The organism is Microcoleus sp. CAWBG27 (assembly GCF_020883145.1).
Classification (GTDB): Bacteria; Cyanobacteriota; Cyanobacteriia; order Cyanobacteriales; family Microcoleaceae; genus Microcoleus.
Map to the genome: position 1 here is coordinate 74,251 of NZ_JAHREU010000010.1, position 57,671 is coordinate 131,921.

50 protein-coding genes and 1 tRNA gene (1 of these 51 running past the window's edge) are annotated in these 57,671 nt (G+C 46.5%); 29 read left to right on the forward strand and 22 right to left on the reverse strand.

Annotated features, from left to right (window positions below; translation table 11 throughout):
- Positions 1 to 159 precede the first annotated feature (159 nt).
- The 3 genes from thiS to QZ938_RS08460 form a co-directional block, all read right to left on the reverse strand.
- A complete protein-coding gene (gene thiS / locus QZ938_RS08450) occupies positions 160 to 372 on the reverse strand; it encodes a sulfur carrier protein ThiS (protein ID WP_293189766.1) in 213 nt (70 codons plus the stop codon).
- A gap of 165 nt (positions 373 to 537) precedes the next feature.
- Positions 538 to 1,620: a thiamine phosphate synthase gene (locus tag QZ938_RS08455; protein WP_293350747.1), complete on the reverse strand. Its 1,083-nt coding sequence runs from the start codon at positions 1,618 to 1,620 to the stop codon at positions 538 to 540.
- Positions 1,621 to 2,024: 404 nt separating this feature from the next.
- Positions 2,025 to 3,269 (reverse strand): transposase, encoded by a 1,245-nt coding sequence (locus tag QZ938_RS08460; protein ID WP_293144511.1) that lies wholly within the window; start codon positions 3,267 to 3,269, stop codon positions 2,025 to 2,027.
- Positions 3,270 to 3,332: 63 nt separating this feature from the next.
- Between QZ938_RS08460 and QZ938_RS08465 the strand changes: the two genes are divergently transcribed.
- Complete coding sequence (locus tag QZ938_RS08465; protein ID WP_293350750.1) at positions 3,333 to 5,153, forward strand: DUF1565 domain-containing protein; 1,821 nt, start codon at positions 3,333 to 3,335, stop codon at positions 5,151 to 5,153.
- Positions 5,154 to 5,946: 793 nt separating this feature from the next.
- On the opposite strand, the gene QZ938_RS08470 is transcribed toward QZ938_RS08465, so the two are convergent.
- On the reverse strand, positions 5,947 to 6,714 hold the full coding sequence (locus tag QZ938_RS08470; protein WP_293144505.1) for a peptidoglycan-binding protein: 768 nt from the start codon (positions 6,712 to 6,714) through the stop codon (positions 5,947 to 5,949).
- 135 nt (positions 6,715 to 6,849) lie between these two features.
- Here QZ938_RS08470 and QZ938_RS08475 point away from each other — a divergent pair, with 135 nt between their 5' ends.
- Positions 6,850 to 8,748, forward strand: a complete 1,899-nt coding sequence (locus QZ938_RS08475; RefSeq protein ID WP_293350753.1) for a collagen binding domain-containing protein — start codon at positions 6,850 to 6,852, stop codon at positions 8,746 to 8,748.
- Positions 8,749 to 9,458: 710 nt separating this feature from the next.
- Positions 9,459 to 11,978, forward strand: coding sequence for an SdrD B-like domain-containing protein (locus tag QZ938_RS08480; protein WP_293350756.1), 2,520 nt, complete (start codon positions 9,459 to 9,461; stop codon positions 11,976 to 11,978).
- A 582-nt stretch (positions 11,979 to 12,560) separates the two neighbouring features.
- On the opposite strand, the gene QZ938_RS08485 is transcribed toward QZ938_RS08480, so the two are convergent.
- A complete protein-coding gene (locus tag QZ938_RS08485) occupies positions 12,561 to 13,589 on the reverse strand; it encodes a hemerythrin domain-containing protein (RefSeq protein ID WP_293350759.1) in 1,029 nt (342 codons plus the stop codon).
- A gap of 320 nt (positions 13,590 to 13,909) precedes the next feature.
- Between QZ938_RS08485 and QZ938_RS08490 the strand changes: the two genes are divergently transcribed.
- Positions 13,910 to 15,175: a pitrilysin family protein gene (locus tag QZ938_RS08490; protein ID WP_293350762.1), complete on the forward strand. Its 1,266-nt coding sequence runs from the start codon at positions 13,910 to 13,912 to the stop codon at positions 15,173 to 15,175.
- A 373-nt stretch (positions 15,176 to 15,548) separates the two neighbouring features.
- Positions 15,549 to 16,817 (forward strand): pitrilysin family protein, encoded by a 1,269-nt coding sequence (locus QZ938_RS08495; RefSeq protein WP_293350866.1) that lies wholly within the window; start codon positions 15,549 to 15,551, stop codon positions 16,815 to 16,817.
- A gap of 370 nt (positions 16,818 to 17,187) precedes the next feature.
- Here the strand turns inward: QZ938_RS08495 and QZ938_RS08500 are convergent, their stop codons facing one another.
- Positions 17,188 to 17,925 (reverse strand): hypothetical protein, encoded by a 738-nt coding sequence (locus QZ938_RS08500; protein WP_293350765.1) that lies wholly within the window; start codon positions 17,923 to 17,925, stop codon positions 17,188 to 17,190.
- A gap of 22 nt (positions 17,926 to 17,947) precedes the next feature.
- Entirely contained in the window at positions 17,948 to 18,235 is a 288-nt protein-coding gene (locus QZ938_RS08505) for a hypothetical protein (RefSeq protein ID WP_293144487.1), read from the reverse strand.
- 325 nt (positions 18,236 to 18,560) lie between these two features.
- Between QZ938_RS08505 and QZ938_RS08510 the strand changes: the two genes are divergently transcribed.
- The 6 genes from QZ938_RS08510 (at position 18,561) to QZ938_RS08535 (ending at position 24,913) form a co-directional block, all read left to right on the forward strand.
- Complete coding sequence (locus QZ938_RS08510; RefSeq protein WP_293350768.1) at positions 18,561 to 20,381, forward strand: efflux RND transporter periplasmic adaptor subunit; 1,821 nt, start codon at positions 18,561 to 18,563, stop codon at positions 20,379 to 20,381.
- A 187-nt stretch (positions 20,382 to 20,568) separates the two neighbouring features.
- Positions 20,569 to 21,834, forward strand: coding sequence for an ABC transporter permease (locus tag QZ938_RS08515; RefSeq protein WP_293350771.1), 1,266 nt, complete (start codon positions 20,569 to 20,571; stop codon positions 21,832 to 21,834).
- Between the two features lie 122 nt (positions 21,835 to 21,956).
- Positions 21,957 to 22,793 (forward strand): methyltransferase domain-containing protein, encoded by an 837-nt coding sequence (locus QZ938_RS08520; protein ID WP_293350775.1) that lies wholly within the window; start codon positions 21,957 to 21,959, stop codon positions 22,791 to 22,793.
- A 333-nt stretch (positions 22,794 to 23,126) separates the two neighbouring features.
- Positions 23,127 to 23,498 carry a hypothetical protein gene (locus QZ938_RS08525; RefSeq protein WP_293350786.1) on the forward strand — a complete coding sequence of 124 codons (372 nt, stop codon included), beginning with the start codon at positions 23,127 to 23,129 and terminating at the stop codon, positions 23,496 to 23,498.
- A gap of 5 nt (positions 23,499 to 23,503) precedes the next feature.
- Positions 23,504 to 23,758, forward strand: coding sequence for an HNH endonuclease signature motif containing protein (locus QZ938_RS08530; protein ID WP_293350789.1), 255 nt, complete (start codon positions 23,504 to 23,506; stop codon positions 23,756 to 23,758).
- A gap of 129 nt (positions 23,759 to 23,887) precedes the next feature.
- Positions 23,888 to 24,913, forward strand: a complete 1,026-nt coding sequence (locus tag QZ938_RS08535) for a caspase family protein (protein WP_293350792.1) — start codon at positions 23,888 to 23,890, stop codon at positions 24,911 to 24,913.
- 335 nt (positions 24,914 to 25,248) lie between these two features.
- Here QZ938_RS08535 and QZ938_RS08540 read toward each other — a convergent pair whose 3' ends face one another.
- Positions 25,249 to 25,440 carry a hypothetical protein gene (locus QZ938_RS08540; protein ID WP_293350795.1) on the reverse strand — a complete coding sequence of 64 codons (192 nt, stop codon included), beginning with the start codon at positions 25,438 to 25,440 and terminating at the stop codon, positions 25,249 to 25,251.
- Between the two features lie 302 nt (positions 25,441 to 25,742).
- On the opposite strand from QZ938_RS08540, the gene QZ938_RS08545 reads away from it, so the two are divergent.
- On the forward strand, positions 25,743 to 28,589 hold the full coding sequence (locus tag QZ938_RS08545) for a tetratricopeptide repeat protein (RefSeq protein WP_293350798.1): 2,847 nt from the start codon (positions 25,743 to 25,745) through the stop codon (positions 28,587 to 28,589).
- Positions 28,590 to 28,602: 13 nt separating this feature from the next.
- Here QZ938_RS08545 and QZ938_RS08550 read toward each other — a convergent pair whose 3' ends face one another.
- From QZ938_RS08550 to ndhC, 6 genes are all read right to left on the reverse strand, one after another.
- On the reverse strand, positions 28,603 to 28,728 hold the full coding sequence (locus QZ938_RS08550; RefSeq protein ID WP_293350801.1) for a hypothetical protein: 126 nt from the start codon (positions 28,726 to 28,728) through the stop codon (positions 28,603 to 28,605).
- A 140-nt stretch (positions 28,729 to 28,868) separates the two neighbouring features.
- Positions 28,869 to 29,096, reverse strand: coding sequence for a type II toxin-antitoxin system HicB family antitoxin (locus QZ938_RS08555; protein WP_293350869.1), 228 nt, complete (start codon positions 29,094 to 29,096; stop codon positions 28,869 to 28,871).
- Positions 29,096 to 29,317, reverse strand: a complete 222-nt coding sequence (locus QZ938_RS08560; protein ID WP_293350804.1) for a type II toxin-antitoxin system HicA family toxin — start codon at positions 29,315 to 29,317, stop codon at positions 29,096 to 29,098. The genes QZ938_RS08555 and QZ938_RS08560 overlap by 1 nt, the downstream gene beginning before the upstream one ends.
- Before the next feature lie 158 nt (positions 29,318 to 29,475).
- Positions 29,476 to 29,979: an NAD(P)H-quinone oxidoreductase subunit J gene (locus QZ938_RS08565; protein ID WP_293350807.1), complete on the reverse strand. Its 504-nt coding sequence runs from the start codon at positions 29,977 to 29,979 to the stop codon at positions 29,476 to 29,478.
- Positions 29,972 to 30,697 carry a photosynthetic/respiratory NAD(P)H-quinone oxidoreductase subunit K gene (gene ndhK, locus QZ938_RS08570; protein ID WP_293350810.1) on the reverse strand — a complete coding sequence of 242 codons (726 nt, stop codon included), beginning with the start codon at positions 30,695 to 30,697 and terminating at the stop codon, positions 29,972 to 29,974. The genes QZ938_RS08565 and ndhK overlap by 8 nt, the downstream gene beginning before the upstream one ends.
- Positions 30,688 to 31,050, reverse strand: coding sequence for a photosynthetic/respiratory NAD(P)H-quinone oxidoreductase subunit C (gene ndhC, locus QZ938_RS08575; protein WP_006635500.1), 363 nt, complete (start codon positions 31,048 to 31,050; stop codon positions 30,688 to 30,690). Before ndhC ends, ndhK begins: the two co-directional genes overlap by 10 nt.
- 393 nt (positions 31,051 to 31,443) lie before the next feature.
- Between ndhC and QZ938_RS08580 the strand changes: the two genes are divergently transcribed.
- The 7 genes from QZ938_RS08580 to QZ938_RS08610 all read left to right on the forward strand — a co-directional run bounded on the left by QZ938_RS08580 (position 31,444) and on the right by QZ938_RS08610 (position 36,453).
- Positions 31,444 to 31,779, forward strand: a complete 336-nt coding sequence (locus QZ938_RS08580; RefSeq protein ID WP_293144452.1) for a rubredoxin — start codon at positions 31,444 to 31,446, stop codon at positions 31,777 to 31,779.
- The gene (locus QZ938_RS08585) at positions 31,766 to 32,779 is read left to right on the forward strand and encodes a photosynthesis system II assembly factor Ycf48 (RefSeq protein ID WP_293350813.1); all 1,014 of its coding nucleotides are present in this window, start codon (positions 31,766 to 31,768) and stop codon (positions 32,777 to 32,779) included. Before QZ938_RS08580 ends, QZ938_RS08585 begins: the two co-directional genes overlap by 14 nt.
- A 56-nt stretch (positions 32,780 to 32,835) precedes the next feature.
- Positions 32,836 to 33,084, forward strand: coding sequence for a cytochrome b559 subunit alpha (psbE, locus tag QZ938_RS08590; RefSeq protein WP_293144446.1), 249 nt, complete (start codon positions 32,836 to 32,838; stop codon positions 33,082 to 33,084).
- 20 nt (positions 33,085 to 33,104) lie between these two features.
- On the forward strand, positions 33,105 to 33,242 hold the full coding sequence (gene psbF / locus QZ938_RS08595; RefSeq protein ID WP_006635504.1) for a cytochrome b559 subunit beta: 138 nt from the start codon (positions 33,105 to 33,107) through the stop codon (positions 33,240 to 33,242).
- A 9-nt stretch (positions 33,243 to 33,251) separates the two neighbouring features.
- A complete protein-coding gene (locus QZ938_RS08600; RefSeq protein WP_293175782.1) occupies positions 33,252 to 33,374 on the forward strand; it encodes a photosystem II reaction center protein L in 123 nt (40 codons plus the stop codon).
- Positions 33,375 to 33,443: 69 nt separating this feature from the next.
- On the forward strand, positions 33,444 to 33,566 hold the full coding sequence (locus tag QZ938_RS08605) for a photosystem II reaction center protein J (protein ID WP_293175784.1): 123 nt from the start codon (positions 33,444 to 33,446) through the stop codon (positions 33,564 to 33,566).
- Positions 33,567 to 34,200: 634 nt separating this feature from the next.
- Complete coding sequence (locus QZ938_RS08610) at positions 34,201 to 36,453, forward strand: transglycosylase domain-containing protein (protein WP_293350816.1); 2,253 nt, start codon at positions 34,201 to 34,203, stop codon at positions 36,451 to 36,453.
- 150 nt (positions 36,454 to 36,603) lie between these two features.
- Here the strand turns inward: QZ938_RS08610 and cobA are convergent, their stop codons facing one another.
- From cobA to QZ938_RS08630, 4 genes are all read right to left on the reverse strand, one after another.
- The gene (gene cobA, locus QZ938_RS08615) at positions 36,604 to 37,449 is read right to left on the reverse strand and encodes a uroporphyrinogen-III C-methyltransferase (protein ID WP_293144434.1); all 846 of its coding nucleotides are present in this window, start codon (positions 37,447 to 37,449) and stop codon (positions 36,604 to 36,606) included.
- Positions 37,446 to 38,180, reverse strand: coding sequence for a sirohydrochlorin chelatase (locus QZ938_RS08620; RefSeq protein ID WP_293350872.1), 735 nt, complete (start codon positions 38,178 to 38,180; stop codon positions 37,446 to 37,448). The genes cobA and QZ938_RS08620 overlap by 4 nt, the downstream gene beginning before the upstream one ends.
- A gap of 299 nt (positions 38,181 to 38,479) precedes the next feature.
- A complete protein-coding gene (locus QZ938_RS08625) occupies positions 38,480 to 39,385 on the reverse strand; it encodes a manganese catalase family protein (protein WP_363318803.1) in 906 nt (301 codons plus the stop codon).
- A gap of 145 nt (positions 39,386 to 39,530) precedes the next feature.
- Positions 39,531 to 41,042, reverse strand: coding sequence for a serine/threonine-protein kinase (locus QZ938_RS08630; protein WP_293350819.1), 1,512 nt, complete (start codon positions 41,040 to 41,042; stop codon positions 39,531 to 39,533).
- Between the two features lie 401 nt (positions 41,043 to 41,443).
- Between QZ938_RS08630 and QZ938_RS08635 the strand changes: the two genes are divergently transcribed.
- The 4 genes from QZ938_RS08635 to QZ938_RS08650 all read left to right on the forward strand — a co-directional run bounded on the left by QZ938_RS08635 (position 41,444) and on the right by QZ938_RS08650 (position 47,207).
- Positions 41,444 to 41,593: a hypothetical protein gene (locus QZ938_RS08635; protein WP_293350822.1), complete on the forward strand. Its 150-nt coding sequence runs from the start codon at positions 41,444 to 41,446 to the stop codon at positions 41,591 to 41,593.
- A gap of 83 nt (positions 41,594 to 41,676) precedes the next feature.
- A tRNA-His gene (locus tag QZ938_RS08640) sits at positions 41,677 to 41,749 on the forward strand.
- A 228-nt stretch (positions 41,750 to 41,977) separates the two neighbouring features.
- The gene (locus QZ938_RS08645; protein WP_293350825.1) at positions 41,978 to 46,306 is read left to right on the forward strand and encodes an AAA domain-containing protein; all 4,329 of its coding nucleotides are present in this window, start codon (positions 41,978 to 41,980) and stop codon (positions 46,304 to 46,306) included.
- A complete protein-coding gene (locus QZ938_RS08650) occupies positions 46,284 to 47,207 on the forward strand; it encodes a hypothetical protein (protein ID WP_293144419.1) in 924 nt (307 codons plus the stop codon). Before QZ938_RS08645 ends, QZ938_RS08650 begins: the two co-directional genes overlap by 23 nt.
- Before the next feature lie 442 nt (positions 47,208 to 47,649).
- On the opposite strand, the gene QZ938_RS08655 is transcribed toward QZ938_RS08650, so the two are convergent.
- Entirely contained in the window at positions 47,650 to 48,882 is a 1,233-nt protein-coding gene (locus QZ938_RS08655; RefSeq protein ID WP_293144416.1) for a DUF3747 domain-containing protein, read from the reverse strand.
- A 243-nt stretch (positions 48,883 to 49,125) separates the two neighbouring features.
- Between QZ938_RS08655 and QZ938_RS08660 the strand changes: the two genes are divergently transcribed.
- The gene (locus tag QZ938_RS08660) at positions 49,126 to 49,281 is read left to right on the forward strand and encodes a hypothetical protein (RefSeq protein ID WP_293144413.1); all 156 of its coding nucleotides are present in this window, start codon (positions 49,126 to 49,128) and stop codon (positions 49,279 to 49,281) included.
- Positions 49,282 to 49,320: 39 nt separating this feature from the next.
- On the opposite strand, the gene QZ938_RS08665 is transcribed toward QZ938_RS08660, so the two are convergent.
- Positions 49,321 to 50,313, reverse strand: a complete 993-nt coding sequence (locus QZ938_RS08665) for a ribose-phosphate pyrophosphokinase (protein WP_293144410.1) — start codon at positions 50,311 to 50,313, stop codon at positions 49,321 to 49,323.
- A gap of 161 nt (positions 50,314 to 50,474) precedes the next feature.
- Here QZ938_RS08665 and QZ938_RS08670 point away from each other — a divergent pair, with 161 nt between their 5' ends.
- From QZ938_RS08670 to QZ938_RS08690, 5 genes are all read left to right on the forward strand, one after another.
- Positions 50,475 to 50,735: a hypothetical protein gene (locus tag QZ938_RS08670; RefSeq protein ID WP_293144407.1), complete on the forward strand. Its 261-nt coding sequence runs from the start codon at positions 50,475 to 50,477 to the stop codon at positions 50,733 to 50,735.
- An 80-nt stretch (positions 50,736 to 50,815) separates the two neighbouring features.
- Positions 50,816 to 51,274 (forward strand): GatB/YqeY domain-containing protein, encoded by a 459-nt coding sequence (locus QZ938_RS08675; RefSeq protein ID WP_293144404.1) that lies wholly within the window; start codon positions 50,816 to 50,818, stop codon positions 51,272 to 51,274.
- 450 nt (positions 51,275 to 51,724) lie between these two features.
- The gene (locus QZ938_RS08680; RefSeq protein WP_293350839.1) at positions 51,725 to 53,422 is read left to right on the forward strand and encodes a serine/threonine-protein kinase; all 1,698 of its coding nucleotides are present in this window, start codon (positions 51,725 to 51,727) and stop codon (positions 53,420 to 53,422) included.
- A 58-nt stretch (positions 53,423 to 53,480) separates the two neighbouring features.
- The gene (gene bioD, locus QZ938_RS08685; RefSeq protein ID WP_293350842.1) at positions 53,481 to 54,188 is read left to right on the forward strand and encodes a dethiobiotin synthase; all 708 of its coding nucleotides are present in this window, start codon (positions 53,481 to 53,483) and stop codon (positions 54,186 to 54,188) included.
- 464 nt (positions 54,189 to 54,652) lie between these two features.
- On the forward strand, positions 54,653 to 55,864 hold the full coding sequence (locus tag QZ938_RS08690) for a M20 family metallopeptidase (RefSeq protein ID WP_293144392.1): 1,212 nt from the start codon (positions 54,653 to 54,655) through the stop codon (positions 55,862 to 55,864).
- Between the two features lie 236 nt (positions 55,865 to 56,100).
- On the opposite strand, the gene QZ938_RS08695 is transcribed toward QZ938_RS08690, so the two are convergent.
- Entirely contained in the window at positions 56,101 to 57,081 is a 981-nt protein-coding gene (locus QZ938_RS08695) for an aldo/keto reductase (RefSeq protein ID WP_293350845.1), read from the reverse strand.
- Between the two features lie 324 nt (positions 57,082 to 57,405).
- Positions 57,406 to 57,671 carry the final stretch of a glycoside hydrolase family 10 protein gene (locus QZ938_RS08700; RefSeq protein WP_293144386.1) on the reverse strand. 1,051 nt of this gene lie beyond the right edge of the window, so only the last 266 of its 1,317 coding nucleotides appear in the window; its start codon lies beyond the right edge, outside the window; its stop codon occupies positions 57,406 to 57,408.

Below are 57,671 nucleotides of genomic sequence, written 5' to 3' on the forward strand. Positions count from 1 at the left end.
ACGTACCTCGAAGAGGGCTGAAGCCCAACTACGTACCTCGAAGAGGGCTGAAGCCCAACTACGTACCTCGAAGAGGGCTGAAGCCCAACTACGTACCTCGAAGAGGGCTGAAGCCCAACTACGTACCTCGAAGAGGGCTGAAGCCCAACTACGTACCGGTTAGCCTCCTCCGACAATTGTCACAACTTCTAGGATGTCGCCTTCTTGTATCTTTGTGGTTTCCCAAAATTGTTTGTGCAGGATTTCGCCGTTGTACTCCACAGCTACTAAGCGCGGGTTTAATCCTAATTGTTCTAGTAATTTTGGTAATGGTGTGTCGATCGCACAATTGCGATTTTCTCCGTTAACTTGCAGCGCAATTTGATTTGTCATCACTCAAATATTATCAGTTTCAGGGCGGGTTTTGTACAAAAATTATATTTCAATACGCTTGAGATAAGAAGAATCGGCGGTTGAAACCGCTTCTACACAGACAAAACCCGCCTCCGCGGGTTGAATATCGGTATACTCAACCCGCCCGCCAAATCGCCAATCAACCTAGGTTTTCGCCTGCAAAGCTTTCTGAGCTTTCAAATTCTGCATCCGAATCAACTGTGAGATGAAAAATTGCGTGACTAAAGTAGGCTGTTCTGCATCCATAATCGATCGCACTGTGGCAACTCTTTGAGCTCCGGCATTCAACACTTCATCGAGGTTGTTGATGTCAATTCCGCCGATCGCAAACCAAGGAACAGGCGACTTACTAGCAGCATACCGCACGTAGTCCAAACCCGTCGCCGGCTTGTTTGCCTTCGTCGGAGTTTCGTAAACTGGCCCGACTCCAATATAATCTGCTCCCGCATCAATAGCTCGCTGCATTTCTTCGCCATTCGTCGTGGAACTACCGATGATGCGTCCCGGGCCGAGCAACTTGCGCGCTTCGGCTACAGGCAAATCTTGCTGTCCTAAGTGTACGCCGTCGGCATCCGCGGCGATCGCCAAATCCACGCGATCGTTCACAATTAGCAAAGCATCGTAGCGGTGACAAAGTTCGCAAAGCTGTCGCACATTCGCCAGCTTTACTCCGTCGTCTGAGGCTTTGTCGCGGTACTGCACCAACGTCACTCCGCCTTGCAAAGCAGCTTCCACGATTGTTAAAAAGTTGTATTTGGGGGAGGTTACAAGATATAACTGCGATCGAAGTAACTGTTGGTAGCGCCGGTAAGCCAGCAAATCGCTTTCAAGAGTATAAACCCGATAGCGCATCTGCTTAAAAGCCTTGCCCATATTCCGATCGTAAACTTTGCCGTACTCTTCCAGTACCCGCAAAGCTTCCTCCACCCGACAAAAATTCGCCGCCAGCAGTTGCTGAATGTTCGCACGGTTTTCTTCCTGCGGGTGAGTCAACTCCGTACCCGGATCCGCCGGCGTATCCCTAGCGCTGCGTAATTCTGGGGTGTGCCAAAAAGCCAATTCCTGGCGCAGTTGCTTGCACTCGCCAGCTAAATCGGCGCTGTTGAGACCAAACCTGCACCATTCTTCAATAATTCTCAACCCTTCGCGCGATCGATCTAGATTTGCATCTAAAATCCGGCAGAGGGCTGGCTGTGCCGGTAAAGTTCTGTTTTGTTTCTCGGTCATTCAGAACCACCTTGATTAAACTAAGTGCTAGCAGTCAAACTGCTACATTCTCCCATGCCCTCAAGATTGTGGTGAAGGCGATCGACCTAATTCTGGCATCAACCGCTCTAAATTTGACAAATTTTTAAGTTTTATAGAATTTCAAGAAAACAAAGCATAATAGATCAAACTCGATCGAAGTGGAATCGTTAAGCTGCCTACCACACTTGGGAGGAGAGCCGTGAGGTTAGCAGGACAAAACAAAACTTTAACAGCAGAAAACCCCAGCAGGTGGGTGAAATTAAATTGCGATCGCCCAAACCCGACACTAAACACGGGATGGGAAATTTGGCTCCAAGATAAATTGTGTTTTTTTTTGACACTTCTCTGCCTGAAGGCAAGAGGATTCTCAAGACGGCAAAGCCTCAGTAGACCTTGATTCTTAAGGGCTGTGCCAAACAGCCTCTACACAGTCCGGTAAAACCATTCTGCTTACTTTTACGTCCAATATTTGCAGCACCATTAGTATCTGAATTAATCAAATGTCCTTCCTTGCTTCTATACAATCCACGCTTCACCCGCTTACCAGAGAACTGGTAGGTAGCTGGTTTGTCGGCATTGTAAATAGGCATATAATCACCATCCAAAGCACTCGCCTTACTGGTGTAGGATTCCTCTTGCTCTTGGTAGATCAACCCGTATCGCTCACAGAGAAATTTAAGTTTATTTCTCAAAGAATACAAAGGGATTTGGACAAAGTTTTGATTATTCCGACTACCAATATTGATGCCATCTTTCATTCCAATATTAAAGCCTACTATCATGCGTTCAATTTTGGTATTGATGCAATGGTCAACAATAAGTCTTGCCGCCTTATTCAAATAGTCTCTAACTTGACTACTGCGGTTGATGTACAATCTCGATTGACGTTCAGTAAGTTTCTTAATTCCCTGCAAGTCTTTAATAGATTGCAGTCTGGCATTCTCTTTGTTGAACCACTGGTTAATAGATTTAAGTTTGCGACCATCCACGATAAAGGATGCCCCATTGGTGTCAACACAAGTAGCCAAATTACTAAGCCCGAAATCAATCGCCAAAGCACTACCCTTGACTGTTTCTACAGCTTCGATTTCACCTATCGAGCAGATATACTCGACCTCAAAGAATCGAGCATCATATTTTGGGTGAATTCTCACTTCCTTAATTTTGGCTGGGTCAAGACGTTCGGGAAAGTTAATTACAATCTCACCAAATTCCTTCTTAAAGGCTGGAGACATCGGCACTTTGAACGAACCATCTTTAACTTTGATTCGCGGGATTATCAACACAAAATAGCCTTCTTTGGGCAAGTAGTGAGGAAGTCTCACCTTTTGTTGAAATGTTCCATATCGAACCGCCTTAATCAATCCATAGAAGCTGCGAAACGTCCTGTCTACTACCTTCAATGTTTGCTGTGCAATGTCAGTATTGAGAATTTGATAGTTCTCATTGTCTTTGCACAGATGGTAGGCAGACTCATAGCGCAAGTGCTTATGTTCTTGAAAGTAGTATTGTCGAACAGTGTAAAGACCAACATTGTAGAGGTTCTTACTCAATCTACACAACTCTCTGATCGCCAAGAATTCGGTCTTGCTAAGATCGCGGATTTGGTTTTTCTGAGTTAAGTACATAGTCTTTGGTTTCGCTATTCTTTCATTATATAGCGAAACCACTAAAAGAGCAACGAGGATGTTGTGAGACTATTAGAACTATCCACAGCGGATACTGGCGGGCTTGCGCCCGCTCCTGTAAAGCCGTCGTCAACGACGGGGTTTCTACCCAATTTGCTGATGATCCTAAATTCCCAACAGAGCAAGTGCCAAAAAAGTCGAGGAGCAAGCAAGAGTTTAAGTTCTTGCCTGCTGCTCGTCTTTGCCAGCACAGCTTTTTGCCACCCTCAATCCTCGGCGATCGCCACCGAGACCGGCTCCGTGCAGCTACTTTCCCAAGCGCCAGAGAGCGACATTAACATACTCTACGTCAGTTCCAGCGGTGGCAGCGACACGGCAGGTAATGGCAGCGATGGAGCGCCGTTCAAAACCCTCACCTACGCCCTCAGCGTCGCCCCGCCGAAAACCGCGATTTTACTAGCGCCCGGTACTTACAGCGCTCAAAGCGGCGAAAAATTTCCATTAATGCTCAAGCCCAGCGTGACTGTTCAAGGAAATCCCAACACTCGCGGCCAAAATATTGTCATCAAAGGCGGAGGAGAGTTTATCAGTCCGACTTCGGCCGGTCAAAATATCGCGATTTTAGGCGCAGACGGGGCAGGACTCAGCGGGGTGACGGTAACAAATACCAACTATCGCGGTTACGCTTTGTGGATCGAATCGAGTTCTCCGACGGTTGTTAACAATACTTTTTCAGGTAGCACTCACGACGGCATTTCGGTAGTTGGTACTGGAAGGCCGACGATTGGCGGGAATTTTTTCTCGAAAAATGGAGCTAACGGGATTACGATTTTTGGGGAGTCTCGCCCGGAAGTTCGAGATAATGTGTTTGAAGACACCGGATTTGGGGTGAATGTCGCCCAGAACGCTTCGCCTTTGTTAATCGGCAACAAAATTACTCGCAATAAAGACGGTGTGGTGGTGCAAGCTGATGCCAGACCGATACTTCGCAACAATTATATCGAAAGCAACCGCCGAGATGGAATTGTGGCGATATCCAGAGCTCTGCCCGATTTGGGAACTTCGGCGGAACCGGGGGGGAATGTGATTCGCAATAACGGTCAGTATGACATCAACAATGCGGCAAAAGGTCAAGTCATCCCAGCTTATGGGAATCAATTGTTGAGCAATCGGACGACGGGATCGGTTGATGTGGCGGGAACTTTTAGCCCGCCTCCACCCATTGCGGGAACTGCTTTGCAGCTAAGGGTCGATCGACCTTCGAGTATCGGCGGCCCAGAAACTTCTCTCCCTGCTTACACTCCCGGGCGATTAACTCCCAGGGTTGAAAGAGCGCCAATTGCCCCACCCGCGCCAGTTTCGAGGCGACCGGCACCCGCCAGCACCCAGTTGCGGCCTCTGCTTCCTCCGAGAAACGCCGATTCTGCTGAAGGAACAGGCGCGATCGCAATTCCTGTACCCGATCCAGATGCTAGATCCGTTCGAGAAAGTTCGGTACAGCAACCAATGATTCCGCCCAATTTTGATAGTTCGAGTGCGGTTACTTCCGAGGGTAAATTGCCGGTTCCGGGCCGCAACATTCCTCTAGGAAGGGGTGGCTTTGTACCTGCTGGTTTAGGGGGGAATTCTGTGCCCGATTCCGAAAATTCGCCGAGGCTCGATCGAGCTTCTGCTTTGGGTTTCCGGTATCGAGTTGTGGTGGATGCCGAGAGTTCGGGCGATCGACAAAAAATGCTATCCTTGGTACCCGATGCTTTTCGGACTTTTACTAACGGGCGATCGGTGATTCAAGCCGGTGTTTTTCAAGAACGCGAAAAAGCTGAAGAATTGCTACAAATTCTCACAGATAATGGTTTGAATGCTCGGATTGAAGATATTAAATGAATCAAGATCGGACGGCGGTTGAAACCGCGTCTACACAAACGAATTCCGCCTCCGCGGAATCAAGATCGGACGGCGGTTGAAACCGCGTCTACACAAACGAATTCCGCCTCCGCGGAATCAAGAAAGTAACGCGGTTTCAACTGCCCGATCTTCAACCCGCGCACCATCCGGGTTTTGTCTGTGTAGGCGCGGTTTCAACCGCCGTCTGCTCTGTTGAATATTAACCTTCAAAAACCACGACATCAAAAATTTTAGGGCCTAGCATATCGGATGCCAGACCCTAAAACATTTGTAATTTCAATTGATTCAAGTGGGTTTTTAGCTCTGCTGAAATTCAGCAAACAACTACTACTAAGGTGAACTTTTTGGCAACTGCTCTGCGAGCGAGCTAGCTATTAGCGGAGCCTATTCAGACTTCTGTGTTTGATTGTGCGATCGCAATTCTAACTTGATAACTTTCGATTTCTCAAATCGCCTCAAGCTATTTCACAAATTCCGAGCGCAATATCAACCTTACTTTTATCTGCTAATAAACTACACGATTCAGGCGTTGCCTGCGAACCAGAGCCGAGCGGGACAAACACTCTAATTCAAATTTTTTATCCAAGTTTTTTGTGCTGCTTGGTTTCTGCCCCTCATGTATTTAAACTAACATCAACTCCCCGCCTAAGAATACTTTGTTTACCAAAGTTAACAGTTTTTGATGCGCCGAAATAATTCCCAAGGCAATTATTAACAATTTGTACGATCGCCCGATAGCGCAATGTGCATATCCGGCAAGACTTATTTGCTCTCAACGCAGCAGGGCTTCCCAAGTAGCGCGGCCGACAATGCCGTCTGCTGGTAGTTGATATTTTCGTTGAGCAGCCTTGACAGCAACTTCAGTTTCGCGCCCGAACACGCCGTCAGCACTGACACGCAAAAATCCCTTAGCCCTCAGTCGCTCTTGCAACTCTCTGACTGCCGGCCCCCGCATTCGTCTTCTCAAAACAGGAAAATTTGTCGGCTGCGGTTGGGGGTTAATCTCTGTGTTTTCGGGGGTTGCAGGAGCGTTGGCGATCGGGTTTTCAACACTAGCGTTCGGAGTCGCTGGAAACAGCCGGTTCCAAGTATTTTGACCGACTATGCCGTCTGGGGCGATGCCTGCTGCTTCCTGAAACTGAGACACAGCTTTAGCGGTGCTTTGCGAGAAAATCCCGTCTACCTCGCCGTTATAAAATCCCAATAATTTAAGAGCAGCTTGGAGTTCGGTAACATCTGAGCCTCGACTGCCGATTTTGATCGCGGGGCGGACGATCGCACCTGTTTGGGCGATCGGGCTGTTATTATTACCTGGTTCGGAGGCGGGTAGCTGTGCATTAGCAGGAGTAGAGGCGATCGCACCCAGTGCCGAAAAACCGCACAAACTCAAGCCGAGGAGTAAACTCGGAACTTCGCGGGCTTTATTCCAGTTTCCTATCAGGTTTCGGGACATGGAAAATTTGACCTCTGCAAAACTTGGTAGCGATCGTACATCAAATCTGGAAAAAATTGGGCATCGGGCAAAGAGGGCATCGGGCATCGGGCATTTTTGATTCCCAGTCCTTCCCTTTGATAAAAAAAATTAATCCCCTAAAATAGCTGCAATTGGCAAAAAAAACTGCTAGATTGCCGTAGAGCAAAGATTAAACCGCGTTCATTGGGCCACACCAACACCATGACCGAATCCAGTAACCCTACCAGAACCGCTAGCCAAATAGACATCGGCAATGTCAACATCGGCAACTTCCAAGTCGGCAGCATCAGCGGCAACAAATACAACGACTTCAACGCCAACGGACGGCCCGACGGCGGTGATGTGCCAATTCCCAACTGGCAAATCTACCTCGATCTCAACAACAACAACCGGATCGATGGCGGTGAACCTTCTACCCTCACCAACGCCCAAGGCAACTACATTTTTGCCAACCTGCCACCGGGGACTTATCAAGTTAGAGAAGTCCAGCAGCCGAACTTTCGCCAAACTACCCCGAATCCCGCACCCATAACAATAACCAGCGGGACAAATGCTAGCAATATTAATTTTGGCAATAATTTCAACGCTGGGACGATCGCAGGTACAAAATTCAACGACATCAACAGCAACGGCCGCCTCGATCCGGGGGAACCGCCCCTAGCTAACTGGCAGATTTACCTCGACCTCAACCGCAACAATCGGCTAGACGGTGGCGAACCTTCTACTATTACAAACCTTCAAGGGAATTACGCTTTTGTCAATATTCCGGCAAATACATATTTGGTCAGAGAAGTCCAGCAACCGGGTTTTCGCCAAACCACGCCTGACCCGGGCCCGATTAACGTTACTTCCAACGCCGCGATCGGCAATGTCAATTTTGGTAATGTCTTTTTTGTCGGCAGCATCAGCGGTCTCAAATACAATGACCTCAATGCCAACAGTGTCCGAGATGCGACAGATCCGCCTCTGGCTAACTGGCAAATTTACCTCGATCTCAACGCCAACAACAGGTTTGATCCGGGAGAGCCCAATACCATCACCAACCCGGAAGGAAATTACACTTTTGGCAATGTTTCGCCGGGCCGCTATTTGGTGAGGGAAGTTCAGCAACCGGGATGGATTCAGACTACGCCAAATCCAGGGTCGATCGACATTACGGGCAATACTAACGCTGTCGGGGTCAATTTTGGCAACAATTTCCCCACCGGCAGCATCAGCGGCTTTAAGTTCAACGACCTCAACGCTAACGGTGTCAACGAACCAACGGAACCGAGAGTTGCAAACTGGCCGATTTACCTCGACACCAACAACAACAACGCCCGAGATCCCAACGAACCTTCGACTTTAACAAATCCCCAAGGTAATTTCTCTTTTATCAACTTGCCCCAAGGCATTTATTCGGTGAGAGAAGTCCCGCAGCCCGGTTTCCGACAAACTACGCCAAATCCGACTCCGATTACTGTGGGTAACGGCACAAATGCCACCAATCTCAGCTTTGGTAACGTGTTGGTAACTGGTACGATTAGCGGTGTCAAATTTAACGATTTTAACGCCAACGGTCGCCTAGACCCCGGGGAACCGCCGATCGCCAATACCCAAATTTACATTGACCTCAATAACAACAGCCGTTTAGATCCGGGCGAAGCCAGTGCTTTTAGCGACAGTCAGGGCAATTACAGTTTCCGCAATGTTCCGGTAGGTGGTTACATCATTCGGGAAGTTCCGCCACCCGGTTTCATTCAAACAACTCCGCCTGCCCTGGTAGTTGTCTCCGCAGATGTTCGGGCTAGCAGTATCGATTTGTTGACTGGAGAGGCTGAAAGTCGATTGGCTACATCCTTGAAAGGCGACCCGCTGACGGATGCTGGCTATGGGGGCGAACCTGCCGGCAATATGGGGGCGGATACCTCGCTGGCGATCGCGAGTCGCGATAATTATCAAATTAGCGATCTTTTGCTCGATCGACCTGTCGCGAATTTAGGCAATCTTCCTAACTTTGGGCAACAGAATCCACTTTGGGAACCTAGTACACAAATCGGCGGGTTTGTCAATAGAAATGAATTAATTAATTGGAATCTCGAAACTCGTTCGGGTGGGTGATGGAGGTTTCGATCGAGGACGCGGGGCGCAGCTATCGGGTGATTAATCGCCCGGAATGCCAAACTGCAAATAAAAATCAAGAAGAGGTTAAAGGGCGATGGCGTGATACCCTATTCTTGGCAGCGTCCAAGACTCAAGCATAAGTTCCGGGAACCCCGAAGCTGGCTTGTTGTATATTGGGTGGAATATTTCAGAGGCTGTAGAATTGAGCGTAAGTCAGAAACTATCAGACAGTTCCCCTAACCCCGATCGGCATATTTTCAGGCAAAGCAAATCATATCCAGTCCGGTAGCTCGATCGGTCTAAAGCTTGTTGTGAAGAGCTTGTTGTGAAGAGGCAATCCCAGAGCCTGCGATCGCATCTTGACAGCAAACCCTGACAAACCCGAACAATGCCGCCCGACTTGCGATCGGGGCAAGCACTCAATCAAGTCCTTTTTAGAGCTCAAACCAGCAAGTATGTACGGAGAGAGAAGGCGTGCAAATCTTAAAGATGTTGCCCTCAAATTGCCAGGGCTCTTCAAAACCTGATATACTGGCCAGCGACAAAGCTTGAGGCATTGTTATGTGAGATGGGGAACATTACCTCAAGCACAGACGTATGTAAAATCGAGTGGCAATTGTCAGCGACTAGCAAAAACTACTCAGCTATTGACAAACCCATACAGTAGTCTGTAATTTACGTGGATTTAGGTGTGAAGGAGAGAAATCATGGCAAATTTAACTAGCGAAGAGCGGATTGCCCAGCAATTACAGGTTGGGAATACAGGCCCGGCAATTTTAGGTATCAAGTTCAATGACTTGAACGCGGATGGGATCAGACAGGCAAATGAACCAGGTCTGGCAAATATCCCCATTCTCCTCGAACCTGCGATCGGCAGCAACGGCCGATTAGATACAGGGGATGTCTCCGTCCTTACAGACGCTAACGGAGGGTTCTCGTTCATAAATCTGGTTCCCGGCAACTACGTAGTCACAGAAACAACAGTACCGGCTGGTTTCCGTACCACGACTCCGAATCCCCTCGCTGTCACTGTTGGAAACACAAACACCAACGTTTTCTTTGGCAACACCCAGCTTGTGGGTAGCCGGATTGTTGGATGCAAATACTTAGACATAGATGCCGACGGCTTTCGAGACGGGAATGAACCGGGGATTAAAAATGTCAGGATATATCTTGATGGCAGCAACGGCAGCGTCCCCAACGGCCGATTAGATGCAGGGGAACTTAACACATTAACAGACAAAAATGGTGGGTGGTCGTTTAATGTAACACCTGGAACATACAGAGTTCGGGAAGAACGAGTCAACGGTATCAACGGAGAACCCCTAGAAAGAGATTTCCCCCAAAGCACCCCACCCAACAACATCCCTGTACTGGACGTAACGGTAGCCCCCGGTCAAACCTTTGCCTGCGCTCAAGTTGGCGACACTCCTCTTTATCAAATTGAAATTAACAAATTTCGGGACAATGACCGCAGTGGCACGCGAAATGTGGTCAATGGAGTTTTTGAACCCCCCATTGCTAACGTACCCTTCATTTTAGATTTGAACGGGAACGGTCGCTGGGATCAAGCCTCAGAACCCATCGCTATCACCGATGTAAACGGAGTTGCTACCTTCAGGGATTTGAGAGCTGCCAATTACTCTGTCTTGGAAATTTTTCCAGCGACACTCCCCGGTGGCGGTGTCCCAGGCAACCTCAATGCTCCAGTGGCAACTACTCCTAACCCCGCTCTGGTTTCGGCACCAGGCCCGCAAGCACGGTTCCAGGGTACGATCAGCAGAGAGCAACCGATCTTAGTAACAGATTCAACCTATACACTGAAACCAAACGACCCTAAATTCGTAGATACCAACCGCGACGGCGTTCAACAGGCTGGGGAAAGATCGATCGCCGCCACAGGCGAGCGGCCGATTTTTGCCAACACCCCTTTACCTTTCCCAGCGACTAACCCCTCACCAGCAGTTATCTTTACTCCTGTGGGAGCTAATACTGGGAATGGAAGTAATTCTGGTGTGGGAAACACTCTACCTAACATCACTGTATTCAAATACAATGACCTGAACGGAAACGGTCGCTTCGAGCCTATTCAGGGTGAAGCACCAATTAGCGGTGTCACTGTCTTCCTAGACACCAACAATAATGGCACTCCTGACGCCGGAGAACAACAAATACAGACGAATGCTCAAGGAAGAGGAGCATTTACCAACTTGCAACCGGGCAATTACACGGTGCGGGAAGTCGTACCGGCTGGTTTTTCGCCTTCGACAACTGCTGGTGTTCCGGTAACTCTCAACCTTCAGGACGCTAACGTTACTTTTGCAAACACGCCCAATAGCAACATCACTGGTTGCAAATTCGAGGACTTTAACTTGAATGGCTACCGAGACGGAAACGAACCGGCGATTAGCGGCGTTACTGTTTTTCTCGATACCAATAACAACGGTGCCCTGGATGCAGGGGAAGCAACTACCACTAGCGATCAGTTTGGTACTTTTGCTTTCAGAAATTTGCGTCCCGGTACTTACAACCTGCGAGAAGTACCTCCTCCTGGTTTCTTCCAGACGACTCAACCGCTCAATATCGTTTTGGGCCCCAATCAAACCTTTACTTGCGCTTTGATTGGTAACTCTCGCCGCTATGATTTGTTAGTTCCCAAATTCCGAGACGACAACCGCAACGGCGTACAAGACGGAACCGAACCTCGTCTGGCTAATGTTCCATTTACTTTGGATTTGAACCGGAACAATCGTTACGATGCCGCTACTGAGCCTTTGGTGAGAACGAACGCACAAGGGATTGCTCTATTCCCGAATTTGATCCCGGCCACTTACTCGGTTTTGGAAGTTTTCGACGATCCGAACGTTCCCAACCCGTTCCCGATCCGGACAGGGCCTAATCCTGTTACCTTTAACGTGCCGGGCCCAAATACTACGCCTTCGGCGCCAGTAGCGACTCCAGCAAGAACTGCTTCTAGCATCGATCTAGTGACCGGCGGTACGGATATGGATGCTACAGTTAGCCCCGATCCTTTGACTAACGGTGGCAGTGCCGATGCTACAGTGAAAGCCAGCAGTATCGCTGAATTCGTCGCACCGAGTGGAGTTGTTACCAACTTTGACGATCTTGATGCCTTGAGAACAGCGAGTTCGCTGACTTTTGCAACTACACAAGATAAGTCTGAGGAATGGCTGTTGGCTGCTCCTGCTCCAATCCAAGTGTTCTAATCTGAAGTTGGGTTTCTAGTTTGAAACTCAACTATTAGTAGTTAGCTAGTTTAAACTGCACGTCAAACATTGTTTTGGCGTGCAGTTTGCTGTTGTGCCGATCGCACAAACTGTCTTTAGTATAGCAATCCTAAATGATTAATACAGATATGTAGGGGCGGTGCCAAGAGTGCCCGCCCTCTGAGATTGGGCAACCACGGGGAGTAGGGGTCGGATTGCCCCTACAAGAATTACACAAATGATTTAGGATTGCTATAGTAGACTGCGATCGGCAAAAAGAAGGATTCCCCGCCGCCACAAAACCTTTATTTATATCACAGGTAAAATTTTGCATCCCAACGGCGGATCTGTAGTTAATGCTTAGGAAGGACTAAATTCCTTACTACAAACCTTGTTTTTAAGAAGGACTAAAGTCCTCACTACAAACCTTGTTTTTAAGTTTGTACTGAGGACTTTAGTCCTCATATTTCTTTTTTCCTGCTTTTTAAAATAGTAATCCCGCCATCTTGGTGGCAGGATTGATAGGTTGCAGTTTAGCTGTTTTCTAGCTTTAGCTAGAATTGAAATTAGCTCGCTGCTCAATTAGCTAATGCCAGCCATTTCTTGCTGGATAGTGCTCTTGGCTTCTTTGAATTGAGTAGCCATTTGTTCCATTTGTGCTTCGCTGAGGTTGCGGCGAATTTGAGGGAACATATCGTTTTCTTCTTCCTTAACGTGATCCTGAACCGCTTTTTTGAGCTGTTGGATTTGAGCTTTGAAATCAGAAGAACTGGGGTTGAGAGCCTTGATTTGGGCAAGCATCTGCTTCATTGCTGCTTGCTCGTCGTACAGTTCTTGGGTATCGCTGTAGTAGCTGCGAACTGCGGGATACACAATTTGTTCTTCGGCTTCTGCATGAACGCTTAAGTCTTTGTAAAGTTGACCGAAGAATTCTTGCAGTTTTTGAGGATCGTCGGTTTTTTCGATTTCCATGAATATGGTATCGACTTTGCGGTGATCCATGGAGATGATTTCGGTAATGTTCATCTCTTCTTTGGTGCGAGTAACTGCACCGCCGATAATACCACTCATGGCCGCCATCGCATCTTGGACGCGGGCCCAAACGCCTTGATCGGGGTCTTTTCCGGTAAGTTCGCGCACTCCCAAGATTTCCATAACTCCTTTGAGTTGCTCTTGGTGGGCGCGGTTTTCAAAGTTAACTGTGTTGAGGGGAACAATGGCAGCTTCGATGTCTGCACCCACTACTTGAGCGGCTTTGTGAACTAACAAGCCGGCCATTGTTTGTTTGTGTTTGAGCAGTTCGTGCTGGGTGACTTTTTCAAACAGTGTCAGTTCAGAACCTTTCATTAGTTTCTGAACTTCTTCGATCATTTTTGTGAATGTTTCTTTAGGTTCGCTTTGAACTCCGTATTGCACGATTACGGTTTCTAAAACGCCTAGGTTTTTGCGATCGTCCTCCAGCATATCCCGGAAGCGATCGCACAGTTCGGAGTCGTTGCAGGAATTGATGAACAATTGCTCGTTTGCAATCAGCAGGTTTTGCAGTGCTTTCATGTCTGCTAATTTCATGCCGATCGCTTGGCGCTTGGTATCTTCAAGGGTAGCTACCATCTGTCGTTTCTCCTCTCGATGTCTTTTGTGTTCTTACATCTTTTAATTTATGGAAATATTCTGATAACTCCCTCTTTCTCCCGACTGATTCATTAATATCCCGCGCAACCTATTGACTTTTGAACGAAAAAATGGTAATAAATTAAGGCTCAAGGTTGTTTAAAAAAAAGCAAAAATTACTTGCTGAATGACCACAACCCACAGACAACAGCCCACAGACAACTGACAACTGACTTTTGTATCAATTAATTCCGATCGCACATCAGTAAAGCGCTACTATAGTTGAAGCCGAAGTTAACTGAAGTTTAAGAATAACTAGCTTGTCTCAACTGCTCACTGCTTTAGAGTTCCCAGCCAAGGTCTGGAAGCTGCACAATGGGTTAACAGTCATTCACCAGCGGATTTCGGCCACACCGGTGGTTGCGCTAGACGTGTGGGTGAAGGCTGGCGCTACGAAAGAGCCTGATTCTTGGTCGGGAATGGCTCATTTTCTAGAACACATGATATTTAAAGGGACGGATGCGATCGCCCCTGGAGAATTTGACCAAGTAATTGAAAATCGCGGGGGTGTCGCCAATGCAGCTACAAGTCACGACTACGCCCATTTTTATGTCAATGCTGGGGCAGATTATTTAGCAGAAACGGCGCAGCCGCTGGCAGAATTGCTGCTGCGTGCTTCTATCCCCGATGCGGAATTCGATCGCGAACGAGATGTGGTGCTTGAAGAAATTCGCCAATCTCAAGACGATCCCGATTGGGTGGGTTTCCAAGCAATGATGGAAACAGTCTACCAGCAACATCCCTACAGGCGATCGGTACTCGGTACGGAAGAGTTGCTGATGTCGCGAACTCCCGACGAAATGCGGTGTTTTCATCGATCGCACTATCAGCCGGAAAATATGACTGTGGTGATAGTCGGGGGAATTGAGGAAGAAGAAGCCAGAGATATCACAGGGAAAGCATTCGATCGGTTTTCTGACAGGTGGGATTGTCCTAAATATGTCGCCGAAGCCGAACCGCCGTTAGTAGAAATTCGCCGTCAGGAACTCTGTCTTCCCCGATTGGAACAAGCGCGACTGATGATGGCGTGGACTGGGCCGGGAGTTGAACACTTGCAAAGTGCTTGCGGCTTGGATTTGATCTCTGTGTTGCTCGCAGATGGGCGGAGTTCGCGTTTAGTCAGGGAACTGCGGGAAGAATTACAATTGGTACAGGCGATCGAAAGCTCTTTTTCGCTACAGCGGGAATCGAGTTTGTTTACGATTAGTGCTGTCTTGGAAGCCAAGGATCTAGAAGAAGTGGAATCTCGAATTTGCGATCGGCTTTGGGAATTGCAATCCGAGCCGGTTTCAGAGGCAGAACTGATGCGCTGCAAGCGTTTGCTGTGCAACGACTTTGCTTTCTCCCTCGAAACGCCGGGACAGTTAGCCGGTCTTTACGGATATTACAGTACGATCGCGACTGCCGAATTAGCGCTCAGCTATCCTACCAGGATTCAGTCATTTAAGCCATCAGATCTCCAGCGCCTAGCCCAACAATATCTCTCACCCCGACGCTACGCGGCTGTAGCGATCAAACCAGTCTGATGGCTAAGGGAGTTAATATCAATATCTTGAGCATCGGATAAATCTTGGTTTGTCCGGTGTTTTCTCTGTTTGGCCCGCACCCTACGGGATAGATTTTGTTACATTTAGTATAATCGTGCCTTCAGCTCTGTTTGGTCTGACAGCATACAAAATGCAAATGGAAAATAGCAAAATGGCGATCGAGTAATTATCAATTACCTTTTTCCTAATTAGATCGTGTCCGGTAAATTACTATAACAAAAACGGTTCGTAGTGCGGACTTTAGTCCGCTCTTATGCGGACTAAAGTCCGCACTACAAACCTTAGTTATTGCGGTCAATCTACCGGACATGATATTACGCATTCCCGATTCCCATTACCAACTAAATTAATGATGAAAAATGAAATTCAGCGCACGGTTTTAGACAACGGTATGGTTGTCTTAGCATCAGAAAATCCAGCAGCAGATATTATTGCAGCTAGGATATTCCTGCGCGCCGGCAGCCGCTGCGTACAGCCGGAACAAGCAGGATTGTGTCACTTGCTGTCGGCGGTAATGACTAAGGGAACCGATCGCCTGTCTTCGCTAGAAATTGCCGAACGTGTAGAATCGGTAGGAGCGAGGTTGAGTACGGACTCGACTACCGATTACTTTTTAGTGAGTTTGAAGACGGTAACAGCCGATTTTCAGGACATTTTGGAGTTGGCGGGGGAATTGCTGCGATCGCCCACTTTCCCCGAATCTGAAGTCGAACTCGAACGCCGCATTGCGATATCAGCAATTCGATCGCAACAAGAACAACCATTTGCGATCGCCTTCGAGCAATTGCGACACGCCATGTATCAGGAACATCCCTATGCTTTCTCCACATTGGGCACAGAAGCTACGATGTCAAAGCTTACCAGAAACGAGCTCGAACAATTCCACAAAACCTATTTCCGTCCCGACAACGTAGTTATTTCGGTAGCAGGCAGAATATCTACCGAAGATGCGATCGCCCTGGTCGATCGTACATTTGGTGACTGGAAAGCGCCTTTAACACCCCTCCCAACTTTAACCATCCCCCCCCTCACAGCCTCCCCGAAATCCGTGGCTAAGGCGCAAGATACCCAGCAATCAGTGATTATGCTGGGCTACCTCGCGCCCTCGGTCAAAAATCCCGACTATGCAGCGATTAAGTTACTGAATACCTATTTGGGTAACGGTTTGTCGAGTCGGTTGTTTGTGGAATTGCGGGAAAAGCGGGGCTTGGCTTACGATGTTTCCGCACTCTACGCGACGCGCCTGGACACGGCTCAGTTTGTAGCGTACATGGGTACAGCACCCGAAAATACGGTGACTGCTTTTGAAGGATTGCGTACAGAAGTCGATCGACTCGCCAACACCCAACTAAGCGAAGAAGAATTGCAAGCTTGTAAGAATAAAATGCTCGGTCAATATGCTTTAGGAAAACAAACTAATTCGCAAATTGCCCAAGTTTTAGGTTGGTACGAAATCCTGGAATTGGGAATTAAATTTGACGAGCAGTTTCAAGCAGAAATTGCGGCAGTTACAACTGCGGAAGCTAGGGAAGCTGCTCATAAATACTTCATCGAACCCTATGTTTCTCTGGTGGGCCCGGAGGCGGCGATTCAGGAATTGGGTGTGGCTGCTGTTTGTTAGAAAAAAGTTTGTAGTGAGGACTTTAGTCCGAAGCGGTCAAGGACTAAAGTCCTCACTACAAAGCAGATCTCAAACTGTCAACTATCAACTGCTGTCGTGCCAATAAATTTAAGTAGCCAAGCAGTTAAACCTATATCTCTGCCTGATTTAAGCTGGTCTTTCATTTTTGCTTTGGCTGCTGTTACATCAATTTACAAGAGTGCAATTATATGATGCTTTTTTCGGCTAAGTTTTCTCACATCAAATGTGGCAACTCTTGATTTCGGAAACTCATAAATTTCAAATTAATTCATATTCCTCCCTACCAACCAAATATGCGAGTTCGCTCCAACTGGGTTTTTATCCTGACACAACAATCGAAAGAAGTGTCTTATTCAACTTTTGGATTTTCCTCAGGCTTTTTCATTTCTTGTTGATTTTTAGATTGTAACGTTTCACGTGTCACCAAAAATTTTTTGCCTAAATCTGTAACATCAAGATATTTGGTCAAATTGATCGATCGTTTTCCATAATCACTCGCTCGAACTATATCACTGATATAACCAGATTTCATCGCGATCAATTTCAAATCTCGTAAACGCCTTAACTCATCACCAACTCGCTCTGAAACATAAAAGTCATAATTAGTCTTTGTTTCAGAATGCCTGTCAAGCTGGTCAATTTTTTCATAATCCTTATCCCCAAGCAAGAAATTATACATAAAAGCTTGCGTTTCTTCTAAACTTTTTTGTTGTTTTTCTAGTTGTTCTAATTGTTGCGCTTGAAGCTCATCAATTTGTTTTTTCTGCTGATTGACTTCTTGCTTTAGTTGCTGAAATTTAGCTGTAACGCCGCCATCCTTAGAAACACCAAAATCCTCTAATCTGTCAAGTAATCCAGAGTTGAAGAAAAAGACAAGAGCAATAAGTATAATATCAGGAGCTTCTATCTTTCGAGGTTGTCGTTTTTCTTCAAAGTATATTGGGCTAATTAGGCTAAATATCAGATAACCCATTCCTATCAATGAAATAATTTCGATCCACCAATTTCGGAAATTTTTGTCTTTCTTAATGGAACCGCCGATCGTGGACTGCTGTTTTATTTGCTCTTGATTATTGTCTTCACTCATAAACACCTCATCTAAAGTTCTATTATTTACGTTTGCCTGAGTGTTGGGTTTTATTGTTATCTATATATTGGCGTAAAACCCTATTAATTAGAGCTTTATACTGTGAGTATTGAAACTGAAACCACTGCTTCACGCCTGGATCGATATGAACTAAATTGTCAGCTTTATCTGCTGGAATACGTAAAGTCGATCGTTCAAAAAATTCATCTGTCAGCGGTGGAATATCTGAGTAGTCGATATTCTCTTCCGATCTTGATTCTAAGGCTTCCCAGTTAGTACCAGAGGTACTGTTCAAATCGTTTCTGCTCATGACGGTTAGCTGTTTGCGCTGAAATGATTCGGATTACATTGTTTTGACGTTCTGTCCAGACTACCACCGCTATTCCAGAACCGAGAAAACCGATTCCAAACCAAGGATTAGGATATGCGAGATTAAACTATCTTCCTTGATTATCGCGCATTTTGCTGAACTGGTTTTCTGCCGTGCTGGAGATCGATTTTGTCAGCTAAAGTCGATCGCCCGCCAGCATTCAAAAAACCGCAAAAATCCGATCGCACTCAAATCCCACTTAAATTGAACCTTTTCGGTTCCCGATCGGTCAAAATGAAGCAGACGCCCGATCGGTCTAACTTATATGTACTTCCTAAAGCAGTTTCAGATTAAAAAAGGGCTGACTCCCTGGTTAAGCGGACTCCTCGCTGCCTCCCTAATCGCCGGAGTCGGCTATACAGCTTACAGCCAACTCGCAGTCAAATCGAAACGTGAAAGCAGACGCAAGGAAAAAACCGTTGCTGTAGAAAGGGTGAATTTGCCGATCGCAATTTCAGCAAATGGCACAATAGTACCCGAAAGGAGCGTTAACGTCAGCCCCAAAACTTCAGGAGTGCTCAAAAGTTTACTCGTCAAGGAAGGAGACACCGTTAAAACAGGGCAAATTCTCGCCCAAATGGATGACTCCAACCTTCAAGGGCAATTGACCCAAAATCGCGGACAACTCGCCTCCGCCGAAGCCAATTTGCAAAAATTACTCAACGGTAATCGGGCTGAAGATATTGCCGCAGCCAAGGCGCAATTAGCTGAACAACAAGCCAGTCTCGAAAAATTGCTCAACGGTAATCGAACTCAGGATATTGCTGTCGCCCAAGCCCAAGTAATCGAACAACAAGCAACTCTCCAAAAATTGCTCAACGGGAATCGCAGTCAGGATATTGCAGCAGCAAAGGCACAATTAGCGGAACAACAAGCCACTCTCCAAAAATTGCTTAAGGGCAATCGCCCCGAAGATATTGCCCAAGCTGAAGCTAAACTCAGGGATGCGGAATATGCCAAACAGCAAGCAGAAGAAGACTTTCAACGCAATCAGGAACTCTACACAGATGGGGCGATCGCACTTCAAATATTAAATAATTCTCGCACAGCGCGCGATCGCGCTCAAACTCAAGTCAGACAAGCCCAACAAGCTTTGGCTTTATTGCGATCTGGTTCGCGCCCGGAAGAGATTGCTGCTGCGCGGGCCGCTGTCGAACAAAAACAGCAAGCTTTGGCGTTAATTCAGGCTGGTGCTCGGCCCGAAGATATCGCTGCGGGGCGGGCGGCTGTTGAACAAAAACGGCAAGCTTTGGCCGGAGTGCGATCGGGGGCGCGATCGGAAGATATCGCCGCTTCTGAGGCCGCAGTGGAGCAAAAACAGCAAGCTTTGGCACTAATTCAAGCCGGTGCTCGCCCAGAAGAAATTGCGATCGCCCGCGCTCAAGTTCTCTCCGCCAAAGGCAGTCTCCAAACTGTCGAAGCGCTGATTAACGATACAAAAATTCGGGCTCCTTTCAGCGGTACTGTCACTCGCAAATATGCCGATCCGGGGGCTTTTGTGACTCCGACAACGGCTGGTAGTGCAGTGACATCGGCGACTTCTTCTTCGATTTTGTCTCTAGCTTCCAAAAATCAGGTTGTGGCTAATGTCGCCGAAAGTAATATTGCCCAAATCCGCCTCGGGCAAAATGCGTCTATTCAAGCTGATGCTTATACGGGAAAGACTTTTACTGGGAAAGTTAATCAAATTTCACCTCAGTCAATTGTCCAGCAAAATGTTACCAGTTTTGAGGTAAAAGCTTCAATTCTTGATGATGCTAAAAAACTATTGCGATCGGGCATGAATGTGAATGTCGAGTTTAAGGCGGGTGAATTAAAGGATGTTTTAGTTGTCCCAACTGCGGCTATTGTTCGTCAAAAAAAGGAAACGGGAGTGTTTGTGACTGGTGGTGAGGATGGAAAGCCTTTGTTTGTGCCGATTAAGACTGGGATGACAGTTGACGATCAGACGGAAGTGCGATCGGGCTTAAAGGGAAATGAAAAGGTTTTTATTAGTTTCCCCCCTGGCTTGCGGCCGAAATCTCAAAATCCATCGTCGGGTGGAATTCCAGGTTTGCAGCCAGGTGGTGGCAGTCGCTTGCGTTAATGAGAAAAATTAAGATCGAGCTCTTTCTTCTCTCCCTCTGCGCTCTCTGCGCTCTCTGCGGTTAAAAAAATCTTAATCCTCACCAATTAGCTATTACCTATCTCTCTTCTCTCCCTCTGCGCTCTCTGCGCTCTCTGCGGTTAAAAAAAATCTTAATCCTCACCAATTAGCTATTACCCATTACCAAATGAAATTAAAGACTCCCCCAGTTATTAACAAAATCTCGAACGTTCAAATTATGTTCATGGCGACTGAGGCGCTGTGGAATAATAAGTTGCGTACCAGTTTAACGATGCTGGGTGTGATTATTGGCATATCTTCGGTAATTGCGATTACTTCGGTGGGGCAGGGGGTACAAAAGTCTACCGAGGAACAGTTGAAGGCTTTGGGTACTAATGTGTTATTGGTTTTGTCTGGTGCTTCGCGATCGGGTGGTGTTAGTCAGGGTGGTGGTTCTGCTTCTACTGTGACATGGGATGACGCTAGGGCGATCGGCAAACAAGCTCCCGCTGTTAAGGCAATTTCGGCGTTTTTGCAGCGCCAAGTGCAAGTTGTTTATGGCGGGCAAAATTCATTTACTTCTATATTAGGAACTGATTTAAATTATCCCGATGTTAAAAATATTCAACCTCAAGCAGGACGGTTTTTTAATGAGGATGAATTGAATGCTGCTGAACCAGTTGTTGTTCTCGGTTCTAAGGTGCGAGACGACCTTTTTGGAGTCGGTGCTAATGCACTATCGGCTGATATTCGCATTCAGGGAGGGCGTTACAAAGTCATTGGAGTGATGGAACCCAAGGGGTCGGTAGGGGGTACAGATCAGGACGATCGCGTGTATATTCCCCTCAAAAATATGTCGGCTCGAATTGTGGGTAGAAATTCTTTGGCTGGCATTGCCATCTCTGGTTTTTGGTTGCAAACTACGGGGGAATCGGATTTAGCTGATGCTCAATTTCAAGTTGAAAATATCATGCGTTTGCGTCACAATATTTATCCTCCACAACCGGATGATTTTCGAGTGATTAATCAAGTTGATATTGTTAATACTTTCAGTAATGTGGTAGGTTTGTTTACGGTGATGGTGGTGGCGATCGCCGGAATTTCGCTCGTAGTTGGCGGCATCGGGATTGCTAATATTATGTTGGTGTCTGTCGTGGAGCGCACTAAGGAAATCGGGATTCGGAAAGCGGTAGGTGCTACTAATGCAGCTATTTTGATTCAATTCATGGCTGAATCAGTTTTAGTTTCGACGGTGGGCGGTACGGCGGGTATTGGCTTGGGAATTGCGATCGCCTTTGGGGCTGCGACAGCATTTAGTTTTCCCTTTGTAATTTCAGTATGGTCGATCGCAGCCGGTTTTGGGCTATCCTTTACTGTGGGCTTGTTAGCTGGAGTGTTGCCTGCTCGGAATGCGGCGCGCTTAGATCCGATCGCAGCTTTGCGAAATGATTGAAGTTAAGTAGGCGGTTATCAGAAAAATGAGGTATGTTGTTGGGCTTGGGCCCTCTGAGTTTAGTAGTTATATGAGCTGTCATTCATACCTCATCTTTTTGAGAAAGGCTATAGGCGATCGCAATGTTAGACAAATACAAGCAAGAAATCGCAGATTTGTATACCCGCAGAAGTCAAACCTATGACAATAGCGATTGGCATTTACAAATTGCTCGCCGTCTGGTAGAATACGGGCGAGTTAGTTATGGTCAGCAGGTTTTAGACATTGCAACGGGAACAGGTCATGTGGCGATCGCAGCCGCTCAAATTGTAGGATCTGAAGGTCGAGTTATTGGCGTAGATATTTCGCCTGGAATGCTGGATGTAGCCAGAAACAAAGCTCAAAAATTAAATCTCAACAATACAGAATTTGTGCTGGCGGATGCCGAAAATCTTGAATTTCCGGGTAATACTTGCGATTCCCTACGGGATAGCTTCGCTTCACGCCTTTTTTGCTCTTCTGCCTTCATTTGGATGTCGGATCTGCACGTCGCCCTCAGGCATTGGCACAGATTTCTCAAACCAGGAGGAATCATCGGCATTCATGCCTTCGCCGACACCGCATTTGTCGGCGGAGTTGTGACGCAAAAAGTAGCCGAAAGATACGGCATTTCCTTCAACATGAGCAAACCCACAGGCACTGTTGAAAAATGTCGAAACCTACTTCAACAAGCCGGATTTAAAGAAATAGAAATTAAGATTGAGCAAGACGGCAGCTATATCAGCTTAGAAAAAGCCAAAGCAATGTGGGCCGGAAATTCCCATCCCGCCCCCGGACAATATCCACCCCCATTATCAACACTTTCAACCCAGCAATTAGCGCAAGCCAAAGCAGAATTTGAAGCAGAAATCGAAGCATTGCAAACCCAGCAAGGAATTTGGAACGATATCACCACTTTTTACGTATTCGGTCAAAAATAGTAGCCTAAATGATGAACCTCTCTCTTCTCTAACTCTGCGTTCTCTGCGCCCTCTGCGGTTAAAAATTCCCAATTTATAGCAGTTATAACAAAGATGAGGTACGTTGTTGGGCTTGGGCCCTCTTAGCCGGGGAAGTTTTGTAAGCTGTCAGTCATACCTCATTTTTTTGAGAAAGGCTATATATTAAAAACCAAATAAGAAGGCGAAGCGCCTACATCAGCGGTTGAAAAATAAAAACATCAATCAACTGGAATATTACCTAACTCAGATACAAAGACTGCCAGCAAGTAAAATATGGCATAGTATAGATATTCATTTCATAGCATCCCACCTATGACTGCCCAAATCACCCTAAACTTGTCCGATGAAGTCTATCATCAAGCAGAATTACTAGCGCAGCAATGCCACCGCAGCGTCAGTGAAATTTTAGTAGAAACTCTGGAAAATTTTCTCTTACCAACTGCTAAACCAGTATCAGCATTGTCCGATAGGGAAGTAATCGCTTTAACTCAACTCCGGCTGCAACCAGTCCAAGAACAACGATTGAGTGAATTACTAGAATACCAACAATGCGGTACAATTAATGATTTTGAACGTGAAGAATTGCAGGCATTAATTCATATTTATGAAGATAGGCTGCTGAGACAAGCTCAAGCCTTGAATGAATCTGTGCGGCGCGGCTTGCTCGAACCATTGCAAGGATAATTAGCATGGCTGTTTCCGAACAAGTTAAAGCCCTAATTCGCGCACAAGCTCAAAACCGATGCGGTTATTGCCGCAGTTTACAAATGTATGTCCTGGGAATATTGGAAATTGACCATATTATTCCCAAAGCAGTTGGTGGTACTGACGATGAAGAAAATCTTTGGCTGGCCTGTAGTCTTTGCAATAATTACAAAGGAATCCAAACAGACGCATTAGATCCAGTCACGCAAACGCGCGTTACGTTAAGGAATACGTCCTGAAATAAACAAATTAGTCTTGTAGAGATTTTGAAGTAGCTCGATCGTATTTTTTAGTTTATTCTGGGTTTAGTAACTATATGTTCTTAAACCCGGTGGAGAGATTGCTGTTTTTTTCTGGAGTTTTTTGAGATGTCCGATCTATTCACCCACGGTTACGCGCTGTTGATTGGTGTTGGTAATACCGCAGCCCCTAGCTGGTCGCTTCCAGTAACAGTTAAGGATGCTCAAGCGCTCAAATCTGTCTTGACTGATGCAAATCTTTGTGCATATCCCAATGATAAGGATCATATCCGGTTGTTACATAACCAAGGTGCGACTCGCAGTGCTATTGTGGATGGTCTGGACTGGTTAAAAGAATGTGCAGATGCAGACCCAGATGCCACGATCGTCATTTACTATTCTGGGCATGGCATGGTGGAAATTGATAGCAGTGCTTACTACTTGTTCCAACATGATTTCGATCCGGAAGCTATTCCAGAGACGGCTCTTTCAGCCCAAACCTTGAGTGAGAAATTAGGCAAGATCGAGGCTAAACGTCTCTGGGTGATCGTTGATAGTTGTCATGCGGAGGGGATGGCTAGTGCTAAGGATATGCCTACAGACTTTGTACCTACAGCGTTACCGAAAGGTGTGGTTAATGCGCTGAAGCAGGGGGAAGGTCGGGCGGTGTTCACTTCATCACGAGGAAATCAAAGTTCTTTCGTGCGTCCAGATCGCACTCTTAGTCTCTATACCTATCATCTGATTGAGGCGTTGAAGGGAGCAGCAAACCAACCGGGCGATCGCTTCGTTACTCTCTCCAATATCATGACTCATTTAGGCAAAACGGTGGAGGAAAGTGCTCGTAAACTCCAAGAGAAGCAAACTCCTTTTTTCGATACGGCGACGGAGGATTTCCCAGTCGCAATGTTGTGCGGTGGTAAGGGACTACCCAGCCAAACCCAGAGTCTAGATTTGCCTAGGGTGATGACAAATCGGGAAGTGATGACCCCAGCCTTGGCGATGGCAAAGCGATCGCTTGCTATTCTAGAAGAACAGGCTGCGGGCTTTAGCAGGCTGGAAATACCCGGTCATCTGCGAATTCAACTAGAGGAAAAACGGCGAGAGGTGGCAGAATTGGAAATAAGATTGAGAGATGAGGAAGTCAATGGATGATTGCGCCGATCTGGAACAAATACTAATTGCTCATCAAAAAACGCTTACATTAATAGAAGTACAAGCGGCAAGCTACACGAGTTCGACGATTCCACCACACCTGAAGATTCAACTGGATGAAAAACGAGAAGACGTTGCTCGAACAAAGGCGCAATTAAAAGAGGCGCAATTAGCAAAGAAAGAGATTCAGCAGTCGTCTCCGTCCGAGATGAGTCGTCAATCTCCGATGCGATCGCGAGTGCCAGATAAGCATTACATTGAACGAGATGAGGCGAAAAGGCTATTAGAACGCTTTGCGTTAGCACTCCAGGAATCTCAGGGACAACCCTTGCTCTTCAATATTTGCGGAACTGGCGGAGTTGGTAAAACCACGTTACTGGGGCGCTTAAAGGAAGCTCATACAGGCAAAGTTGATTTTCTAGAAATTTGTTTTGCGAAAACCGCTGGTGTCGAAACTCCCCTAAAACTGATGCGAAAGCTACATCAGCAGGCTGTCGATCGTTTTGGATGTGAAACCGCTGATTCATTTGCACAAAAAGAACATCAGTTTGAGACGACTCTATTTGAATTGAGTCAGCGATCGATCGATGGTGAAAAAACTAGCAGCGAAGAAGCAAAGAAAATTACAAGCTGGTTTGAACGGTCGATCTGGCTGAGTCCAATAGGCTTGACATCAACCTCAAGTAAGCCGACATCTTTTCATGTTTCAGGGAATGGTTTTTCTGCATTAGCGACGATCGGAGAGGATGCAGAAAGCTGGCAAGAATCGATCCAACAGCGAGTACGCAATCACCCTGCAACCAAAGATCGGCCGGATCTACAGGCTCTAATGTTAGAACCAGTTCCCAAACTAACGCAGGCATTTGCGGAAAGTCTGATGCAAATGGCCCAAAGTAGAGGACGATCGCTAGTGCTGATTTTGGATACCTATGAAAAAGCACAGTCTTACCTGAATCAATGGCTGTGGCAGTATTTAGTCGAAGATACTGTATTGTCTTCTGCACCAGTAAGGCTTGTGGTTGTAGGGCGGCGATCGCTGCAAGCAGATGAGGGTTGGCGCAAGCTCAACCAAGATCGAAAATTGCTCCATGAAGCGCCGCTTAAGAAATTTAGCAAGAAAGATACAGACGACTATCTCAAGCAAATTGGCATTGAAAATGGCGGTATACGCGCCAAAATCTACAAAGCAACACAGGGATTACCATATTATGTAGATTGGGTACGGAAGCAACGAGAAGAAGGTAAAGAACCTGATTTTTCCCAAGGGAACCAAGCGATCGCTGAATTACTTTTGCAGGGAATAGATTCCCAGCAGCGGAAAATTTTGTATGTGGTAGCTTGTTGTCGGTGGTTCGATCTGGCGATGATTCGGTATTTGCTGAAAAACGTTGACTTAGGCTTACAACAATATTCCGACAATGCAGAGGATTATTTTGCATGGCTGAAACTCTCTGATTTTGTGGAGTTTACCAAAGGGCGCTACCGCTTAGATGAGGTGGCGCGGGATGTCTTTCGGCAGTCATATTTTCAGGAAGGTCAAAATCAGTTTCGCAAAACTCATGCTTTACTAGCCAATTACTTCCAGCAGCAAGCAGATGAACTTGTTACTCCTGAAATGTTGTTACCCGATCCCTATGAGGAGGAGGAGTGGCGAGAACTGATTTCAGAGTTTCTCTATTACGGTCTTTTTGGCAATGGAAAGGAAGGACTCCAAAAATATATTGAACAGGTGTTTACCGCAGTTTCTCTGAAAGAACCAGATATATTTATGGCTCCCTTTGCTTTCATTTGTGCAGAGATGAATGAAGAGAACCAGCATCTGCTTCCCAAAGCGACAGACAAATTTTTAAAAGACTCAGGAAAGGCTCTTAGCTTTGGCTGGCATTTTCTACGTATACGCCCAACAAACTACAAGATTAAATTTGAAGGTGAGAATACTCCTTCGGAAACAGAAATTGAGGCATTTTCCAAATACATTGAGGAATCTATTCAATCCCTCTTGAAATCTGTTGACGATCTCAAGGATAGTCTAGGCAAGTGTGCAGGACTGATCTATAAGTCTTTACGTTGCAATAGATTAAGAGAAATAACTGATTCACTTTTGCAAGCGAAAAGCCAGTCTGAAAAATTAACTCACTGCCATCCTAAACTGATGTCTGTTATTTTTTCAAGTCTCGGTGACTTACTAACAAGTGTAGAACTTTACGAGGATTCACTGGATTGTTATCAGAAAGCCCTCGAGTTAGAGAAAGATAATGAGTGCATTTTTTTTGGGCAGGGTGTTGCTCTAGCAAATCTAGAGAGATTTGAGGAAGCACTAGAAAGTTTTGAAAAAGCAATTAGCCTTAATCATGAATATGTTTATGCTTGGATAAATCGAGGGGCTATTCTAGGTAATCTACAGAGATCTGAGGAGGGACTAAAAAGTTTTGAGAAAGCACTACATCTCTCTCCTACATCTGTTGATATTTGGGTGAATCGAGGGAAGATACTTAATAATCTAAAGAGATATGAGGAAGCGCTGCAAAGTTTTGAAAAAGCTCTAGATATCGATCCTAAGTCTATTGATGCTTGGATCAACAAGGGGATTATCCTGAATGATCTAGAAAAATATGAGGAATCTCTAGAAAGTTGTATCAAGGCTTTAGATATTACTCCTAAGTCTGTTGATGCTTGGATAAATAAAGGAATTGCTCTCCATAATCTAGACAGATATGAGGAAGCGCTGGAAAATTATCAAAAAGCAATTGAAATTAACTCCAAATCTGTCGATGCTTGGGTAAATACAGGTAATACTCTCAATCGTCTAGAGAGGTATGAGGAAGCAATAGAAAGTTATCAAAAAGCAATTGAAATTAATCCTAAATCTATTGATGCCTGGGCAAATAGAGGGAATGCTCTTAATAATCTACGGCGATACAATGAGGCACTAGCAAGTTACGAAAAAGCGCAAGAGTTCGCTCCTAAATCAGTTAGTTATTGGGCAAGTCTAGCAAATGTTTTCCTTAATCTAGAGAGATATGGGGAAGCACTAGAAAGTTATCAGAAAGCAATTGAAATCAATCCTAAATCTGTTGATGCTTGGGTAAATCTAGGAAATTTTTTTATTACTCTAGAGAGATATGAGGAAGCACTGGAAAGTTATCAAAAAGCAATTGAAATCAATCCTAAATCTGCTAATGCTTGGTCAAATCGAGGGAGTACTCTCATTGCTTTAGAGCGATATGAGGAAGCCCTTACTGCTTGTGATCGAGCTTTTGAGATTGATTCTAGTAATTATCGTTCACTGAATAATCAAGCACTAACATTAAGTTTTCTTAATAATTTTGAGAAAGCTATTGCAGCTATTGATGAGGCAATTAACTTAGAGCCTCAAGAAGTTTTGCTCAGGGCTAATCGTGGCATTATTTTGGCAAGGGCTGGTCGATATACCGAAGCCCTGGTTGAGTGTGAACAAGCGATTAAGCAAGATCCCAAGGATGAGAGTGGCTATTACGGTAAAGCCTGCTGCTACGCACTACAAGGTGAGATTGAACAGGCGATCGATAATCTACAGAAAGCAATCGATATTGCACCTCGCCGAAGCCGAATAGAAGCAAAACACAACCCAGATTTTGACAGTATCCGAGATGATGTACGATTTCGATCTTTGATGCAATCGGAGTCAAAATATTAGGGTGATATTCCTATCAGCTAAAAATTAGACCCAGCAAATGTGAAATCTGCCGATCGATATTTGTCTGGTGCAAACGCCGACTAGCCATCTTTTGTGCAGATTGGGCGATCGCGATCGTATACTCAGGCTTATACTGCAACTATTTCGAGTTTGCGATCGGGCGATGCTGGCTCAAAGTACAACACCACGATTTGCTCTGGATCAAGCCCGACAGATTCATAAGTGCGTCCGTTGCGATCGCTGTTTTTTTGAGAAAGGCGATCTCTTCAAAATCTACACTCAAGCAAACAGCAAATTTTCTGCTAAAGTTTTAGGTTCTGGGAGAGATTTACCATCTGCCTGATATTCTTCAACTAAAAGCTCTAATACCTCTACTGCATTATGCAAAGCTTCTTCGTAGGTATCTCCGTGAGTGTGGAACTGCTGAGATGGAAAATCAGGTAAGTGAACTAGATAGCAATTATCTTCATCCGACCATTGAATAACAATTATATAAGGTAATTTCATCATTCAGACTCCTCTTCTTCAATTGCTTTCAATATTCCAATTTTTCGATTAACTTCTCTCTCTAAATACAGTTTCGCATCATCGCCATCATTTCCAGCAATGGTAATTGGTTCATTTGGTAGTAAAGGATGAACCCATCTTGTATGACTGCCTTTTGCCGAACGATAAGTAAACCCAGCTTTGAGCAGCAGGCTTTTGAGTTCTCTAATCTTTTTTGGCATAAGCAGACATTAAAAATGCGGCAAGCTGACGATCGCACTTTCATCATATCCCAAAAAGTTTCGCTCGACCTTTCCGAAAAACAACGCACCCACTCCTCAAAGAAGTAGGTGCTTGTAAAACGACGAACTGTATTTTGAGCTAAAAACTCAAAACTCACTTAATAAGCGTCTTGCAATTCGTAAAAATCAGGGGAAATGTAATCCTTCCGCAGCGGCCAGCCTACCCAATCTTCGTTCATCAAAATCCGTTTCAGATTCGGATGTCCTTCGTAGACGATGCCGTACATATCGTAGGATTCCCGCTCTTGGAAATCTGCCGCTTTCCAAATCCAGTAGACTGATGGCACTCTCGGATCTTCGCGGGGGATGAATACTTTGACGCGGACTTCTTCGGGATGCGAAGCATTATCCGTCAATTTAGCCAAGTGGTAGACGCTGACTAAATCTTGTCCGGGGCCTTGGTCGTAGGCGCACTGGTACTGCATATAATTGAACCCGTAGGCGTACAGTGCTGTTGACATCGGAATTAGGAATTCTCGATCGACCTTTAAGATTTCCACACCCAAATTATCGGGCGCTAAAGCTTCGTGCTCGAAGCCATTCTGAGTCAACCACTGAGAAACCTTCCCAGCTTCAACAATTGAAGTTTCTGTCTCAGCCACGTTGTACCTCCTGTTTTTGTCCTGCTAGCAGGGCGGGCGGTACGGGCATTCCCATTGCTTCCGTCAATTCCTTCGGTGGGGCCATCCGGCCGGGAATTGACAAATATTTGCCGTCCAAAATGTCATCTACTACTTTCATTTTGTGGGGTCTGGTGTAGTAGCGGTGAGTTGGCAGCAAGTTAGCCCGTTCTTGCATTGAGTCATTGGCGATTTTTTTCCGCAGTTTGATAATTGCGTCAATAATCGCTTCGGGACGCGGAGGGCAGCCGGGGATGTACACATCTACGGGAATCAGTTTGTCAACGCCTCTGACTGCTGTCGGGGAGTCTACGCTGAACATTCCGCCGGTGATCGTGCACGCGCCCATCGCAATCACGTATTTGGGTTCGGGCATTTGTTCGTACAGCCGCACCAAGATGGGGGCGTACTTCATGCTAATTGTACCTGCGGTGATTAACAGGTCAGCTTGTCTCGGACTCGATCGCGGTACTAGACCAAATCTGTCGAAGTCGAAGCGCGATCCGATCAAAGCTGCAAATTCGATGAAGCAGCAAGCCGTGCCATAAAGCAACGGCCACAGGCTGGAAAGTCTCGCCCAGTTATAGATATCGTCAACCGTGGTTAGGATGACGTTCTCGGATAATTCGGATGTGACTTGCGGCCGCTCTGCCGGATTGACAATTAGCGATTTTTGTGATTTGTCAGAACTTAAGACCATTCCAAGGCTCCTTTGCGCCAAGCATATACAAGAGCTATAACGAGGATCGTGATGAAAAACAAGGCTTCGATGAAAGCCAAGAGTCCTAGCTGGTTGAAAGCTACCGCCCAAGGGTAGAGGAATACGGTCTCTACGTCGAAGATGACGAAGACCAGGGCGAACATATAATATCGGATGTTGAACTGAATCCAGGCTCCGCCGATCGGCTCGACGCCAGATTCGTAGGTAGTGCGTCGGTCGTAGGGACGACTTTTGGGCCGCAGTACCTTAGACGCCGTGAGGGCGAGGATGGGCACTAGGCTCGAAATTAACAGGAAGCCTAAGAAATACTCGTAGCCGCTAAGTGCAAACACGGTGAATAATTACTGCCTCTGTGAAAGGGTTTTGTAACTTGTCTTCACATTATATAGATTTTGGGTAGCTAAAATTACGAGTCGATCGAGATTAATTGTCCATCTTCTGCAATAATTTTTAATGTATATTTTAATAAAACCGCAATCTCAGGATTGGGTAAACGATATTCTAACTGCCTGTGGAAGACGGGTGGCTGCCTGTGGACGCTGATTAAGACCACCACCGACCCTTTGTGTCGAACATCCCTGTGATGTGCGGTGGCATCGGCGGTTGAGACGGGAAACCTCGAAGACGAATAAGACCGTCCTAACCTGAGTTTTAGTTGGAAGCCCCAACTGCTGCAAAGTTTAGCTGAGGTACTTCACGGTTAGCTGACCCATAATTTTGGATTTATGAGCGATCCGGCCACTGAGACTAAAACCCTCGATCGGCACGAGTGCCGCGCCTGCGGCTACGTCTACGATCCGAAAAAGGGCAATCCTAAAATTGACATTGCCCCGGGTACGGCTTTTGAAGATTTGCCTATGACTTGGGTATGTCCAGTTTGCGCTGCGCGCAAGTCGATGTTTCAAAATCTCGGCCAGATGGAAGGGGTATCGGGATTTAAGGCAAATCAGCGTTACGGTGTCGGCGTCAACGGCATGACTGAAGGTCAAAAAAGTTTGCTGATTTTTGGCGGCTTGGTCGTTGGTTTCTTGTTGTTACTTAGTATGTATGGTTTGCAGTAAGACGATTGTGAGATTTTGGCAACGAATTGTAATGTTATTGGTGGCTGCACTCATCTGTACGAGTTGCAGCACGATCGGTTCTGTGAGTTACAACCCTTGGCAAGTGATTTCCTTGCCGACGGAAGCTAATTTACAGGATATTGCCTTTACGGGAAATGACCAGCACGGCTGGGTTGTTGGTTCTGAGGCGACTCTATTTGAAACGATCGACGGCGGGACTAACTGGAAGCCAGTAGCACTGGATATAGATGAGCCGAGATCGCGTTTTGCGTCGGTGAGTTTTTCCGGTTCCGAAGGCTGGATTGTCGGTCAGCCTTCGATTTTGCTCCACACAGAAGATGAGGGCAAGTCTTGGACGCGGATTGCTTTGAGCTCTCAGTTACCAGGTTCTCCAAGTACGATCGCCGCTATTGGCCCAAATACGGCTGATATGACGACGGATGTAGGCGCGATTTACCGCACTTCTGACGGTGGCAAAAATTGGAAAGCGATCGTGCAGGACTCTTTTGGGGTAGTTCGCAATATCAACCGCTCGGAAGACGGGCAGTATGTTGCGGTATCCTCGAAAGGTAATTTCTACTCAGTGTGGAAACCAGGACAACAAGCTTGGGAACCCCACAACCGCAACAGTTCTCGGCGCTTGCAAAACATGGGCTTTACCAAAGACGGGCGTTTGTGGATGATCGCCCGGGGCGGTCAGATTCAGTTTAGTGATGCCTCCGAGGCTGAAGGTTGGGGAAAACCGTTTTTTCCCGATCGCAAAGCGAGTTGGGGTTTGCTAGACATGGCTTACCGGACTGATAATGAAGTTTGGGTAGCCGGCGGCGGCGGCAATTTGCTGTGCAGTTTGGATGGCGGGAAAACTTGGCAAAAAGACCGCGAAGTTGAGGACGTTCCTGCTAATTTTTACAGGATTGTCTTTATGGGCCCCGATCGCGGATTCGTGATTGGTGCGAGCGGTACTCTACTTAAATATCAAGGTTCAGCGCAAGCTGCTTGATAGTAGAATAGTAATAGAGATTGTCTGTCGATTTGTTGTTGAAAGGAGGATTCTAAATGGCCGGTACAACTGGAGAACGTCCGTTTGGGGACATTATTACAAGCATCCGTTATTGGGTAATTCACAGCCTCACCATTCCAGCTTTGTTTATTGCTGGATGGCTGTTTGTGCAAACTGGTTTGGCTTACGATGCTTTCGGAACTCCTCGCCCTAACCAGTATTTCACAGAGCAGCGCGAAGAAGTTCCGATTATCTCGGATCGCTTTGAAGCTAAGAAACAAGTAGATCAGTTCATTGGCAAGTAATTTTACAAGGATTTGGAAAAATGACGAGCAGAACGCCAAACAATGAGCCAATTTCGTATCCGATTTTTACGGTACGCTGGTTGGCTGTTCATACTTTAGGTGTCCCAACGATTTTCTTTTTGGGCGCGATCGCAGCAATGCAATTTATTCAACGATAGGAGTTTATAATGCCTGAACGCGCCCCTAATCCCAACGAGCAGCCGGTCGAGTTAAACCGGACTTCTCTTTATTTGGGTTTATTGCTGATTTTTGTGTTGGGGATTTTGTTCTCCAGTTATTTCTTTAACTAACTGGTGTTTCAGTTCAATCTCTGTGATTCAATCCAATTTGTTTAGCTGTGAATTAGTGAGGTGATCGCTATGTTTAGTGAAAGTGGCAGAATTCCTTTGTGGCTGGTAGCTACTGTCGCAGGTCTCGGTGCTCTGAGCATTTTGAGCCTTTTCTTCTACGGTGCTTATGCCGGTTTGGGTTCTTCGATGTAAGGACAATATTGCGTATTTTACGCCTAAAACCTCCCTTGAAAAAGGGGGGTTTTAATTAATTCAGTCTTAGACGCAACTGTCACACTAAATAAAGGTACGTAGTTGCGCTTAAGCGCTCTTATCGCAATCCTCGCAGGATTTTCATGAGTACCTGTAGGGACTTAGGTCAAGCCGTGTCCCTGATTGATTTAGGCGAAATCACATTTATGTTCGCCGCCCGTGATAATGATTTAGGATGGCTATATATATTAAGATCGGAGCGCTTAAGCGCAACTACGTACCTAAGAATTAGCCTCGATCGAGGTCGATCAAACAATCCGAACAATTGTTTTGTAGCAAAAGTTTTGATAAATGATATAAATCGAGGATAAATGTTAGATAAACAGTTCATTGTTTAGGAAATTTATAATATTTTGCTGGGAATCGCTAGTAGGACTAAAGTCCGAACGATCGAACCTTTTTAATTTTAGGTAATTGACAGGACACGGTATAAATCTAAAATCTAAAATCTAAAATCTAAAATCTAACATCGACGGTCGATCGCCCAAAGTATGGGACAGATCCTGAAAATAGCCAAAAGTTGCGAGTAGAATGGTGCAAGAGCCGATCGCTCGATCGTAGTCCATCGCGAAATATGACCCCACCGCAGCCGCCCCGCAAACCTCAAACCGTCTTGGGTGCAATTACCCAAGCAGTCCAGACAATTGCCAAGGTTAATTTTAACCAGCTAGCCCTGAAACCGAATGCCAAAGTACCCGAACTGTGGGTGCAGGATGCAGGTGCGGCTAAAGCTGAGGTTTATCCGCTATTGGGCGATCGATATTTGCTAGGTCGATCGTCCAAAGCTTCAGATATTGTAGTTCGCAATCCCGTTGTCAGTCACGTACACCTATCCCTGTCGCGGGATACTCGACGGCGAACACCTTTTGTAATTAAAGACGAAGACTCTACCAACGGCATTTACAGAGGGAAAAGACGAATTAAAAGTATGTCCCTCCGTCACGGAGACGTGTTCACATTAGGGCCGCCCGAACTCGCCGCCGCCGTCAGAGTTCAGTATGTAGATCCGCCACCTTGGTATTTAGAATTTTTGCGTTACAGCTTTTACGGTGTTAGCGGAATCACCACTCTGATAGCTATTTTGGTTGGTGTTGAATCGACCAAGTTTCAAGTGCGGCCTCTACCCAGAAGTATCAACGGCCCCGTGATTGTTTACGCCCGCGACGGACAAACTCCGCTGCGTCCCCCTCAGAATAACGCTCACTTAGAATTGAAGCAATTGCAGGATTTTTCGCCTTATTTATCCAAGGCGGTACTTGCTTCGGAAGACAGCCGCTACAATTGGCATTTGGGCGTAGATCCGATCGGCGTTTTGCGGGCGCTGTTGACCAATGTGCGCGGGGGAGGAATTCGCGAAGGCGGTAGCACTCTGACGCAGCAGTTAGCCCGGAGTTTGTTTCGAGATTATGTAGGTACTCAAGATTCGGGCGGACGCAAATTCCGGGAAGCAGTAGTTGCTTTGAAACTGGAGAGTTATTACAGCAAAGATGAGCTGTTGCTGACTTATTTAAATCGCGTGTTTTTGGGAATTGACCTCTACGGTTTTGAGGATGCGTCTCGATTTTATTTTGCCAAGTCGGCGAAGGATTTGACTTTATCGGAGGCGGCGACTTTGGCGGGGATTTTGCCTGGGCCAAACAGTTTTAATCCGATTCAAAATTATCAGTTGGCGGTGCAGTATCGCGATCGAGTAATCGAACGAATGCGCGCCATGGGGACGGTTTCTCAGGAAGAAGCCGATCGCGCGAGGCGATCGCGAATTGACATCAATCCCAAAGCCCGCCAATACCTGCAAAGTACGATCGCGCCTTATTTCTACAATTATGTATTTGACGAATTGGAGTTTTTGTTGGGCGAGCAGTTAGCCAGAGAAGGCAATTTCATTGTAGAAACAGGCTTAAATCCCGGCCTGCAAAAAGTAGCTGAATCTTCTCTCAAAAATGCCGTAGAAAATGCCGGAGCGAATGCAGGTTTTTCTCAAGGAGCTGTAGTAACTCTCAATTCTACAACCGGGGAAGTCTTAGCATTAGTTGGGGGCGTAGATTACTTGCAAAGTCAGTTTAATCGGGCAACGCAAGCATTGAGACAGCCCGGTTCTACATTTAAGATTTTCACCTATGCAGCCGCCCTAGAACGCGGAATCCCACCCAGTAAGACTTATTCTTGTGAGCCGCTTTCTTGGGGCGGACAAAGTTATAACGGCTGCGCCAGAACCAGCGGTAGTGCTGATATGTATCGGGGTTTAGCACAGTCGGAAAATCCCATTGCTTTGAGAGTCGCGCAAGATGTCGGCTTAGACAATGTAGTAGGAATGGCGAGACGTTTGGGAATTACATCTCCCCTGCGTTCTTCCCCTGGTTTAGTATTAGGTGAAAGTGAAGTCAATGTATTACAATTGACTGGTGCATTCGGGGTTTTAGCTAACCGAGGTTTGGGTAATCGCCCCCACGTAATCAAGCGAATTATTGATAGCAGCGATTGCAAAAATCGCAATGATTTTAAAAGTTGTCGGGTGATTTATGACTATCAAAAAGATGGGATTGCCAACCGACAATTAGTTTCTGAAGGCGTCGCGGATACGATGACTGATATGCTGCAAGGAGTTGTCCGAGGAGGTACGGGCAGCAGTGCTGCTTTGGGCTTGGGAGAAGCTGGAAAAACAGGCACGACTAATGACAATAAAGATTTGTGGTTTGTCGGTTATATTCCCAGCCAGCAACTGGTGACAGGAGTTTGGTTGGGAAATGACGATAATTCTCCGACTGGCGGAGGTAGTGCAAATGCGGCTCAGTTGTGGGGGGAATATATGCGGCAGGTGGCGCGTTGAAAATAGGTTTGTAGTGAGGACTTTAGTCCTTCTTATCCTAAGTCCTCACCGGGTATATACGAAAACACGGCGGTTAGAAACCGCGTCTACACAGACAAAACCCGCCTCCGCGGGTTCAAGACAAAGATGGTTAGATTTAATTTATTTTTTTCAGTCTGCGGAGGCAGAAATCGTTTGTGTAGGTGCGGTTTCAACCGCCGTCTGAGATGGCCGACAGCCAGACAATATAGAGTGCAAATTGACGACATTTCCGATTACCGCGATCGCCGGGGCTGCAAATCCAGTCGCCTCAACTTGCTCTACAATTGTACTCAAAGTGCCGATCAATTCTTCTTGTTCCGGCCGCGTTCCCCAGCGCACCAAGGCTACGGGCGTTTCTGCGCTCAATTCGGCTGCTGTGAGCTCGCCGATAATGTGAGGCAAATTGTGGATTCCCATGTATACTACAATGGTTTCGGAGCCGCGGGCGATCGCCTGCCAGTTAACCTCCGGGCGATATTTTCCGGCTGATTCGTGGCCGGTGACAAAAGTGACTGACGAACTGTACGATCGATGCGTCAGAGGAATTCCCGCATAGGCTGCGGCCGCAATTCCAGAAGTGACACCGGGTACAACTTCCACCGCAACTCTAGCTTTCACCAAATCTTCCATTTCTTCGCCGCCGCGCCCAAAAATAAACGGATCGCCGCCTTTGAGACGAACTACGATCGCATTATCTTGAGCTTTGTCTATCATTAACTGAGTAGTTTCGTCCTGCATTAACGAGTGGCGGCCTTTGCGTTTCCCGGCATCAATTCGTTCTGCTTGGGGGTTGATGACTGCCAAAATTTGAGGGCTGACTAAAGCATCGTAAATCACCACATCCGCGCACTCTAACAGCGCTTTTCCCTTCAAAGTCATTAAACCCGGATCTCCGGGGCCTGCACCTACTAAATACACTTTACCTAAAGACATTTTTCTTGCTTCCTTGACCTCTTCTGTGTCTTTGCGATTCATTTGTGAATTAAATCCCGAATTAAGTCTGCTAATTCTACACTGGCGCCTAGAGGATTTGCGAGATGAAGTTCTGCCGTGGGAAATTGCTGCTGTAGCTGCTCGACATTTTTGGCGATCGCATCTGTAATTCCTCCATTAAATAAGAAGTATGGCACAATTCCTATTTGCTGCTGTCCATCACGAACTAAACTGTCAATTCGTTCTTCCAAACTCGGCTTTACCGACCAATAAGCAGTCTCGGCACCGAGTTGGCTGGCGATTTGTTCAAATGTCGAGTTACCTCCGGGGCGGCGGCTGCCGTGAGATAGTACAATCCATTTTGGGGATAGCAAATTGGGGACAAAAGCTAGCTCTTGCATCTGAGTTTGTAGCAAGTTTGTTAATCCTGCTGTTTGGGAACCTAAATGCGGGCGCACTTCAATTTTTAACCGGGAACCAAAAGTTTTCTGGGCAATTTCCACCTCTGCGGGGATGTCTTCGGCGACGTGCACTCCCGGTAATAAAAATACGGGCAGGATTTGCAATTGAGTAAATCCTAGCGAAAGGGTACGATCGCCAAAACTGCAAATTTGTTCGTGGAGTGGCGCGGGGCCGAGTTCTAGGGTGGCGGTGGCGACTGCGGGAAAGGAGTGGGCCAAATTATCAGACAGCAGTTGAGCCAGGTTTTCCAAAGCTACTTGCGGTCTGGGGTCGCGGCTGCCGTGAGAAACTAATAGGTAAGTCGATCGCAATTTCAATATGGATTTGAGCTTAATGTTCGATGATGTTGAATAATTTTAACATCTGGGAGCCTAAATTCCTAAAAAACATAACAGTGATATCCCCGACTTCTTAGAGAAGTCGGGGATATAAGTCAATACGGCTCAGTTAACACTGTTAATTCCCCGGAGATCCCCCTAAATCCCCCGAATAGTCGGGGGACTTTGAGCGACTTCTTGTTCCCCCTTTTTTAAGGGGGAGTAGGGGGCAAGCTAAGGGGGGATCGGTCTTATCTGAAGCGTATTGGGATATAGGTTTCCGAATATTTTGATTAACCTTGGGGAGCCGGCTCGGCGATATACTTGAAATTAGGTTCAGAGTTCAAAGCATTTGGTTGGTCTTTGGCATCGCCGGACAAGTTAAAGAACAAATCTACTGTTGAATCTGGCTGGATATTTCCGAAGAACGGATCGGTAAGTTTGCCCATAGATTGTAGGGCATTCATGAACATTTGAGTGTGGGAAATTTCCCGAGTCAACAAGAAGTGCAGCGTCTTTTTCGTTCCCGCATCCGGCGCTAGTTCAATCAATGCTTCGTAGGTTTGGCGAGCTCCTGCTTCCGCACCGATATTAGCGCGCAAATCGCGGACAACATCGCCGCCTTCGTTGACGTAAGCCCCCGTCCAAGCTTGACCTTGGCTATCTAACAAGTGCGGGCCTACACCTCTGACTGCAAACAAAGTGCTTTTGTAAGCTTCTGTTTGGTCAACGTTTTTGGTGTGAGCTTCGATCAGTTTGCCCACCATTTCTAAGTGGCTGAATTCTTCGATCGCAATATCTTGAAGCATATCCTTAATCTCTGCATTTTCACAGTGAAAGGACTGCACCCAGTATTGCAAAGCTGCTGTCAGTTCTCCGGTTGCTCCGCCAAACTGTTCTAGCAGCAGTTGGGCAAAACGGGGGTTGGCTTCGTCTACTGTTACCGCAGACATTAGTTGCTTTTTGTGAAAAAACATCGATCGATACCTCTCTTTAGTTCGGTTGTTACAGTCGTCAGATTTCCGACTGTATCTGTGTTTACCTTCAGCATCCATTGTGCGACAAGCGATCGCACTGAACCTCGGTCGCTGGATACATCTAGCGCAACCAATCTCTCTGCTTTCAGGTAGAGTTAAGTTATTGGGCATCGGGAATTGGGCATCGGGAATTGGGCATCGGGCAGTGGCCAAACAGGTCATTGGGCATTAGTCATTAGTCATTAGTGCTGTCCCTGCTCGCGAACGCTATTAGTCATTAGTTATTGGTTATTAATTATTGCGAAATATTCAAAAATAACAAATAACAAATAACAAATAACAAATAACAAATAACAAATAACAAATATCAATTGTTGTCGCACTCGGTTAATTTTGCTGACAGGGCATCGAGATGTCGCAGCCACTGAATGCCGCCTACCCAACTGCGAGATGGGAGGTGTCCAATTGGTGCTTGCTGAGTAAATTTAATTTTTCCTGGACTGGTAGTTGAATTGTAGGTTGGCCAGTTTACCCGATCGCAAAATCTGACATAATCTCCTTTGACGCTTTCGTAGATTTCCTTTTGGACGCTGAAGCCAAACCGACCTTGACTGTAGTGCAGCCACAGGCGATCGACTATTTGCAAATCTTCGCATGGTAACTTGTAAATTTGGCTGATTTCTAGCTGAATTCCCGGTGTCAGCGACAGAGATTGACACATCACGGCCCAAGTTTCGCGATCGGCTTCTTTCCACTTTTTACTTGACAAAAAATTCCGCAGTTTGGTATAATCAACTCCCCTGACAGAAAGTAGGGTCAGTTCGAGATTTGAAATCCTTGATAAGGACAAAGTTTCTGCGGAATTGGCGGTGGTTTTGGTCGGTAAAATCGTAGGCTCAGGAGTTGGCAGGGCTTTGAAATAAGGCGAGTTGTCGGTATTAATAAGAGTTGGGGCGATCGGCTTTTTCGGCACAACCAAATTTTGCTGGCGAATCTCTAAAACTGCATTGATATCTTGCAAAACTTCCGCCGCAAAACTGTAGCGCTGACAAAGATGAGTTTGTAGCAATTTATCTAAAATCTCACCTAACTCGGCGCTAATACTCGTGCCTTTGGGGAGAAACTCGCGCCACCACCAGCGCTCGGTTTTACAGTCGTACATATCCAACGGCGGAACTTGCGTCATCAGGCGAATGCAAGTAACACCTAAACTGTAAAGGTCGCTAGCAGGAAATACTTTACCGCGCATTTGTTCGGGAGCTATATAATCTTGACTCCCGATCAGCGTTGCTGAACGGAGTATAGCTGAATCAGTCAGCAGTTTGGCAATGCCGAAATCGATCAATACGAGTTTGTTGTCCGACTGGCGGCGGATAATATTTTCAGGTTTGATGTCGCGGTGAATGACGCGCTTGTCGTGGATGAATTGCAACACGGGCAATAAGTCTTGCAGGACTTGCCAAATTTGATTTTCATCGCAGACACTTTGGTCTAATTCTTCTTTGAGAGTCGGCCCGTCTATAAACTCTTGAACTAAATAAATATGACCTTCTTGTTCAAATGCAGCTAATAAAGTGGGAATTTGCTCGTGTTTTCCCAGTTCGTCTAAACGGACGGCTTCTTGGTGGAATAATTCAAGGGCTTTGTTGAAAATTACTGGATCGCGATCGCGAAAATAAAATTGCTTGATGGCACAGCGCGGTTGCGAGGGGATGTCTTCATCAATGGCGAGGAAAGTTTTGCCAAATCCACCTCTTCCTAAGAGTTTAATCGGGCGATACCGCTGTCTCAACAATAGGTTAAAGCCGCAGTTCAAGCAAAGTTTTTCTGTGGGTGAATTTTCGGGATTTTGACATTCTGGGTTAATACAGTAGCTCATAGGGATTTGAGATTTTATATTTGAGATTTTGGATTGTGAAGAAGTTTTTTAAATGCACCGCTTTCATAGTCTCCTTGCTTCGCGGGGCGAAGGAAGAGAGATAAGAGAAGAAAATTAGTTGACAATAGACGCACACATGGATATAAGGCTATTCTATTCCGCTGGGCCCGATCGCGATGTTATACAATGTGCACGGCGCCCCAAGCTGACACAGATCCGGGCGCGCGACAGCTTGCTGCGCGGGCGTTTCATTTACATTCCGAGACGCAACTGTCACATTAACAAAAGGTATGCGGTTGCGCTGTCTTCACTCTTGGCGCCACAACATACCTCAAAAAATCTTTAAGTATTGTGACACTTGCGTCCAGGACTTAGATGCTGTCGGGTAATGAAAGTTCGTAGTGCGGTTCGTAGTGCGGACTTCAGTCCGCATTATGCGGGCTCAAGCCCGCACTACGAACCAATTGTATTGCGCGATCGCCCAAATCGAAAATTGTGCTAAACTCTGGCTGTGCGCTGAATTTCAGGCACAATTGATGCGATCGGTTTAGGGAGGCTGAAAAATATTTTGAAATTTTTTTGCTTTACCCCTAGACTTGTGCTGAGATGTTATGTTATAGTTAAAAACGTTATGGCGAGTGTAGCCAAGTGGTTAAGGCAGTGGTTTGTGGTACCACCATTCGTGGGTTCAATTCCCATCATTCGCCCTTTTGATTTTATTGTGCAGAATTAACAAAGGTACGTTGTTGGGCTTCAGCCCTCTTTAGGCGTATATATAAAGGAGGCTAAAGCCCAACAACGTACCTAATTCTCTGATGACTGTAAAACCACCTTGGGTTTCGCCTGTATAGACGCGGTTTCTAACCGCCCAGTCTTCCAATATGCTAATCTTAAATCCAATCTCAAATCTAAAATCCAAAATCTAAAATCAAAATATGCCATCTTTAGTAGCAGAAGATTGGGGATATAAATTTAGTGGCGATCGCACGATTAGTAAATTTATTGGCCAAGTTGAAGGAGAAGCAGCTTTAGCGAAATATTGCGATTGGGAATGCAGAGATAGGGCGGAACTTCTGATGTCGGAAATAGCCGGTAAATCCCCCAGTCTTTTCTACGTGCGCCGCCAAAAGATTAATGAGAGATTTTCGGAAGAGGAAATCTGGGAATTGATTCTTGCTACCGATGGAGATGATTTTAAATTACCCGAATTGCTGCAAAAAGCCGTGAAGCGAAGCTATCCCGAAGGGAATCGCACTTTGCGCCTGCTAGCAACTGTACGCACAGAAGATGGAATCGGCGGGTTGAAATTCCTGGATGCTGGTTTGGTAGCGATTCCTAGAGGTAGAAAAGATGGCTATTCTTTGCCGTTGCAATTGCGACTTGTGTCGAAAAGTCGCTCGCCAATTCCCGCAAAGTCGATCGCCCGCGTCCAACAAATGCCATTTTGGGACGACAGACACATACCAACAACCGAACAATTAAAAGTTTGGCACACTTTCTTAAATGTCGAAAAACGCATCGCGGAAGCGCGTCAATTTTGCGTACCTTTCCGCGCGCACAACTACGGTTCTGACTTCAAAATCGTTACTTTTGAAATCGATCGCAATTCGGCAACTCTTGACGGCTACGAGGAGAATCCCTTACAAGTCGGCGACTTTCGCGAAAGGCTGAAACAAGCCAGAAATGAAGACATTATTTTGTTTGATTCGCCGCCTGGAAGCAGAAGCAGTCGCGATGGCGAGACTTTGGGTAGTATTGCCGAAATTGACTTTGAACGTGGTATGTTACGGATTAAGTTGGATGTTGATTTGGGCGATCGCATGGCGGGCGGTAGATATCAACTTCCCAAACAAGGATTTTTGTATTTCGAGGCGGCGGGCGATATCAGTCAGATCGATCGCAAAAAGAAAGCTTTAAAAATGCTGGCGGATGGCCGCGCTCAAAATCCCTATTTAAGCGAGTTTTTATTTGACTCTTCCGAGGCGAGAATTCCCGACAAGCTGGTAAAATTGGATCGGGAAGACTTATTAAATCGGAATGCTAATGACGATCAACTCGCCGCTGTAGAAATGGTGCTGTCGGCGCGGGATTTAATTTTAATTCAAGGGCCGCCGGGAACCGGAAAAACGACGGTGATTGCGGAAATTTGTTATCAAATTGCGCGTCAAGGCGGGAAAACTTTGATTGCTTCCCAAGCTAATTTAGCCGTTGATAATGCTTTGAGTCGGTTGGTGCACAATCCGGCGATTCGGGCTTTGCGGAAGGGAAAAGCCCATAAGGTGCAGGAGGAAGGCCAGCCGTTTTTAGAGGAAAATGCGATCGGCAATTGGCTGCAAAATACGGCGACTGATTGCGAACAACAACTGTCGCAGCGCCAGATTAATGTCACATCTTTGCAGCGGTTGCTGGCAGATTTCGACAGATTTAACGCCTACTCGGCCGCTGAGAGAGCTTTTTTTAAGGAACAAAAACACCTGCACGATGGGAAGGCGGAGGTTGAGGAAAAGTTGACCGCGCAATCAGCAGCGTATCAATTAAGTTTAACTGCTAAAAGCGAGATTGCATCTTTGGTTGACGGGCTGGCAAATTTACTGGCTGCGCCGGAGATTAACTGGGAGTCTTCGGAAGTTTCCGAGTTTATGCCGAAACTAAAACCTTATTCTGAAGGCAATGTTTTAGTCGAAAACTTTATGGCAAATGTCCGGATTTGCGTAAACCATACTATTCAAATCGGATTGGATCGCCCTAGTTGCGGCGCGTTTGGGATTGCGGTTTGGCTGCGGGAAACTGTAGCAGGGCAATTATCCGAATTTAAGACGGCGGGCGATCGCGCCCAGGAGGTTTGTCACGCGATGTCAGCGGTTGCGGAGTCGCTGCGAGTGTCGCAACCGTTGTCGGATGCGGTGAATCAGCTACAATTGGGCGACAAGCAAAATCAGACACACCGCCACAATCTCGAACAGAAAATCAGGAATTTGGAACTGCGAAAAGCGGAAATTGCCGCCGTGGTTGTCGCCGTTGCAGAGTGGATTGAGACGGCGGATACGCGACTTTATACTGTTGTGCAATCTTGCTGGGAAACGGGCGCGATGCTGACAGATGATATGGTAGAATTGCCCGCAGGACTTTTGAAAATTGCCCGATCGCTCAAATTGCCGATCGTCCCGCCGAAGTGTAAAGTCAGTTTGCCCGATTTGGAACGGCTGCAAAAGGCGATCGCCCATGAAGCCAGCGCGGGTTTTAAGGACATTCAAGGACAGCAGTTCCGGTTTAGCGACTTTTTGCACCTAAATTTGATTCAAATGCCGATCGTGCTCGCTGCGGGCGATCGGGCGCAATGGCAACAACTAGCCAAAGACTTCGCCAGCTACGCCCAAGTTAGTCAAAGCCAGCGCAAATTCATCCTCGAAAAAGCTGACACTTTCTTAGCTAACATCCAACAATTTTACAGTCAATCATTGCAGCCCAATCAGATTCAAGAAACTTTCGATCGGCTAGTCAAAGAATTGCTGCATACTATTCTCGGCAACGCCCGTCAGTGCATAGTTCCCCTGAAAACCGAAACCGAACAACAACTAATTAAACAGCAACAGTTATTAGATAAAATCGGTCAAAGTGTCAGCCAACAACAAATATCCGCCGCCCAACTTCAAGTAGAAGCCGCGCAGCAAGAGGCGAACTTAAAAATTAGCGAAGTTACGAATCAATTGCAAGCAATTGTCGAACAGTCAAAGGTTCCAGACAAGTTGCGAATTCTCGCCCAACAATATCTCGCGCAAAAGTCGAATATTTGGGAACAACCGCAGCAGTTTTTCAAGCAAGTTGAGACTTGGAAAGCCAGCGTTATTCAGCTTGAAAAATCAATCACCGACTTAGATCCGTTCGGGATTTTGGAAGTTATCAAAACTACTCTTGACGAACAATTATCCCCGCTGCAAATTGCCGCTACAACTGCCCAGGAGGAACTCGCGACACTTCAAACAGAATTGAGCGAGATTACGGCTCAACTGCAACAAAAGCAGCCCACAGCAGAATTAATCGTAGAGAGAACTTGGTGGAAATCAGCATGGCAAAATATCCCAACTAAATACCAAATAGAAGTTCCCAGTACCGGATTGTTCAGCGTAGATTTTTTAAGCAAAATCAAGCGATTGTTCAAACATTGGCAGCGGGAATTAGAACGAGAAGAAACAGCCCTAAATCGTTCTAAAAACTTTGTCACAGATTGGATAGAAAAACTCCGCAATCCATCTGAAAAAGACCGCAATGATTTAAAACAAATTTATATTGACAACGCGAACGTCATCGGCATTACCTGCGTGCAAGCTGCCAGCTTTGATTTTAGCAAAAACTTTCCCAGCTTTGATGCAGTTATCATTGACGAAGTAAGTAAATGCACTCCGCCAGAGTTATTAATTCCAGCTTTGAAGGGCAGAAAATTAGTATTAGTGGGCGATCACAGACAATTGCCACCGATGTTTAATCAAAGTACAATCGACGACATCGCCGAAGACATCGGTTGTACCGGAGATGAACTTAGCTTTATCAAAGAATCGCTGTTTAAAATATTGTTTGAAAAGGCTGACGACGGTATAAAAAAAATGCTGACAACTCAGTACCGAATGCACCCGCAAATCATGGGCGCAATCAATCAGTTTTACCAGCAAAAGCTCAACTGCGGGATTTTGGAAGCAGACACAAGGCGCGCGCACCATCTCGCAGGTAAAATCATTCAAGATACCAATCACATCCTGTGGGTAAAGACACCAATCGGACAAGGGTTTGAAGAAGAAAAAAATGGAACCTCGCGCTTGAATGTCAAGGAAGTTGATGCAATTGAACGTTTGTGTCAGCAAATGGAAACAGCTTGGCATCCCAAGGTTGTTGACGGTGAACCGCCGAAAGAAATCGGAATCATAACTTTTTATGGCGCTCAATTGAGGTTAATTCAAGATAAAATAGAACCAGAAAAATTTCCATCTCTGAGTATCCGCACAGGTACGGTTGACATATTTCAAGGAATGGAAAGACCTGTGATTGTGGTCAGCACAGTGTGCAATAATATTAGAGGGGATATTGGATTTGCTAAGGAACCGGAACGGGTGAATGTGGCTTTTTCTCGCGCTCAAGAATTGCTGGTAGTTGTCGGCTGTCACGATTTATTTACGCAACAAACAGGTACTGTCGGAAAAATGTATCAGGAAGTTTCAAAAATTGTGCGTTATTTTGGAGGTTTTGTAGATGTTGCTAGCATCCTCAGCTAAACAAATTGACGCGAATTTAAGTTCGCTAGCTGCACAAATTGAGCAACAAAACCCTGATTTGTCGGTGTTGGCGGCACGTGAATTCCGCTTTGCAATTCGCCAAACTCCGCTGGAGGTGGCGATTAGCGAACCCCGCGAGTTTAATGTATTGGAAGAGTTTATTTTGCGTGCGGGCGTTGAGTTTGAACCCGCGCCGACTTTGCAGGAGTTGGCGGATTTGCTGGGGTTGGATCGGGTTTTTGTGAAGACTGCGGCGACGAATTTGGTTAATTTGGAGATTTTGGAGGTGGCGGAAAATGGTAAAATTGCGTTAGCGAAGCCCTCGGAGAGGATCGCGCCTTTAGGCCAAGATTTTTTTGATAAAAGTGCAGTTAGTCGATCGCACATTCAATCAATTTACGCCATTTCCGATCCGTTAAACCAAACTCTCACCTTCAAGTTCGACGCTTTACCCGCAGAATCAATCAACTTACCAGATTTAGCAGACTTCGTATCTCTCGAACATAAAATTACCGACCTTGCGGACTTAAGCATAGCAGAAATCCAGCCGCTGATCCAAGCTTCCGACTTAGGGATTCACGTCCCCGAAAACGGCAAAATCGTCTCTAAGTGCGATGTCATCGGCGATGATGTGGAGATTTGGCAAATTGTATCAGTTTTTGTGTTGCAGGATGCGATCGAAAATAAAACTACGATTCAACTCCGACAAGGAAAGCAAATATTAGAAACCGCATCGAATCGGCTAAATGAACTCGAATCTCAGCAGAAATTGTTATTGAATGAATTGTGCAAATCAACAGAAGAAATCGCACAGCCCGAGTCAGAAACAATCCCGGTTCCTAAAACTCGCAAACAGACATCAAAGAAGAAACGCAAGGAAATAGAGTCAGAAAACAAGTAAGATGCGGACTGAAGTCCTCACTACAAACCAGTCAGAAAACAAGTAAGATGCGGACTGAAGTCCTCACTACAAACCAGTTCGTAGTGAGGACTTCAGTCCGCATATTCTCTCCCAATCTTGTAGGGTGCGTCAGTTTTAGATTTACTATGCAAAAATTAGGTTTTCTAACTGACGCACCCTACAATAATCACTGACTATTGTATAAGGTGCGGATCCATCAGATTGTTAATTGAATGCGAGAGATTGTCCATGGATCCGCACCCTACAAATACTATGGTGCGTCGCCATTAGATTGTTAATTGAATGCGAGAGATTGTCGATGGATCCGCACCCTACAAATACTTTGAAGCACCTGCCTTTAGGCAGATTGTGATAAGAACGGAATTTAAATCTCCGTTCTTATCACTTCGCTGTCAACTGTCAACTGTCAACTGTCAACTGTTTACTGAGCTTTAACGCACTTCAGCATCCGCAAAGTAGCTGCCGCCGCGTAATTCCGCTTTGCCGCATCATCGGGAGCAAAACGAGTTCCAACTTCGTTAACAGCGGAAGCAACAGAACAATAAGCAGACATTTGAGTAATAATCGCAGCCGCCCAATGATTTTGAGTGTCTGAAAAAGTTTTAGGCGGCTCTTTTCCAACTAAATTTGGCTGCATTCCCCGCGCCGACAAACCAAATTCTGATGCTCTCCGCAGCACCGCCATCAATTCAGCGCGAGTCACTGACTGCATAGGTTTAAAAGTTCCATCTTGATAGCCGCTAACTATTTTATTGTCCCGCGCAAATTGAACTTTTCCGGCACTCCAACGCGTGCTATCAACGTCGCTATAAGGCCGAGTAGAAACATTGTTAGGAAATGTGATGTTAGCACCTTGGATTCCTTTCAATGATTCCAATACTAAAGATACCAATTGCTCTCGCGTAACGGCAAGCTGCGGCCGAAATGTATTATCTTGAGCAAAGCCGGCGACAAACCCAAGGCCCACAGCTTCTTTAATTTCGGGAGCGTAGATATCAGTAGCAATATCTCTGAATGTAGAAGAGCCAGTATTGCCTCCGGTATTTCCGCCGGTATTTCCGCCGGTATTTCCGCCAGTATTTCCGCCAGTATTTCCGATTTCTCCCGGTGCGGCTTGACTGCTAGTGAAATAAAAGTGACCTAATACTTTCCCTTGATAAGTTCTTTTACTAAAGCGCCAAGCCGGATCGAGAGTGATTTTCATAAAGCCGTTAGTATTGCCGTTGGTGCGGCCGATAATTATCGCTTTACCGTTCGGATCGCTGGGAATTCCCATTAATAGCACATTGCCATCAACACTTTGCAAGATTAGGCTGTATTTTAATGCTAAATCGGTGCCTGCCATGCGAATGGAAAAGCCGTTGCTGTCTGTGGCGCGGCCGCAAATGCCGGTGAAGTCAAAGGTAGCTAATAACGGATCGACTGTCACGGGATTAGAACCGCTTTCGCTCCAGCACTTCCGTCTGTCTGTGACTTGTTCTACTATGAGTAATTGGTAGCCGGTCAAACCGCCTGGTTGGGCGATCGCAATTACTCGATCTTGGTTAATTTCGGTTTCGTCAAAACTATATGCTTTCGCCGGAGCGATCGCCCCGAGTGTTAAAATTGCTGAACCGACAAAGGCGGCCGCTGCTCGTACCAGTGAATGTTTCATAGTTTTTCCCTATTTACCCCTTATTTTGGTCAGACATCTCTAGAAGATGAAAAAGTCGCGGTCTTAAGACAACAAGATAGAATTTTACCATTTGTTGTTCCAGCGATCTCAAGCGCGATCGACTCCGGTGAGATCGGATGATATCGTTTCCGGTTGCATCGGAATGATTTAACCTTACTAGGGCGCAGAGGGCACAGAGAGAGAATAGAGAGATTAATACAGGACGATGCTACCGGATTTGATATGATACTGCAATGCGATCGCATCTGCTGTTACGATCGCGAGCGGGGACGATCGCACTACAGGAAACATATTATGATTCGGATGCCTGTGGAAACGATATTTATTGCGGGAAAGAGCGCAATCTACAAAAAAAATGGTGCGTTAACAAGCGTGTAACGCACCCTAAAACAAATATTGAAAACGTGCTTTCTCTAGCTAGCGGAACATACTGCTAACAGAACTATCTTCGTGAATCCGCCAAATAGTTTCGCCCAGCAAATTCGCTACCGAAAGCACCGTCAACTGCTTGAATCGGTTCTCTTCAGGTACGGGAATTGTATTTGTAACAATTACCTCTTCCAAAACTCCGCTAGACAAACGCTCGATCGCCGGAGGTGAAAAAACTGCATGAGTAGCACAAGCATATACCTGTCTCGCACCTTGGCGGCGCAACAATCTGGCGCCTTCGGTAATCGTCCCCGCAGTATCGATCATGTCGTCCACCAACACGGCTGTTTTGCCCTTGACATCCCCGATGACGTTCATCACTTCAGCGACGTTGTGAGCTTGGCGGCGCTTGTCAATAATTGCCAGGGGAGCATCGCCAAGCTTTTTGGCAAAAGCTCTCGCTCTAGCGACTCCGCCAACATCCGGCGAAACCACAACAATATCCGTCAACTGCTTGCTTGCCAGATAATCCAACAGCACCGGCGAACCGTAAACATGGTCGAAAGGAATGTCAAAATAACCTTGAATCTGAGCTGAGTGCAAATCCATCCCCAAAATGCGACCGGCCCCAGCTTCAGTAATCAAATTAGCCACCAACTTTGCAGTAATCGACTCTCTTCCGGCCGTTTTGCGGTCTGCTCTAGCATATCCGTAGTAGGGAATCACAGCAGTAACTTGTCTTGCCGAAGCGCGACGACAAGCATCGATCATAATTAATAATTCCATGAGGCGATCGTTCACCGGACAGCAAGTAGGCTGAATTAAGTAAACATCGCAACCCCGAATCGATTCTTGAATTTGAACGTAGAGTTCCCCATCAGCGAACCGCTTGCGAACCATCGGCCCCAAATCGATCCCCAGATAGCGAGCCACCTCTTGGGCGAGGGGAACATTAGCAGAACCGGAGAACAGCCGCAGACGGTCGTGAGCAGAAACCGGCGGCTCGGGAAGCGGAAGCGGTAAAGTAGCAGAACGGATCACAGCAGGCCTCTTGCAAGACGTTTATTTAATCGCCATCTTACCATCTGAAATTAGAAATGTTCAGCCAATATTTGGAGAGATTTAACTTTCGGGGTGGCGGCAAGTGTTAACTTAGGCGAACGAAAAATGACTTGCAGAAATATCTCTCATAAACAGAGTTTATGGCGGGCTGTGCACAGAGGGAAGAAGCAAGAGGGAAGAGGGAAGAAGCAAGACCCAAAAAGCAAGACGGCGAGGAAGAAGCACTAAAATCAAGGGTTTCGGCAATGTCAGAACGCCCGCAGCGCATGGCCCGAGGCCTAAAAATTTTGTTTGGCATCAATGCCCGCGCCTGTACTCTAGGTGCTGCCGCCCCAAATAGACTGTCTCTCACCGAAGCCATCCGGGTGCAAGACGATCGAAACGCCACCAACAGGCAATAAACTTGCAAAATACTGTAAAAAAAGTTAAGAATCGGAAGCATACTCCTGATTTTTGATATAGCAAAGCAAGGTAGACATCGATGAGCTTAAGAGAACGTATTGACGCAGAAATCAAAGCAGCGATGAAGTCCAAGGACAAAGTTCGCTTGGAAACTGTTCGTGGCATCAAGAAAGTTATTCTCGAAAAAGAAGTCAGCCTCCGTCCCTCCGGACAAGAGACGCTGACAGAAGCTCAAGAATTGGAAATTTTGATGCAGATAGCGAAACAGCGCCGGGATTCGATCGATCAATACCGCAAAGGCGGCCGCGAGGACTTAGTGGTACAAGAGGAGGCGGAGTTGGCAATTCTAGAAGAGTATTTGCCGGCGCAGATGTCTGATGAAGAGGTGAGTCAAGTGGTTGACGAGGTGATTGCTTCGGTGGGCGCTACTTCTGCCAAAGATATGGGCAAGGTGATGGGCAAGGCTATGCAGCAGCTTAAAGGCAAAGCAGATGGTAACAGAATTCAAGAGATGGTGAAAGCAAAGCTGAACAGTTGACAGTTGACAGTTGACAGTTGACAGCGTTAATCAATTGACAGTTGGCAGTTGACAGTTGACAGTTGACAGTTGACAGTTGACAGTTGACAGTTGGCAGTTGACAGTTGACAGTTGATTTGTGGTAGGAAGGCAGTTGGTAGGAAAGCAGTTGTCCTCACAGTCAGAAAGAATTTAGCAGCAAATCTCCTGCGGTTTCTCTTTGCGGACGGGGTTTAGGGGTCGATCGCAAAGCAACCGCAGGGGGTTTGTCCCTGCATTGAGTTAGAGGTTGTCCCTGCTTGACTTGGAAAAAATTCAATTTCTCAAAGTTGCTCAAAAAAACGTAAAATGCTAACTTTGGTCGGGATTGGGAACTACAGCCAGTGAAGTAAGCTCTTGGGCATTTAAAGACCTAGGATTAATAAGTCTGCCAGCGATCGTCTATTTTTTAACAATTTCTACTTAAAACTTATGCAGCCACCTATTGCTATTGGAACTCTCCTACAAAACCGCTACCGCTTGGTAAGTATTTTAGGTCAAGGGGGATTTGGCCGGACTTATTTAGTAGAAGACGAGGGGCGGTTTAAAGAACGCTGCGCCCTCAAGGAATTGATTCCGATGCAAAGCGGGCCTTACGTTTTGGAAAAATCGAAGGAATTGTTTCAAAGAGAGGCGGCAATACTTTACCAAATTGCCCACCCCCAAATTCCCCAGTTTCGGGCAATATTTGAAGAGAATCAACGTTTGTTTTTGGTGCAGGATTACGTGGAAGGGATGACTTACCGCGAACTGTTGCTCGATCCTTCTATAAGTCGCACCTTCAGCGAAGCCGAAGTTTTAGTATTTCTCCGACAAATGTTGCCGGTACTGGCTCACATCCACGCCCGGGGCATCATCCACCGCGACATCTCGCCAGAAAATATCATCCGCCGCGAAAACGACCAACTGCCGGTACTGATTGACTTTGGAGTGGTGAAAGAACTCGCTACCAAAGTTCAGTCTCCCGAAGGAACAGCCCACGCGACAACTGTGGGTAAAATTGGCTACGCGCCAATGGAACAGTTGCAAAGTGGACGCGCTACGGCTAGCAGCGACCTGTATGCTTTAGCTGTAACGGCGATCGTCCTGCTGACAGGCAAAGAACCGCAGGAATTGCTGGATCAAACAACGTTGCATTGGAATTGGCAGCAGCAAGTACAGGTGAGCCCTGGTTTGGCTTTGGTGCTGAATCGGATGTTAAATCGCTCTCCGGGCGATCGATATCAATCTGTCAGCGAAGTCGCTCAAGCACTTGACGCCCAAACTAATCCTAACCCTCAATCTAACGCGCCCACTGCACCACCAGCATCAGCAGTCGTGCAGCCCAATCCTTCGCTAATCGCAACTGTAGCCGTGGGGAGGCCGCTCGAATCCGAGCCGATGGTGCCCCTAAGTGCCGGCCCGCAAAACCAGCCAGATCCGCTAATTGAGCCTGCTGGTGGCTCTTTTTGGGACAATCCCGCCGCTGCGATCGGACTGCTAACGGGCTTAGTCATCTTGACAGGCTTTGGTTCCTGGGCATTAGTAGGCTCGTTTCTCAACAGCAAACCGAAGCCCACAGCCACTCCGACACCGCCATCAGTCATAACTCCGGCGCCGAGACTAACTCCGCTTCCAACCCCGCAACCTTTACCAAGCCCAACTCCAGAACCTTCACCAAGCCCAACTCCAGAACCTTCACCAAGCCCAACCCCAGAACCTTCCCCGGAAATCACACCAGAACCTTCGCCGGAAATCACCCCAGAACCTTCGCCAGAAATCACACCATCGCTACCACCTGAACCAACGCCAGCGCCAGAACCCACGCCAACACCTGAACCGACACCCGCGCCAACTCCCGCGCCGAAACCGACACCCGCGCCGACACCCGCGCCGAAACCGACACCCGCGCCAACTCCCGCGCCGAAACCGACACCCGCACCGACTCCCGCGCCGAAACCGACACCCGCGCCGACACCCGCACCCAAACCGACTCCCGCACCAACTCCTGCGCCGACTCCTGCGCCGACTCCTGCGCCTTCACCGTCACCGGAACCCGCACCGACTCCTGCGCCTTCACCGGAACCCGCACCGACTCCTGCGCCTTCACCGGAACCTGCACCAACTCCCGCACCTTCGCCTTCACCCTAGTTCTGGCAAAATTCCTCTAGACTTAAGTTGAAGCCAATTACTTACTAGCTATTCGCCAATGAACTCGCTGCTGATTGCTGGAACTGATACTGACGCGGGCAAAACTGTTTTGACCAGTGCTTTGGCTGCTTATTGGCAAATGTATTTTCCCGATCGCAGTTTGGGAATTATGAAGCTGTTGCAAACCGGCACGGGCGATCGAGAACTCTACACCCGTTTGTTTAGCCTCGACCAATCCCCCGAAGAACTCAATCCGCTGCACTTTAGCGCGCCTCTAGCACCGCCAATTTCTGCCGAACGCGAGGGGAGACCGATCGAACTCGAAAAGGTTTGGACGGCGCTGCAAAGCCTCACTGAGCGCAAGAAGTTTGTGCTGGTGGAGGCTTTGGGAGGGCTGGGTTCGCCGGTAACGCGGGAACTGACGGTGGCAGATATTGCCCGAGATTGGCGGCTGAGAGGCGTTTTGGTGGTACCTGTGAGGTTAGGTGCGATCGGGCAAGCTGTAGCAAACGTTGCCCTCGCCAGACACACTGGTTTTCAGCTTAGAGGCATTGTCCTCAATTGCCCTCAAGCTTGTTCGGAACAAGAAATTGCCGATTTGGCGCCGATCGATTTAATCCAGTCTCTGACTCAAATTCCCGTGTTGGGTACTTTGCCACATTTAGACGATCCAAATGACCTGAAAAAATTAGCGGCATCAGCATCAGAATTAGATTTAGAGCGGTTACTTCCGGGGGCAAACTTAATACCTCAGATTGCTAAATAACCGTATTCTAAATACTTCTGTTTTCCAATCTTCTCTTTCTCTGCGTACTCTGCGGCCTCTGTGGTTAAAAAATAAGATTTTATTTGAACCGCAGAGAACACAGAGAGCACAGAGAAGAACAAGAGAGAGTTTGACAAATTATTTAACTGTTTTTCATCTTCTCTTTCTCTGCGTACTCTGCGGCCTCTGTGGTTAAAAAATAAGATTTTATTTGAACCGCAGAGAACACAGAGAGCACAGAGAAGAACAAGAGAGAGTTTGACAAATTATTTAACTGTTTTTCATCTTCTCTTTCTCTGCGTACTCTGCGGCCTCTGTGGTTAAAAGATAAGATTTTATTTGAACCGCAGAGAACACAGAGAGCACAGAGAAGAAAAAGAGAGAGTTTTACAGATTGTTTAACTGGTTATCTGGTAGAGTCAGTTAAAAAGTAAACAAATAACAACTAACAACTAACAACTAATATGGTTTCTACTTTACCCAATTTAACAGATGTCGATTTATCTCAATTGCGGCTGGAGATTAGAAATTTGCAGCCTCAGCTAGTCGAATGGCGGCGCCGCTTGCACCAAAAGCCGGAGTTGGGTTTTGATGAGAATTTAACGGCCCAGTTTGTCTCGGAAAAGTTGCAGGAATGGGGAATTGAGCATCAAACTAATATTGCTAAAACGGGTGTTGTCGCAACTATCGACAGCGGGAAGCCGGGGCGAGTTTTGGCAATTCGGGCGGATATGGATGCTTTGCCGATTCAAGAGGAAAATGAGGTGGATTATCGATCGCAGCATGATGGTATTATGCACGCTTGCGGTCACGACGGTCACACTGCGATCGCCCTGGGGACTGTTTGTTATCTCGCCAAACACAAGCACAGTTTTTCGGGTAAGGTAAAGTTCATCTTCCAGCCCGCCGAAGAAGGCCCGGGCGGCGCCAAACCGATGATTGAAGCCGGAGTTTTGCAGAATCCTGATGTTGAGGCGATCGTCGGCTTGCATTTGTGGAACAATCTACCTTTAGGGACTGTAGGTGTCCGCAGCGGCGCGCTGATGGCGGCTGTAGAAGTTTTTGATTGCACGATTTTTGGCAAAGGTGGGCACGGTGGAATGCCACATCAGACTGTAGATGCGATCGTCGTTACAGCCCAAATTGTCAGCGCCCTACAGGCAATTGTCGCACGGAACGTTGACCCGATCGACTCAGCGGTAGTCACTGTCGGCAAATTCCACGCAGGGCACACCCACAACGTCATCGCCGACACCGCCCAAATCGGCGGCACAGTGCGCTATTTCAATCCCAGATATCGAGGTTATTTCTCTAAGCGAATCGAGCAAGTAATTGCCGGAATTTGTCAGAGTCACGGCGCAACTTACCAACTAGATTATTCTTCGATTTATCCGCCAGTCATCAACGATTCCAGCATGGCTGACTTAGTACGCAGCGTGGCAGAATCGGTTGTAGAAACTCCTGCGGGAATAGTACCGGAATGTCAAACAATGGGCGGGGAGGATATGTCATTCTTTTTGCAAGAAGTCCCCGGCTGCTATTTCTTTTTAGGTTCGGCAAATCCCGAGAAAAATTTGGCTTTCCCGCACCACCACCCGCGTTTTGATTTTGATGAAACTGCGTTGGGGATGGGTGTAGAAATGTTTGTGCGCTGCGTAGAAAAGTTTTGTAGTTAGCTTTCTTCATAGGTTCGTAGTGAGGACTTCAGTCCTCTCTTTGATGCGGACTAAAGTCCTCACTACAAACCGGGTTATCTCGTTTGAAAGATATTCTGCACCATTGCGTAGAAAAGTTTTGCAATTAGCTTTCTTCATGGGTTCGTAGTGAGGACTTCAGTCCTCTCTTTGATGCGGACTAAAGTCCTCACTACAAACCTCTTTGATGCGGACTAAAGTCCTCACTACAAACCGGGTTATCTCGTTTGAAAGATATTCTGCACCATCTTCTTATCTACACTTGCCGCCGCCTTATCCAATTCTGCAATCTCCCCCGAATTCAACTCCCAGCCCAAAGCACCAATATTCTCGGCCGCCTGCGCCGCCGATTTCGCCCCAGGAATCGGCATCGTTTCTTTGCAGATACACCAATTAATCGCTACCTGCGAAACAGTCTTGTTTCTGAAAGCCGCTATTTCTCGCAAACAGCCCAAAAGCGATCGCATTCCCGGTAATAACTGCTTGCACGCCAAACCTCTGATACCCTTAGGAAGAGCGCCATTTTCCGAATATTTCCCAGTCAGCAACCCCAACGCTAAAGGACTGTAAGCAATCAATTTTATCCCCAATTCATCGCAAACATCTTTCAATCCGAGTTCTGTTACTGGATAGGTAGAAAGTAGCGAATATTGCACTTGTAAAGTTACAATAGGAACTTGCCGCGAACTAAATCTTTGATGCACCCATTTCAAGCGTTTCGGCCCGTAATTAGATAAACCCACTCCCTTGACCAATCTTTGCTCGTAAAGGTCTGCCAAACCGTCCAAAAGAACCCCCTCTTGCCAAGGTGCATAATTGGCTGTAGACCAGTGCATTTGCACCAAATCCACATTCTTTCCGAGCCGCGAAGCCGAGGCTTTTCCAGCAGATATCATGGATTGTCGCGTCAGTCTCCAAGGATAAGCCGCTAGTTTTGTCGCTATACAAATATTGTCTTGATTTGCACCTTGATATTGTTGGGAAAACTGTCCTAAAAGTTGCTCGCTGCGTCCGTTTAATTTCCCGGTTCCGTAGGAATCACCTGTATCAAATAAAGTGACTCCATTGTTAACGCAAAGATTGAACGCGGCTTGCAATTCGTCGTCCATGCTTTCATCGTAACCCCAGAGCAATCTGTTGCCCCAAGCCCAGGTACCGCAGCCCATTTTTGGTAGTATAATTTTTTGATTGTTTGACATTTTTATTGATGATTAATGATTGATATTAGGATAAGGTATACTAGACAAGATTGCCTAAGTCTTCGATTGAGCCTTCAACCGCAGATGTCAGACAGATGCAACACAGATGCAACGCAGATAATTTCAGAGTGTTTTCCGATTTTTGCAATTCAAGTCTACTGAACACGCGAGGGGGGACAGCACTAGGAAGAGATTGAGGAATGATATTATTTTCGCTTACATCCGAACAATAATTTTCCGATTTTATTGCTGTCCCCGCTCGCGCAACCTTCGCTCGCGAGGGCTACAATATCCGGATGTAACCGGATTTGATATGAGGACTTTTTACTTTTTAGATGTGGTTGGTGAGGGCGAAGGTGGGCTGTTTTTTGTAGGTTGTCCTGGCTTATTTTTGGGGTCGGGTTTGGGTGGGGGCGGCGGCGGAAAAGTTGCCGCGCGTCTGGGTATTTGTAGCGCTGTGCGGAATGCAGAAGACGGGAAGAAGGCGCTAAATTGAGAAAGTCTATCTGCAATTGGTTCGGGTGCATCTTCCCACAAGCTTTCGTAGTAGAAGAAAGCGGCACCTAAGCCGTATTGTTGGACTGCTTGCA

Coding starts and splice junctions, on each gene's coding strand:
- QZ938_RS08495 (WP_293350866.1), top strand. CDS start 15,549: ATGAAAAATGAAATTCAGCGCACGGTTTTAGACAACGGTATGGTTGTC.
- QZ938_RS08610 (WP_293350816.1), top strand. CDS start 34,201: ATGACCCCACCGCAGCCGCCCCGCAAACCTCAAACCGTCTTGGGTGCA.
- QZ938_RS08530 (WP_293350789.1), top strand. CDS start 23,504: ATGGCTGTTTCCGAACAAGTTAAAGCCCTAATTCGCGCACAAGCTCAA.
- QZ938_RS08690 (WP_293144392.1), top strand. CDS start 54,653: ATGGTTTCTACTTTACCCAATTTAACAGATGTCGATTTATCTCAATTG.
- QZ938_RS08560 (WP_293350804.1), bottom strand. CDS start 29,317: ATGCCAAAAAAGATTAGAGAACTCAAAAGCCTGCTGCTCAAAGCTGGG.
- QZ938_RS08460 (WP_293144511.1), bottom strand. CDS start 3,269: ATGTACTTAACTCAGAAAAACCAAATCCGCGATCTTAGCAAGACCGAA.
- QZ938_RS08455 (WP_293350747.1), bottom strand. CDS start 1,620: ATGACCGAGAAACAAAACAGAACTTTACCGGCACAGCCAGCCCTCTGC.
- bioD (WP_293350842.1), top strand. CDS start 53,481: ATGAACTCGCTGCTGATTGCTGGAACTGATACTGACGCGGGCAAAACT.
- QZ938_RS08645 (WP_293350825.1), top strand. CDS start 41,978: ATGCCATCTTTAGTAGCAGAAGATTGGGGATATAAATTTAGTGGCGAT.
- QZ938_RS08515 (WP_293350771.1), top strand. CDS start 20,569: ATGAAATTAAAGACTCCCCCAGTTATTAACAAAATCTCGAACGTTCAA.
- QZ938_RS08605 (WP_293175784.1), top strand. CDS start 33,444: ATGTTTAGTGAAAGTGGCAGAATTCCTTTGTGGCTGGTAGCTACTGTC.
- QZ938_RS08655 (WP_293144416.1), bottom strand. CDS start 48,882: ATGAAACATTCACTGGTACGAGCAGCGGCCGCCTTTGTCGGTTCAGCA.
- QZ938_RS08650 (WP_293144419.1), top strand. CDS start 46,284: ATGTTGCTAGCATCCTCAGCTAAACAAATTGACGCGAATTTAAGTTCG.
- QZ938_RS08660 (WP_293144413.1), top strand. CDS start 49,126: ATGATACTGCAATGCGATCGCATCTGCTGTTACGATCGCGAGCGGGGA.
- QZ938_RS08680 (WP_293350839.1), top strand. CDS start 51,725: ATGCAGCCACCTATTGCTATTGGAACTCTCCTACAAAACCGCTACCGC.
- QZ938_RS08545 (WP_293350798.1), top strand. CDS start 25,743: ATGTTAGAACCAGTTCCCAAACTAACGCAGGCATTTGCGGAAAGTCTG.
- QZ938_RS08540 (WP_293350795.1), bottom strand. CDS start 25,440: ATGAATCAGCGGTTTCACATCCAAAACGATCGACAGCCTGCTGATGTA.
- psbE (WP_293144446.1), top strand. CDS start 32,836: ATGGCCGGTACAACTGGAGAACGTCCGTTTGGGGACATTATTACAAGC.
- ndhK (WP_293350810.1), bottom strand. CDS start 30,697: ATGGTCTTAAGTTCTGACAAATCACAAAAATCGCTAATTGTCAATCCG.
- psbF (WP_006635504.1), top strand. CDS start 33,105: ATGACGAGCAGAACGCCAAACAATGAGCCAATTTCGTATCCGATTTTT.
- cobA (WP_293144434.1), bottom strand. CDS start 37,449: ATGAATCGCAAAGACACAGAAGAGGTCAAGGAAGCAAGAAAAATGTCT.
- QZ938_RS08520 (WP_293350775.1), top strand. CDS start 21,957: ATGTTAGACAAATACAAGCAAGAAATCGCAGATTTGTATACCCGCAGA.
- QZ938_RS08510 (WP_293350768.1), top strand. CDS start 18,561: ATGTACTTCCTAAAGCAGTTTCAGATTAAAAAAGGGCTGACTCCCTGG.
- QZ938_RS08500 (WP_293350765.1), bottom strand. CDS start 17,925: ATGAGTGAAGACAATAATCAAGAGCAAATAAAACAGCAGTCCACGATC.
- QZ938_RS08600 (WP_293175782.1), top strand. CDS start 33,252: ATGCCTGAACGCGCCCCTAATCCCAACGAGCAGCCGGTCGAGTTAAAC.
- QZ938_RS08625 (WP_363318803.1), bottom strand. CDS start 39,385: ATGACCTGTTTGGCCACTGCCCGATGCCCAATTCCCGATGCCCAATTC.
- QZ938_RS08480 (WP_293350756.1), top strand. CDS start 9,459: ATGGCAAATTTAACTAGCGAAGAGCGGATTGCCCAGCAATTACAGGTT.
- QZ938_RS08675 (WP_293144404.1), top strand. CDS start 50,816: ATGAGCTTAAGAGAACGTATTGACGCAGAAATCAAAGCAGCGATGAAG.
- QZ938_RS08580 (WP_293144452.1), top strand. CDS start 31,444: ATGAGCGATCCGGCCACTGAGACTAAAACCCTCGATCGGCACGAGTGC.
- QZ938_RS08695 (WP_293350845.1), bottom strand. CDS start 57,081: ATGTCAAACAATCAAAAAATTATACTACCAAAAATGGGCTGCGGTACC.
- QZ938_RS08475 (WP_293350753.1), top strand. CDS start 6,850: ATGACCGAATCCAGTAACCCTACCAGAACCGCTAGCCAAATAGACATC.
- QZ938_RS08535 (WP_293350792.1), top strand. CDS start 23,888: ATGTCCGATCTATTCACCCACGGTTACGCGCTGTTGATTGGTGTTGGT.
- QZ938_RS08555 (WP_293350869.1), bottom strand. CDS start 29,096: ATGAAATTACCTTATATAATTGTTATTCAATGGTCGGATGAAGATAAT.
- QZ938_RS08670 (WP_293144407.1), top strand. CDS start 50,475: ATGGCGGGCTGTGCACAGAGGGAAGAAGCAAGAGGGAAGAGGGAAGAA.
- QZ938_RS08485 (WP_293350759.1), bottom strand. CDS start 13,589: ATGGTAGCTACCCTTGAAGATACCAAGCGCCAAGCGATCGGCATGAAA.
- QZ938_RS08525 (WP_293350786.1), top strand. CDS start 23,127: ATGACTGCCCAAATCACCCTAAACTTGTCCGATGAAGTCTATCATCAA.
- QZ938_RS08505 (WP_293144487.1), bottom strand. CDS start 18,235: ATGAGCAGAAACGATTTGAACAGTACCTCTGGTACTAACTGGGAAGCC.
- QZ938_RS08630 (WP_293350819.1), bottom strand. CDS start 41,042: ATGAGCTACTGTATTAACCCAGAATGTCAAAATCCCGAAAATTCACCC.
- QZ938_RS08470 (WP_293144505.1), bottom strand. CDS start 6,714: ATGCCCGATGCCCTCTTTGCCCGATGCCCAATTTTTTCCAGATTTGAT.
- thiS (WP_293189766.1), bottom strand. CDS start 372: ATGACAAATCAAATTGCGCTGCAAGTTAACGGAGAAAATCGCAATTGT.
- QZ938_RS08585 (WP_293350813.1), top strand. CDS start 31,766: ATGGTTTGCAGTAAGACGATTGTGAGATTTTGGCAACGAATTGTAATG.